General features: G+C 59.5%; 44 protein-coding genes and 3 pseudogenes. 21 read left to right on the top strand and 26 right to left on the bottom strand.

What is annotated here, in order from left to right:
- Positions 1-687: 687 nt before the first annotated feature.
- From AC0L3E_RS31915 to AC0L3E_RS31880, 8 genes are all read right to left on the bottom strand, one after another.
- Positions 688-954: an exopolysaccharide production repressor protein gene (locus AC0L3E_RS31915; RefSeq protein ID WP_473606547.1), complete on the bottom strand. Its 267-nt coding sequence runs from the start codon at positions 952-954 to the stop codon at positions 688-690.
- A 92-nt stretch (positions 955-1,046) separates the two neighbouring features.
- Positions 1,047-1,364, bottom strand: a complete 318-nt coding sequence (fdxB, locus tag AC0L3E_RS31910; RefSeq protein WP_404926336.1) for a ferredoxin III, nif-specific — start codon at positions 1,362-1,364, stop codon at positions 1,047-1,049.
- The gene (locus tag AC0L3E_RS31905) at positions 1,361-1,564 is read right to left on the bottom strand and encodes a CCE_0567 family metalloprotein (protein WP_027162749.1); all 204 of its coding nucleotides are present in this window, start codon (positions 1,562-1,564) and stop codon (positions 1,361-1,363) included. Before AC0L3E_RS31905 ends, fdxB begins: the two co-directional genes overlap by 4 nt.
- 369 nt (positions 1,565-1,933) lie before the next feature.
- Complete coding sequence (locus AC0L3E_RS31900) at positions 1,934-2,194, bottom strand: hypothetical protein (RefSeq protein ID WP_473606540.1); 261 nt, start codon at positions 2,192-2,194, stop codon at positions 1,934-1,936.
- Between the two features lie 144 nt (positions 2,195-2,338).
- Positions 2,339-3,493, bottom strand: a complete 1,155-nt coding sequence (locus AC0L3E_RS31895; protein ID WP_473606546.1) for a TlpA disulfide reductase family protein — start codon at positions 3,491-3,493, stop codon at positions 2,339-2,341.
- Positions 3,494-4,136: 643 nt separating this feature from the next.
- On the bottom strand, positions 4,137-5,888 hold the full coding sequence (locus AC0L3E_RS31890; RefSeq protein ID WP_473606539.1) for a class I tRNA ligase family protein: 1,752 nt from the start codon (positions 5,886-5,888) through the stop codon (positions 4,137-4,139).
- Between the two features lie 611 nt (positions 5,889-6,499).
- The gene (locus AC0L3E_RS31885) at positions 6,500-7,279 is read right to left on the bottom strand and encodes a phytanoyl-CoA dioxygenase family protein (RefSeq protein ID WP_473606537.1); all 780 of its coding nucleotides are present in this window, start codon (positions 7,277-7,279) and stop codon (positions 6,500-6,502) included.
- A gap of 646 nt (positions 7,280-7,925) precedes the next feature.
- A complete protein-coding gene (locus AC0L3E_RS31880; protein ID WP_473606545.1) occupies positions 7,926-9,206 on the bottom strand; it encodes a lysine N(6)-hydroxylase/L-ornithine N(5)-oxygenase family protein in 1,281 nt (426 codons plus the stop codon).
- Positions 9,207-10,399: 1,193 nt separating this feature from the next.
- Between AC0L3E_RS31880 and AC0L3E_RS31875 the strand changes: the two genes are divergently transcribed.
- From AC0L3E_RS31875 to AC0L3E_RS31865, 3 genes are all read left to right on the top strand, one after another.
- On the top strand, positions 10,400-10,561 hold the full coding sequence (locus AC0L3E_RS31875; protein WP_473606536.1) for a hypothetical protein: 162 nt from the start codon (positions 10,400-10,402) through the stop codon (positions 10,559-10,561).
- Positions 10,562-11,069: 508 nt separating this feature from the next.
- On the top strand, positions 11,070-12,155 hold the full coding sequence (locus tag AC0L3E_RS31870; protein ID WP_473606544.1) for an HlyD family secretion protein: 1,086 nt from the start codon (positions 11,070-11,072) through the stop codon (positions 12,153-12,155).
- Positions 12,156-12,187: 32 nt separating this feature from the next.
- Positions 12,188-14,344 (top strand): peptidase domain-containing ABC transporter, encoded by a 2,157-nt coding sequence (locus AC0L3E_RS31865; RefSeq protein WP_473606534.1) that lies wholly within the window; start codon positions 12,188-12,190, stop codon positions 14,342-14,344.
- A gap of 925 nt (positions 14,345-15,269) precedes the next feature.
- Here AC0L3E_RS31865 and AC0L3E_RS31860 read toward each other — a convergent pair.
- The 9 genes from AC0L3E_RS31860 to nifH form a co-directional block, all read right to left on the bottom strand.
- On the bottom strand, positions 15,270-16,160 hold the full coding sequence (locus AC0L3E_RS31860; protein WP_473606533.1) for a universal stress protein: 891 nt from the start codon (positions 16,158-16,160) through the stop codon (positions 15,270-15,272).
- Between the two features lie 78 nt (positions 16,161-16,238).
- Positions 16,239-16,943, bottom strand: coding sequence for a response regulator transcription factor (locus tag AC0L3E_RS31855; protein WP_473606532.1), 705 nt, complete (start codon positions 16,941-16,943; stop codon positions 16,239-16,241).
- Positions 16,944-17,041: 98 nt separating this feature from the next.
- Positions 17,042-17,521, bottom strand: a complete 480-nt coding sequence (locus tag AC0L3E_RS31850) for a NifX-associated nitrogen fixation protein (RefSeq protein ID WP_473606531.1) — start codon at positions 17,519-17,521, stop codon at positions 17,042-17,044.
- 14 nt (positions 17,522-17,535) lie between these two features.
- Entirely contained in the window at positions 17,536-18,033 is a 498-nt protein-coding gene (nifX, locus tag AC0L3E_RS31845) for a nitrogen fixation protein NifX (protein WP_473606530.1), read from the bottom strand.
- Positions 17,999-19,381: a nitrogenase iron-molybdenum cofactor biosynthesis protein NifN gene (gene nifN, locus AC0L3E_RS31840; RefSeq protein ID WP_473606529.1), complete on the bottom strand. Its 1,383-nt coding sequence runs from the start codon at positions 19,379-19,381 to the stop codon at positions 17,999-18,001. Before nifN ends, nifX begins: the two co-directional genes overlap by 35 nt.
- Positions 19,378-20,880, bottom strand: coding sequence for a nitrogenase iron-molybdenum cofactor biosynthesis protein NifE (gene nifE, locus AC0L3E_RS31835; RefSeq protein WP_473606528.1), 1,503 nt, complete (start codon positions 20,878-20,880; stop codon positions 19,378-19,380). The genes nifN and nifE overlap by 4 nt, the downstream gene beginning before the upstream one ends.
- Before the next feature lie 63 nt (positions 20,881-20,943).
- Positions 20,944-22,485: a nitrogenase molybdenum-iron protein subunit beta gene (gene nifK / locus AC0L3E_RS31830; protein WP_473606527.1), complete on the bottom strand. Its 1,542-nt coding sequence runs from the start codon at positions 22,483-22,485 to the stop codon at positions 20,944-20,946.
- Positions 22,486-22,618: 133 nt separating this feature from the next.
- A complete protein-coding gene (gene nifD, locus AC0L3E_RS31825) occupies positions 22,619-24,121 on the bottom strand; it encodes a nitrogenase molybdenum-iron protein alpha chain (RefSeq protein WP_473606526.1) in 1,503 nt (500 codons plus the stop codon).
- Between the two features lie 91 nt (positions 24,122-24,212).
- Positions 24,213-25,106: a nitrogenase iron protein gene (gene nifH, locus AC0L3E_RS31820; protein ID WP_404926324.1), complete on the bottom strand. Its 894-nt coding sequence runs from the start codon at positions 25,104-25,106 to the stop codon at positions 24,213-24,215.
- Positions 25,107-25,731: 625 nt separating this feature from the next.
- On the opposite strand from nifH, the gene AC0L3E_RS31815 reads away from it, so the two are divergent.
- The gene (locus tag AC0L3E_RS31815) at positions 25,732-26,949 is read left to right on the top strand and encodes an MFS transporter (RefSeq protein ID WP_473606543.1); all 1,218 of its coding nucleotides are present in this window, start codon (positions 25,732-25,734) and stop codon (positions 26,947-26,949) included.
- A gap of 976 nt (positions 26,950-27,925) precedes the next feature.
- Here AC0L3E_RS31815 and AC0L3E_RS31810 read toward each other — a convergent pair.
- On the bottom strand, positions 27,926-29,089 hold the full coding sequence (locus tag AC0L3E_RS31810; RefSeq protein ID WP_473606524.1) for a DUF418 domain-containing protein: 1,164 nt from the start codon (positions 29,087-29,089) through the stop codon (positions 27,926-27,928).
- Between the two features lie 707 nt (positions 29,090-29,796).
- Entirely contained in the window at positions 29,797-31,140 is a 1,344-nt protein-coding gene (locus AC0L3E_RS31805) for an AAA family ATPase (protein ID WP_473606523.1), read from the bottom strand.
- Positions 31,141-31,995: 855 nt separating this feature from the next.
- On the opposite strand from AC0L3E_RS31805, the gene AC0L3E_RS31800 reads away from it, so the two are divergent.
- Both AC0L3E_RS31800 and rpoN read left to right on the top strand, forming a co-directional pair.
- Positions 31,996-32,529, top strand: coding sequence for a redoxin family protein (locus tag AC0L3E_RS31800; RefSeq protein ID WP_473606522.1), 534 nt, complete (start codon positions 31,996-31,998; stop codon positions 32,527-32,529).
- A gap of 179 nt (positions 32,530-32,708) precedes the next feature.
- Complete coding sequence (gene rpoN / locus AC0L3E_RS31795; RefSeq protein ID WP_473606521.1) at positions 32,709-34,118, top strand: RNA polymerase factor sigma-54; 1,410 nt, start codon at positions 32,709-32,711, stop codon at positions 34,116-34,118.
- Here rpoN and AC0L3E_RS31790 read toward each other — a convergent pair.
- The 5 genes and pseudogenes from AC0L3E_RS31790 to AC0L3E_RS31770 all read right to left on the bottom strand — a co-directional run bounded on the left by AC0L3E_RS31790 (position 34,097) and on the right by AC0L3E_RS31770 (position 39,965).
- A complete protein-coding gene (locus AC0L3E_RS31790; RefSeq protein WP_473606520.1) occupies positions 34,097-34,738 on the bottom strand; it encodes a nitrogen fixation protein NifQ in 642 nt (213 codons plus the stop codon). The two genes, rpoN and AC0L3E_RS31790, sit on opposite strands and share 22 nt — an antisense overlap.
- 429 nt (positions 34,739-35,167) lie before the next feature.
- Complete coding sequence (locus AC0L3E_RS31785) at positions 35,168-35,737, bottom strand: nuclear transport factor 2 family protein (protein ID WP_473606542.1); 570 nt, start codon at positions 35,735-35,737, stop codon at positions 35,168-35,170.
- A gap of 126 nt (positions 35,738-35,863) precedes the next feature.
- Positions 35,864-36,034 (bottom strand): annotated as a pseudogene (locus AC0L3E_RS31780) (ferredoxin); the annotation flags it as partial.
- Positions 36,035-36,079: 45 nt separating this feature from the next.
- Positions 36,080-37,297: a cytochrome P450 gene (locus AC0L3E_RS31775; protein ID WP_473606519.1), complete on the bottom strand. Its 1,218-nt coding sequence runs from the start codon at positions 37,295-37,297 to the stop codon at positions 36,080-36,082.
- 1,606 nt (positions 37,298-38,903) lie between these two features.
- Positions 38,904-39,965, bottom strand: coding sequence for a hemin-degrading factor (locus AC0L3E_RS31770; RefSeq protein WP_473606518.1), 1,062 nt, complete (start codon positions 39,963-39,965; stop codon positions 38,904-38,906).
- A gap of 321 nt (positions 39,966-40,286) precedes the next feature.
- Between AC0L3E_RS31770 and AC0L3E_RS31765 the strand changes: the two genes are divergently transcribed.
- The 15 genes from AC0L3E_RS31765 (at position 40,287) to AC0L3E_RS31695 (ending at position 56,203) form a co-directional block, all read left to right on the top strand.
- A complete protein-coding gene (locus AC0L3E_RS31765; RefSeq protein ID WP_473606517.1) occupies positions 40,287-40,607 on the top strand; it encodes an iron-sulfur cluster assembly accessory protein in 321 nt (106 codons plus the stop codon).
- A 169-nt stretch (positions 40,608-40,776) separates the two neighbouring features.
- Positions 40,777-41,994 (top strand): cysteine desulfurase NifS, encoded by a 1,218-nt coding sequence (gene nifS / locus AC0L3E_RS31760; RefSeq protein ID WP_473606515.1) that lies wholly within the window; start codon positions 40,777-40,779, stop codon positions 41,992-41,994.
- A gap of 551 nt (positions 41,995-42,545) precedes the next feature.
- Positions 42,546-42,923: a nitrogenase stabilizing/protective protein NifW gene (gene nifW, locus AC0L3E_RS31755; protein ID WP_473602954.1), complete on the top strand. Its 378-nt coding sequence runs from the start codon at positions 42,546-42,548 to the stop codon at positions 42,921-42,923.
- A gap of 157 nt (positions 42,924-43,080) precedes the next feature.
- Positions 43,081-43,929 carry an electron transfer flavoprotein subunit beta/FixA family protein gene (locus AC0L3E_RS31750; protein ID WP_473564606.1) on the top strand — a complete coding sequence of 283 codons (849 nt, stop codon included), beginning with the start codon at positions 43,081-43,083 and terminating at the stop codon, positions 43,927-43,929.
- 18 nt (positions 43,930-43,947) lie between these two features.
- Entirely contained in the window at positions 43,948-45,057 is a 1,110-nt protein-coding gene (locus AC0L3E_RS31745; RefSeq protein ID WP_473606514.1) for an electron transfer flavoprotein subunit alpha/FixB family protein, read from the top strand.
- 11 nt (positions 45,058-45,068) lie between these two features.
- On the top strand, positions 45,069-46,376 hold the full coding sequence (locus AC0L3E_RS31740; RefSeq protein WP_473606513.1) for an FAD-binding protein: 1,308 nt from the start codon (positions 45,069-45,071) through the stop codon (positions 46,374-46,376).
- A 12-nt stretch (positions 46,377-46,388) separates the two neighbouring features.
- Positions 46,389-46,688: a ferredoxin family protein gene (locus AC0L3E_RS31735; protein WP_473606511.1), complete on the top strand. Its 300-nt coding sequence runs from the start codon at positions 46,389-46,391 to the stop codon at positions 46,686-46,688.
- 167 nt (positions 46,689-46,855) lie between these two features.
- A complete protein-coding gene (nifA, locus tag AC0L3E_RS31730; protein ID WP_473606510.1) occupies positions 46,856-48,613 on the top strand; it encodes a nif-specific transcriptional activator NifA in 1,758 nt (585 codons plus the stop codon).
- A gap of 498 nt (positions 48,614-49,111) precedes the next feature.
- On the top strand, positions 49,112-50,593 hold the full coding sequence (gene nifB, locus AC0L3E_RS31725; RefSeq protein ID WP_473606509.1) for a nitrogenase cofactor biosynthesis protein NifB: 1,482 nt from the start codon (positions 49,112-49,114) through the stop codon (positions 50,591-50,593).
- 32 nt (positions 50,594-50,625) lie between these two features.
- Complete coding sequence (locus AC0L3E_RS31720) at positions 50,626-50,820, top strand: 4Fe-4S dicluster domain-containing protein (RefSeq protein ID WP_027162783.1); 195 nt, start codon at positions 50,626-50,628, stop codon at positions 50,818-50,820.
- Positions 50,821-50,908: 88 nt separating this feature from the next.
- Positions 50,909-51,211 carry a nitrogen fixation protein NifZ gene (locus AC0L3E_RS31715; protein WP_473606508.1) on the top strand — a complete coding sequence of 101 codons (303 nt, stop codon included), beginning with the start codon at positions 50,909-50,911 and terminating at the stop codon, positions 51,209-51,211.
- Complete coding sequence (gene nifT / locus AC0L3E_RS31710; RefSeq protein ID WP_027162785.1) at positions 51,208-51,420, top strand: putative nitrogen fixation protein NifT; 213 nt, start codon at positions 51,208-51,210, stop codon at positions 51,418-51,420. The genes AC0L3E_RS31715 and nifT overlap by 4 nt, the downstream gene beginning before the upstream one ends.
- A 39-nt stretch (positions 51,421-51,459) precedes the next feature.
- Positions 51,460-52,344 (top strand): SIR2 family NAD-dependent protein deacylase, encoded by an 885-nt coding sequence (locus AC0L3E_RS31705; RefSeq protein WP_473606507.1) that lies wholly within the window; start codon positions 51,460-51,462, stop codon positions 52,342-52,344.
- A 92-nt stretch (positions 52,345-52,436) separates the two neighbouring features.
- Positions 52,437-54,299: an ABC transporter ATP-binding protein gene (locus AC0L3E_RS31700; RefSeq protein ID WP_473606506.1), complete on the top strand. Its 1,863-nt coding sequence runs from the start codon at positions 52,437-52,439 to the stop codon at positions 54,297-54,299.
- A complete protein-coding gene (locus AC0L3E_RS31695) occupies positions 54,299-56,203 on the top strand; it encodes an ABC transporter ATP-binding protein (RefSeq protein WP_473606505.1) in 1,905 nt (634 codons plus the stop codon). The genes AC0L3E_RS31700 and AC0L3E_RS31695 overlap by 1 nt, the downstream gene beginning before the upstream one ends.
- Positions 56,204-56,359: 156 nt before the next feature.
- Here AC0L3E_RS31695 and AC0L3E_RS31690 read toward each other — a convergent pair.
- A pseudogene (locus tag AC0L3E_RS31690) lies at positions 56,360-57,144 on the bottom strand (ISNCY family transposase); the annotation flags it as partial.
- A gap of 23 nt (positions 57,145-57,167) precedes the next feature.
- Positions 57,168-57,508, bottom strand: a pseudogene (locus tag AC0L3E_RS31685) (type III secretion protein); the annotation flags it as partial.

The following is a 57,508-nucleotide window of genomic DNA, read 5'->3' as shown; positions in this document are numbered from 1 at the left end:
CAATCTATATGACGGTGTAAGGGGAAGGGATTATACATTTGTTTTCAGCGGCTTAGCCAAAAACGTCCAAGATGCCGTCCAACCAAGGCTGTGTCGTCAATCCGACAAAGCCGACACAATTGACGGATGTCGACGAACACGCTGAGCGTGCCCCCCCCGCATGGGCACAGGAACACTCCCTTCGCGCTCCGGCCATACATCGGAGAGTCCTCGAACGGCCTCCATATTCGACGCAATCCTCTTCGGCCGGGCATTGCGCCGCATGATTTGAAGTTCTGAACGCGAGTACGTCTGAAATGCATGCCCGGCAAAGACGAAGCTGCCTGCCGGGCTGGGTTCGCCTTGGGAGGTGGCGTAAGCTAGCGACTTTCGTGGCGATGGGACCACTCAATCCGCGATAGCGAGCAGGTACCGTGCCAAGCCAAAAAGCGCTAGAAAAACCCGAGCGTCAGCTTCCTCTCCGTTGCGTACCCGACATTGTCGGCTATCGGACAACGTCTAACGTGCCTCTCAGTATCAACCTACGCCTGAACCAGAGCGCACCCGCAAGGGTGTTCGTGGGTTGTGTGCGTACCTGGCGTTAGAACCATGAGAATGCCGTCGCCTTCGACTTTTCCAGGGAACCATGACCTCAATAATCAACTTGAACAAAGTGACGAATCTGAGCTCTGATCTTGTTACGGCGCCTCAAGGAAGGAGCAGCGATATGCCGAGCGTTTGATTGCGCTGTGGCACATCTTGAGTTTCATTCATGTGCTCATCGTCGCGCGACTTGTACCGAACTTCCTGGGACCTATCGAAAAGCTCAGCCCCTTGCCCGGCTTTGCCAGCGCACCTGCATCGCCAAATCAGAAAGAGCACACTTGCAAAATAGCCCAGCTGAAGAACTAGCGAACAGCCCAGCGTCGTGACGAGTGCTAGACGGAAAGAATGCGAGGCGAAGTAAACCGTCACAGCGTTGCAGCACAGGACCAGCCCGAGGAGCCGACAAAAGGTGATGAAGCGCAATGCCGTTCTCCTGATTTTGTCTCGTCAAATCATGCAGCTCATGCTGCGATCTGGTCGGCCGTGACATGGGTCTGGCAGTTCTTTGGGCAGACGCGGCCGCAGGCTCCGCAGCCAATGCAGCGGCCGGCATAGTCGACAACCATGACCATGCGATTGAGCTCACCGTCGAAATCGTCGTCACCGCCGTCGCAGGCGCCGAGGATTTCACCCGCGTCATCGACGCCGTAAAGATGCATGACCTCGCGCGAGCAGACTTTGAAACAGCGCCCGCAGCCGATACAGATCTTGCCATTTATAGTCGTTAGATATTCCGGCATCCATTTGGAGCCGTCGCGGGTGATGAATGCGCTTCTCACTGTAAACTCTTCATTTTCGTGAGCTCTCTCCTGGCACCGTGCAGCTCCGCATAGACGGCGTGCGCCTTCTCGGCCACTTCCTCTATCTCAGTCCATTTCACCGGAAGACCTTCGGCCAGGTCACGCAGGTTCGTCTTAGCAATTGCTGCGCGCAGTTGAAGCTTTCGGACCTTCTTCACCATCTCATCCAAGTTCGACATGATCCTTCCTCGAAAATCGGTCTTTCACGCCCGCTCGACATTACAATAGCTGCAGTCGCATCATCGACCAGTTTGGTTCCGTCCGCGACTTCCCGGAAATGCCAACCGGCGGACGCCTCGACAGAACGAACAACTGCCGTCCGCGAAAAGCAGAGCCAGAGGCCCAAAAACTTTCAATGTTAGTTTCATCACACCTGAGCTCACCTCGATCGCTATCTATGAAAACATAGTGCCTCCACATCCGGATCCGGATTGCGAATGATCGGACTTGCGGCGCAGTTCCGTGAATGATGAAGCCGGCCAGCAGCTCGGTCCCCGATCTCCTTTGCATGAGCCCTGGGACTGCTGAGCATCGGAAAACCTCCAGAATTACTCCAACAAGGGCAAGGCGCTCGTTGTTGACGGCAGGCCAGGCGCCGTGAGAAATTTCGTTTCCTCAAATTCCAGTCCTCGTCCGCAACGGAGGATTTCTGCTTTCGGGTACGCTGAGTTCGGGCACACCTGCGCAACCGGCGGCTCGCGTGGGGGACCCGATTCAGGGCAATTGAGGTCTTCATGGCCGATCTCGAACCCGTCCTGGACTGAGATGCCTTCAAAGACGTGGCAAAACGGCTCGAACTTCTCTTCCACGCCGTGTCCGCTTGTGGGTCACTAATGTCTGAGCCTATTTGCAGCAAACGATCCCGCCTCTAATGCTTGGGGCATACTTCCTGCCGGCGCCGCCGCAGAAATCGACCAGGTTCAATTCACGTATTCCTTTGTGATCTTTGCTCATCAGGCGGCTGCGGTTTGAGTTTCCGGAGCCTTAGTTTGTGGAACCACGCAGAGATCCGCGTAAGAGGCGTTCTCACCCGTGTAGTTGGCCAAGGCTTGGAGCAAGGGGGTAAGGTAGTACTGTTTGATGTGGTCCGGCATTGGCTCCGGAAGGTCGAGCGATTTCAGCGCAACCTCGATCAGCTCGATCGCGCGAACCTTGTTGCCACGCTCATAGTAATACTGAGCGACCGGAACGTACCAAACAAATTTGAGGGGGCCGTCGCCTTGTGGGGAACTCAGTGCCAAAATCTGTTCAGACAGCTCTTTGCCCATCGCGAAGCGCTCAGCAGGGGGAAGATGGGAGTTGTTCGTCGAGGGATCGAAGAGTTGCTTCAGGGCCATTACCATCCAGGACACGGCCTCAAACTTCTTATCGATAGCGTCGTCGACTAGTTGGCGCATAACTGGCAAGCCGGTCTCCATGTCGCGCATCTTGTGAAGCAGAAGATCCACATGAGTATGCCGGAACCCGTAATTGTCTGGCATTAAAGCGAGGCCTTCTTCGACGGCCGAGAGTGCCGCCTTCCATTCCTGCGCCTGCACCGCCGGCTGGAGTTTGGCGTATATGGGTTCGGTCAGCGCCAGTTCGCGCGCTGTGCGCTGGTTCCCATCGATCCGCCCTTTGTCGGCGGCTTTCGCTTCGTCGCTGCTGCGCCAGCTTCCTCCTATAACTCTGGGTAAAACGTCATCGAGTTCCGATGGGTGGCCGATGAATGCGATGCGGCCGTCGCGGTCCACCAGGAACGAGGCAGGAATCCCGAGAGAAGAACTCGCCTTCATCCAAAGCCTGTTCATTTCGCCTGTGTAATCGAAGGCAATCCGATAATTTAAATTGGGGAATCTCTGAACCAGCCAAGCATCCAAGCTCGTCCGCGTCTCCTCCGCGGTCGGGCCATCTTCGCTAGCTGCGACTCCGACCACCTCAAATCCGCTATTTTTAAATTTGTCCTGTAGCTGCATCAGGTGGGGCATCGCCGCCACACAAGGTCCGCACCCGGTCGCCCAAAACTCAACAAGGTACACCTTGCCGGGTTGAAAGTTCGCGAGGGGCTTGCCACGGAGCCAGTTGCTGACTTTGATCTGAGGAGCCGGGGACTCGATACGCAACACCATGTTGTTCTCCAAAAGCTTTTCCCGGACCTCGTTGGCGTCCATAAGCGATCTGGCACTACCCTCAGGAACGGAACACACGGGAGGCCATCACACCTGTTGCGTGGTCTCATGCGGGTCAACCCACCATCGCCGCCCCTAAACGAGCAAAGGCCGTGCCAGCGCGCCTGGCACGCTGCAAACGCTCTATTGGCTTCGATAAGTCGAACAGAGCCAAGAGGACGGTTGTTTCGATCCCGACATGTTTTCTGCCGGCTGTCAGGTTTTGGACACGCATCTCTGGTGCGTAAATCGCTTAGAACAGCGAACAGCGCCGGGTCGATGAGGCCGGGCATATCGAGTGCGAGCTGCCGGAGTGCGTATGCTGTTTTGACGGCGGATGCCGCATGCACCTTCCACTATTTTCATCACAGAGGTTGAGCAGCGTTGCAGATTCCAGTGCCTCGACCCATGGCTGATTTGACCGGCACTCGGACGGCACCCCAATGCCGGAGCGGTTGCTCAGCGCAGAGCCCACGCCGGCATTTGCAGCAGTAAGGACTGGAAGCTCGGCGTCAACGATTCGCTGGTTCAGTTGGCCAATCTGGTCTCAAGAGTTTGGTAGCGGCTTTCGGGCGCCAGCGGCAGCGAGTAAAGACATTTGTCCTCATCGGCTTTGATTGCCGCGCACCTCCGGTCGAGGCTCGGGTAGCTCATATGCTCGCTGGTCATTTAGGATTTTCTGACTTGCATAGAACGCTAGCACGGGTCCGAGATCAAAGATCGTCCCTGGCGCAAGTCGCCGCACGGACGTGGGCCATGTTTTGGTTGAGACGCCATCGATGCCACGCGCTAGCGTGCTTGCAAATCGGGGCATCAGCGGTGCGAGTGTATGCGCAAGGATAGCAGCGGCCGTTGCCTGAAGCGCGAGCCAGGTCCGGGTGCGGGCGAGATAGAGACTTCGCGCCACTGCATAGTCTTGCGCCTGACGGTAGATTACGCAATCGCGCACGAAATCGCAGGCCTGCACGGCCGCGCGACGGACCGAGAAGCCATCGTCCGAATAGGTGCGTTCCATCGCTGCGCGATGGTTCTCTATCCGAGCAAGGAAAGCGCGATCTGTGGGAGCCCAGTCGCCTGCGTCGGGCACACAGCCGCCAAAGTCCTGCTTGATTTCCCGGTGCAGCGCATCAAGCCAATTCAGCCAGACCCCCTGGAACACCTCATTCTCGGTGCGGTGTAGCGCGTCCAGCGTGAAGTTCGTCCGCTCACCTTCCGGGCGTGTCAGGCCCAAATGAAGACGCACGACGTCGACTGTCCTTGGACCCAGAACCTCCTTACCCCAGACCGCATGGCGGCGGCTGGTCGAGAACTTCTGCCCATCGAGCAGGTAGAACTCATTCACGTGATACCGGACTCGCGGGGTCCAGTGGGAGAACACCTCGGCATAAACAGCGGGGTAGAGTAGCGCGTGGTAGAAGGAATTGTCGAAACCGAAGAAATGGACAATCTGCCAGTCATTGCTGGGCATCGCCGCATTCCAGTCGCGCCCAATCATGCGAGCTAGCGTCTGGATGTTGTAAAGGAATCCGAAAGCCATCTCCGGCCAGACCCAGATCACCTGCCCCGGGAGCCCTTCGGCAGGCCGGCCCCAGTTCGAGGGGTGGGTAATGGGCACGGAAAAGTCGCCGCGTTGGCGTAGACGCGCGAAGAGGTCCATGATCCGAACGGGGGCGCCCGACGCCCTTAAATGCCGGTCTAAATTGACATAGCACCGTTCCAGAGCAAGTTCGGGGCGGCGCACGGAGCCGACCAGCGGCGCCTCGGTCGAGTGCCGTGACCGGGCTGCACCCAGGTCGTGGCATAGGTTCGGCGCGCCGCATTCCTCGCAGATGTTGCCACCAGCGGAGGCGCCACAATCGGGGCAGAGGCCGCTTACATCCGATTCATAAAGGTAATCGCCTATAACGGCGTCAAACAGCGCAGGGCTCTGGCTCTGATCTACCGCCGTGCTGCTCAGAAGACTGCGGAAACACGCAGCTTGAAAGTCGCCATAAGCGGCATCGCCCATCGTGTGTAGGAAGCTGTGGACCTCGCAGTCAAGAAGACTAAGCGTGGTGCGAATCTCGTCCGCGTAGTGGCGAGCCACCTTTTCGGGCGTCGATTGATCGGCATCGGCACGCGTCACAACGTAACTCTGGTAATCGTCGCTCCCAGTCAGGTGGTAGGCTTCGGCCCCCTTCATGCGCAGGAAACGCGTGTAGACATCGGCACCCAAATATGGACCAGAAAGATGCCCCAGATGCAGATCGCCATTAGGCGTCGGCGGCGTGGAGAAGACGAAGATCGGCCGGCCGGGAGCCGCCACCTGTGCAGCGGCATCCAGGGCGGCCTTGCCGTCACGCCAGTAGACATCCACGAACTCTAGATCTTCGTCCCCATCGTTGCACAGTATGCTTCAAAAGGGTGAAACAGAACGATATCGCCGGATTTGATCAAGATTTCGCCCAGGTCGGTCCTGACCTAGCCCGCTCCAGACAGGACCACGAAAGCCTCGATTTCGTCGTGCCGGTGGAGCTCGGATGTGACGCCCGGTGCCACCTTGCCAAATGAAAATCCGGTGCCCGCGCTTCCGGTTCCAAGCGTGGCCACGTCAATACCGAACGCCCGCGACAGTTCCGTTCGAGAAAACGTGGATTTGCGCATAACGAACCTCAGCTATTCAAGCAGTGGTATCTTCGGCCGCCAACGCAAAGCCTCTGCCGCAAGTCACGAAGAGAGGCGGCAGCCCGGACCCGTTGGCGCTCCCGCCAGAATAATCCAACTCTAGCCCCCAGGCGGGCCAGGACGGGCACTCCAGTACGGTTTTAGGCGTCACGGAAGACCGCCCGGCGACCACCCCACAATCGTCGTGCCAAAGCCGTGACGGCTGCGGCGCAGCTCCAGCAGCCCACAATCGAAAACGCAATGCTCTCCGCATTTTGAGCAGCCGATCAGTTTCCTGTGCATGCCTCGCCTAGCTGCGTGAGTTCAATCGCGATAGAAAATGCCGTTTGGCGGCTTGAGATTGTCTAGATCGGCCACTTTGCCCTCTGGCGGATTAACGGCGCGCTTAAGCACATTATATTCGGCGCGGGTCGGCCCACCGGTTGAAGCACGCTGGAAGACCAAGTAGAGCGTCCGCCGCGAACGATTGCTCTTGTTCGGTTGCGAGTAATGCGGTGCGTAATCGTCGAAGATGAAGATGTCGCCAGCCTTCCATATTACGGGTTCCCAGGAGAACGTTTCGGCGACCTCAGGATCAATCACGCCACAGGCATCCATGGGAAATACTCCCTTGTTGTGGTTGCCGGGGCTGAAGAAGAGCCCGCCGTTGTCCGGGTCGGAGTCGTCGATGCCTACCGCAACGACCGCATGGACCATCCGGTCGGGCAGTCCGTGTGGAATGTGATAGATGTCCTGATGCGGGCGATAGCCGCCGCTGTCGGGATAGTGGAAAATCAGCAACTCCTTGAGCCTGCGCGACCGTTCATCAAGCAGCTCCTCGACGGCAGCCTCTATGCGCTGATCGTCGAGGAGCAGATGACGCAATGGATCATGGAAGTCGAGAATATTCTCGGCCTTCGAGGTGATCTTTCGATTATCCGTCGTCTTCTCGAACCACATGAGCCATTTGTCATCGCTGACCTCCCAGCGTGATACGTCTTCAACAAAACTGGAAATGCATTCCACAGCCACGGCATCGAAAAACCTTTCGAGCCTGACATAGCCGTCCCTATGCCACTTTTCTCTTCGTGCGTCAGTCAACATACGAAAAGCCTCCTGTTCGTAGGACGGTGGTCTAACATCCCGCTTATGGCAGTCGGGCTCGGGTCAGGTTGTGCATCGACGCAGACGGTACTCCACGGCATCTGGGGCGGCGGTCCTAAGCACGTTCCGCTCCGGGTATGTTGCAGGGCTTTGTTGTCCCTCCTCACGGGAGGGATCGTCGAGGCTTGTAAACGTCTGCGGGGCGGTACGTCTGAAGGGTACACGGCCGACCATGCTATTGATGATGCGGCTGCTCGGTAGGCGACGTTTCGTGCGATCTGATCCAGCGCAAGCCGTGCCCCACACAAACTTCTGCGACACGGGTCCCATTGGGGCTGGGCGATCAGGGCCGGCACATCCGCGACATGAGCTCCACCGATGAGCCACGACGCCCACTGCTACGGGCCGGCACCCTCCGCTTAGCGTCGACCCAGGAATGACCACCAAGGCCACTGCGCAGTTTCGAGTGAGCGACCTGCTAGGTTCTTTGCGGCCGAAGGCGAAATGCTCGCTCGCGGAGTCATGAGATGGGCCGCTGAGTCCAGCTGGTCAGTTGCGATGATTTCGGAGAAGGCTCCGGCTTTCGCTACGGCGAAGGACGACATCGTTCCTTGGATGCCACCGCTGATGATCCGTAGTCGGCGGGTCATATCCCGCCGCCCATTTCTGCAACGGGGTCGAACCAGCTGTCGACGGAGGTAGGGCTGATGAAGCCGGGATGCTCAGAGTCGGCGCGCGGCGCGCGCCCCAGAAGGCTGTCGAGGATGCGACGCGCTCGCCAGGCCAGTAGGCTTAGATTCGGATCAGCCAGCCCGCGCTGCCCGAGGCTCGCGTTCTGTACGAAGATGCGTCTGTCACACGGTCCGTCCCAGCTCACCGAAAAATCGTCGCCAATGGCCAGTTCATTGTCGATCTTTTCCAGCCGGTGCGCCATCGGTTCCAGGAAGGCTGGTATCGCGTTCTCGTAACCGGTGGCCAGGATGACGATCTCGGCCGTGACTTCTTCGAACTCGTCCATGCCGTGCCGCAGGGTCAGCCTGTGAGCCGCGCCGGCATTGGTGCAGTGCAAGACCGTGCAGCCCGGCCGCAGTGCGATTGCGCATCGGTTTGGCTCAAGAAATGCGTGGCGGTACAGCGCCCGATAAACAGCGCGCAAAGTGCTTTCAGAAATGCCGTCCGAAGCAAGCATAAAACGCCGCAGGAACAGCCTGCGGTGTGACACGCTCATAGCCGCAAAACGATCCGAAAAGCAGGGCATGAACAACTCGTTTGTGAACGGGCTGTCGTCGAGGGGCAGGTAGTTTTCGCGTTGCGAGGCCCAAGTGATTGAGGCAGGCCGCCCTTCTTCCGGCAGGCCGACAAGATGCAACAGCACCTCGGCTCCCGACTGTCCCCCGCCGACCACGCAGACACGCTTTTTGTGCACCTCAGGGTGGATGTGCAGTAATTCAGATGAGTGGAACAGATTGCGTCCAGTCCACCCCTTAAACTGAGGCGGAACTTTCGCCTGCTTGCCAATGCCGATCACGACGTTTCTGGCGCCGAGAGCCGCGTTATCCGTGCGCACCCGAAACTCGCCGTCAAAGCGAATTTCGCGCACCGTCTGGCCGCCCCGGATAAGCGGGTTCCTTTGGAAGGCCCAGCTCAGATATTGCTCGAACTCAGCTCTGAGCACGGCCTCGAACTGTGCATTCAGGAAATGGTAGAGACGCCCGTTCTCGTGCAGGTAGTTTATGAAAGTGTAGGCTGATCGCGGATTCACGAGCGTGACCAGATCCTTGAAATGGCTGACCTGGAGCTCCGAGGAATCGAATGCGCTGCCTGGGTGCCAGCGGAAGTCGACTTGCCGATCCAGGAACAAGGCCCCTTGCCCAATTTGCTCGTGTATCTGACACGCAAGGCTCAAATTAGACGGCCCGGCACCCACTCCAATGCAAGAGAGCTCTACTTGCTCTGCTCGTGAAGGTGTTTCCCAATCAGGCGATGATCGGGGCGAATATCGGCCACTTGGTTTACGCTCCACACGGGCATTCTCCTCCGCGCCGCTGGAGTTGCTAGAAGCTTTCGAGTGGTTAGCTGTGAAGCCCATGGATCCCAGCATAGTGATGAGATCGACACTCATGTCGGCGAGGTGTGGGGCGGCGCGATCGACGGCCCGCTGCCCGCTTCGAATGATCGCGTCTCGGTCAGCGAGATGCTTTCCAAGCTTATCCCGTGTTTTAATCGGGCGCAGTCGCTCCCTCCAACATAAGCCGCCGACGTTTGAGCAGCTTGGGGATTCGCGAGGGCGCGGTCTCGAATACGGCGATAGCATTCTTCCGTGGGCCTGATCATAGGAGGCATCCTTGATGTGTTCGGAAGGACCCCTGCATCTAGCGTGCCACAAGGAAATTGACCGATATCGGACAGTGAGGGGTAAACCGTACGCCGGGCAAGGCCCAAGCGGCCGATCGGTCGAGTTGCGTCATGGCAGGCAACTATGGCCCAGTGGACACAGCCTCGGTTGCAAAGGCCGTCCAGCCACTGTCCGACATACGGGTCCTGACCTCATTGCCAACCCAACGCGACGACTTAGTCCTCTGGTAGTTTTCCGGTTGTCGGGTCCGCCATCCGCGATGCTTTGCTGGTGACACGCGCGCACTCCATGTAGCCGTTGAATCTGCTGAACAGGGTTCTAAGACGCTCCCCGTGGGATTGGGATGTCTTTTTGAGGTCCTCTTTGCCTGGCACCACACGCCGCCGACCGGCATCACGGATTCATTCTCTTGGGCTCTATGAGAGGAGGACCGGCGATCTGCCGGCCGACAGCATCGTTACTGATGTGCCTGTTCTCTACGGGAACAATGAAGCCTACGTGTACGGAAGAGAGCATCTCCAGACGATCAGAACGACTTTGGTAGGCTGTTGTCGGGTTTGTCGAGTTTGTCGAATTCGCGACATGGTGATGTGCGGCCCGATGTGTGGCCGCGTTCGCAACTAAGCCTCTAACGATGCGCAAGCGCTGTTTGGAGTTTCCTGTACAGTTGGCACGGCATTTGATGATCTCCTTGTGCGGCGGCACACGCCGCTAAGGTGCAGCTATTGTTTCATCCCGTGATTTCAAGCTCTAGGAAAGAAAAAATGAAGACCAATATGCAAGAATATGGTGTGACCGAGTTAACGCGCGAAGAAGCATGCGAAACGTCCGGAGGGTGGTTCTGGCTGGCGTCGGCAATATTTGGCGGAGTTGCTGCGATAGGTCTTGGTATCGCAGCCGTGATAGAATATGTTAAGCATCATTAACAGATTTATTTTATTCGAGACTGCTCTGGGTTTGACCTCGGTCATCTCCATGTAGTTGTCGCCTGGGTTTGCCGGCAGCGTGATGTTCGGCCGACGCACTCTCAGTTGGATTGGGAATAAAGCTACAGAACGCCTTTTTGGCCTCTATTTGCGTGGTCGGCATGGGTATCGCCGCCATTCGACGCGGGGGAGTGCTGCCAAGCGGCAGAATGATGGCCGACATTCATCGTTTTGAAAAAGGAAACCAATGAATACCGAGACATCAGTATACGGATTGACCGCGCCAAACCCGAGAAGCGGGATCGTCAACTTCCGGTGGTCTTTGGTTCATAGCCTTAGGTTCTGCGGTAGGATTCGTTGGTGCACGCGCCGAAGACATGGTGGATGATTGGCAACATCGTCGACCAATATCATTGTAACCAGCGAGATCGGCATCATTATCTCACTTGTTCCTGAGCTCGCCAACTGCACTGCAGAGAGCATCCTTTCTCGAGGATCAGAGAGAGCTTTGATCATCTACAAGATTATCGTGCTCTCTGTGGCTGCGGCCTTGGCGTCGCTGCCTTTCATCACCGTAATGCTATCTTTCCAAAGTGCCGGTATTATTCGACCCACCGTTGAGAAGACGCCCCTAGTCGCACCAGTCTCCGGACGCATCTCCCGCATTTTTGCAATTGAAAACGATCTGGTTGCCCAGGGGCAAGAGATCCTAGCCCTCGATGATGAAGTTATTCAGGAAAAGCTCAGGGCGCTGACAGGCGATCTTCGCGCAAAGAGCGATCTTGCCCGTGACCTCGAAACCCTGATCTCCTCCGGTACGCAAGCCGACGACCCGATCCGCCTCTTGACCGCGTCCGCCACAGCCGAACACGCACATTTCCTCAACCTGCTGCGGGAGAACAGATATGCCCGCAGTAATGCCGCCGCGGAACTCGAGCGTGCTAAGCGACTGCTCTCCGCTGCTGTAGCGCCCGGAAAGGCCGTCGAGGAAAAGGCCTTCGCCCTTCAGACAATTGAGGTTCAGGGCGAGATCCTCGCGCGGCGCAAATCCGCCGAATGGAACCAGCAGCTTTTTGATGTCAACCTACGGCGCAGGGAGCTCACGGCCGACTTGCATCAGCTGGAGAACGAACGGGATCTGACACGCATTCGCGCCCCCGTGGCAGGCGCTCTCCAGCAGTTCACAGCTCTCAGCCCAGGCAGCTATGTTCAGGCCGGGCAAACGGTCGCTTGGGTTTCGCCCGACGGTGAATTGGTGGCGGAAATCCACGTTTCGCCCAGCGATATCGGTTTCGTGCGCCCAGGCCAGTCGGTGCATCTCCAAGTGGATGCATTCAACCCCAATCGATGGGGTCTCATAGACGCGAGAGTGCTGAACGTGGCGGAGGACTTTTCTCTCCATGACGGGAGCCCGGTTTTCCTGGTCCGCTGCGCGCTGTCTCGTCGCCATCTCACCCTCAAGCACGGGGCGATCGGTCACCTGAAGAAAGGGATGACCGTGCGGGCCCGCTTCCTCCTGGGCGACCAAACTCTCCTGCAACTCCTCTACAATGAGATCGATGATTGGCTCAATCCGCTCTTGGCGGGACACTGATCCGACATTTCCAAACAGCCAGCCGAGTCACCATGTCGAGCAAAGTCATCAAGTTCAAGCAGCGCGACATCACGGATTGCGGGGCGACCTGCCTTGCTTCTGTGGCGGCCTTCTATGGGTACAAGCTGCCATTGCCGCGGATCCGGCAGTATGCCTCGACCGGTCGCTCCGGCACGACTGTGCTGGGCCTAATGGAAGCGGCACGCAAGCTGGGCTTTATTGCCAAGGGGGTGAAGGGTGGCTTCGACAGCCTATACAAGATCCCCAAGCCGGCGATCGCGCATGTAATCGTCAACGAGGTCCTGCACCACTTCGTCGTAATCCAGGCGATCGATGCTAGGTGGGTCATCATCATGGACCCAGCCTATGGTGAAATCCGCAAACTAGCGCACGAGGAATTCAACAAGCAGTGGACTGGCGCCCTGGTGCTCCTGGCTCCTGCAGACACCTTCAAGCGCGGCGACGAGACCACCTCACCACTACTTCGATTCGCGCGTCTGCTTGCGTCACACAGGGCTGCGATGTCGCAGGCTCTCGTGGGGGCGCTGGTGACCACGATCCTTGGCCTCTCGACGGCCATTTATGTCCAGAAGATCGTCGACCATGTGATTACAGGGGGCAACCGCAATCTGCTCAACCTGATGAGCGTCGCCATGCTGCTGATCTTGGTTGTGCAGATCCTGGTCGATCTCCTCAGAAACCGGCTCGTGCTGCAAACGGGGCAGAAGATCGACGTCCAGCTGATCCTCGGCTACTACAATCACATCCTGAGCTTGCCTCAGAACTTCTTCGACAGCATGCGCATGGGCGAAATCATCTCCCGCATGAATGACGCGGTGAAGATCAGGAGCGTCCTGAACGACGTCTCGATCAACATGTTCGTCGACGTGCTAACGATACTGTTCTCGTTAGGGCTGATGTTCCTCTACTCGTGGAAGATCGCCTTGGTCGTGGCGGTCTCCATCCCCTTGTACCTCTCAGTCTATTGGACCATTAACCGGCTGAATAGGGGCCGCCAGCGCGCTGTGATGGTGAGCGCTGCCGAACTGCAGACGCAACTGGTGGAATCACTCGGAGCTGTCTCCACGATCAAGACCTCCGGCATGGAGAGCTTTGCCAACTTTAAGATGGAGACCCGCTTCATTAAAATGCTGCACTCCGTCTACAGCTCCGGCCTGATCTCGATCTTTGGAAACAGCACCTCGACTTTCCTCGCAACTCTATTCACCATCATGCTGATGTGGTACGGAACGACGCTTGCCCTGGATCAAACCGTCACACCCGGCGAATTACTGTCCTGCTATACCTTGCTGGGCTATGTCACCCGGCCGGTTGCCAGCCTCATCCAGACCAACCGGGTCGTTCAGGATGCTTTTATCGCGGCAGATCGCCTGTTCGATATATTCGACCTGGAGCCGGAAAGCGGTGGGGGCATCGACGCCACCAAATGCGGCATTGGCGACATCCACCTGGGGAATGTCACGTTCCGCTATGGCGGGCAGCTGGACCTTTTCCAGGATCTTAGCGTCACCTTCCCCCGCGGGGGAATGACTGCGGTTGTGGGTGAAAGTGGCTCGGGCAAGAGCACCCTTGCGGCCCTGCTGCAGAATGTCTACCCCCTTGAGGGTGGGCACATCCGGATTGGCCCCTATGCTATCCAAGACCTCTCGACCGTATCCCTGCGCAAGGTCGTCGCTGCGGTGCCCCAATCGATCGACGTGTTCTCGGGATCGGTCATCGACAACATCGCAATTGGCGAATTCGAGCCGGACATCGAGAAGATCCATCGCATCTGCGCTCAAACAGGGCTGGGGGATGTGATCGAGCGCTGGCCGGGTGGCTTCCAGGCCTATCTCGGCGAGAACGGCGTGCGCCTCTCCGGGGGCGAGAAGCAGCGCCTAGCGTTGGCTCGTGCTTTGTACCGGGATCCGGAGATCCTGATCCTCGATGAAGCGACGTCATCACTCGACTCCGTCGGCGAGGCGTTTGTCCTACGCGTGGTTGAGGATCTGCGTCGGGACGGCAAGACTGTCGTCGTCATCTCTCATCGACTGAGCACCATCCGTGGGGCCGACAAAATAGTCGTCTTAGAAAAGGGGCGGGTCGTTGCGGAGGGAAAGCATGCTGATCTGGTGACAAGTGAAGGCGCCTACACCCGCTTGTGGCGAGCGCAAACTGAATCCAGCTAACAGCTGGGTGAGGCTTGATCGCAGAATCTCCCAAGGCCATAAGCTAGACTAGGGTGGCGTAATGTTGTTGCTGTCCGGCCTCAGGGGCGCACTCCAAATCTGCGGCCGCCCGTCGCCTCATGGAATCTTTGTATCATGCGGGCGGTCTGCCTTCGCCGCGCGGAGTTGGTTAGAATTGCGCAGCCGGGGCGAACGCGGCTGGCACTTCGCAGTTTGATGAAGCCCCAGGACGGTCTCATCGATTTCGCAATGGTGGGCAATGTTGGTGGTGGTCCACGCACTGCCCGCGAAAACTCCTGCCGCCCGGCAAGTCGGCTGGAAGCCCGTTCTTAAAAGGCCGCCGCCGTTATGAAGGTAGAACCTGAATTCGCGTCGCGATCTGGCATGGAGTCCTTAGTCGCATTTGGTGGCCCGCATTCTTGCCGTAGATGCGCTTCATCGAAAAACGATCAATTTACGAACAGCAACGAACATGAAATCGCTGCTCGGGACCTTCTGAGGACGATCAGCTGCATGAACTTCCGAGCGGATAGTAGCGGTCTACGGGCCGTCGCCGTTGTTTCGGTTGTCTCATGTCATGCTGGTTTTCAGCTGTCAGCCGCGCGTTCGCTATGGTCGACTTTCTTCTTTGTGATCTCCTGATCAAGTCCGACATCGTCGAGCGGACAGACAGAGGCTAATTCTCGCTACTGGACGTCTGTCCCCGCCGTATTCGACGGAATCTTCCCTGCCCTGCGCGTGCGGTGTCATCTCGGGTGAGCAGAACCACAGGCGCAATTGAAGAAGGGGGACATATTCCCAGTGGCGCCGCGTGCAGATCCTGCAAGGGGCTTCTCGCCGTCTCCTTTCTTGTGCAGCTAGCATCAGAATAGGTCACCCGGGAAGAAGCAGAGCGTCGAACAGCGTCGTCGCAACTCCGGACGAGTCAGCGCGCCAAAAACAGCGGCAAAGTCGGCTTCTCGAATATCCATCGCGTCACACCGCCAAAGAGTCGCTCACGTAATCCACGGCTGCCATAAGCGCCCATGACGATCAGTTCGGCAGACGTGTCGATTGCGTGCTGCGCAAGCACCGAACCGGCCGATTTGCCGGCACTTCGCAGCAGGTCAACCGACACCGGAACACCATGTCGAGTGAGATAGGCAGCGATGTCGGCTCCAGGCTCCGCGCCCTTCCCGTTGTAATTCGCCTTCGGGTCGACCAGGGCGACACGAACGTCCTCAGCAACGCAGAGGAGACCTAGCGCTTCCCGAACCGCACGGGTAGCCTCGACGCGCGAATCCCAACCGACCAGAACGCGCCGTGGCCACAGTGTTGCCTCAGCCCCCATCGGCACCACGAGCACCGGCGTTCCCGTATCGAACAAGCAGCCGTTGACTACAGGAGGTCCGAGACTCTCGTCATTCAGAAGGCCCGGTCCGATGATCGTGAGATCGGAACAGCGCGCCCGCTGTCGTGCCAATTCCCCCAGGCTAGCCGGATCGCAGCAGTCGGTGTCGATGTCAAATGAGAGCGACATGGATCCCAGCAGCTTCTGGAGATCTTTGGAGCGTCTTTCCAGTCTCGCCACGTCCTGTGTAAATCGATCGATTGCCCGAAATCGATCGTTCAATTGGGCAATTGCCAGTCCACGTCCCACAGGCCACTCGGGGACACCATCTCCAATCGACGGATAATACGACATGATGAGCATCGGAGGCGGTAGGATCAGCACGGAAAGATGCGCGCCGACTTCGGCACACAAGCGGGCGGCAGTTCTGACGTCCTGATCGGAACCGTCAGCGCCGGTCACGCAGAGTAAGCTTTTGAAACCCATTTGCCTATTTCCTCCCGAGTTCAAGCCGAACCAGCTCACAGCGAGGAAAGGGCTGTGGGACCAGACCTGGCAGGTGATTTAGCCGTCCGGATTATCGAGGGAGTAGCCGGCCGACCTGACGGTTCGAATGACGCTGCCGGGCGAAGCCGCCTGAAGGGCTTTTCTGATCCGGCTGATATGGACATCGACGGTGCGTGCACCGACATGGATGTTGGGCGGCCAAGCCGCCCGGATAAGTTCGTCCCGGCTGAAAACCTTCCCGGGGGCTTTGATTAATAGCCGCAGCACGTTGAACTCGATGGGTCCGAGATGAATGTCGTGGCCGTTGCCGCGAACCCGGTGGGCATCGAGCTTCATCTCGAGGCCGCCACAGGAGAGCCAGCCGCCGTTTTCAAGACCATTTTCGCCCCGTAGGGGCAGCGCCAGCTTCGCTCGCAGACAGTCCAGCAGCTTGGCCGGCGCGATCGGCCGCACAAAGCTCTCATCAATGCCAGCCTTGAGGAGGCTGAGGTGCTGGTTCTCGGCGCCGGGCGCGATCAGGGCGATAACGGGCAGACCGCCGGTCCGGGGGTGCTGTTTGAGCCGGGAGCAGATTGGGGAGCCGGATATGCTCGCTGGCCCGCAGTCCAGCACCACGGCCTGAAATTCCCGTTCGTCCGCCAGTGCAAGCGCTTCCTTTGCGCCGCCTGCCGGCTCACTGTCGAAGCCGTCCACCTCCAGTATGTGGCTGAGGAACAGATAGAGCTCGGCATCTTGGGAACAGATCAGGACGAGTGGCTTCATCGCCGCTGCCTGATGAGCCCATCGGCCTGGACCGCATCGGCTGAGTAGATCGCGCCGCTCAAGACCTGTCATGACCCCTTTGCTCAAACCCGTTTCCATTACGCACGCGCCACCTCGGGATAGGTTTCGATGGCTGCGATGGCATCGTCGACCAGTTTCGTACCGGCCGCGGCAAGTTTGCAGAACGTCTCGAAGCCAAACCGATGGACGTCTCGCAGGGTCTTGGACAGAACGACCAGCCGCCCGGTGGAGAAAAGCACGCGCCCGAAGCCCTCATGGCTCATTTCGATCATCGGTGTTGCCATCAGACCGCAGCGCTCCTCGATTGCAAGGGCGACGGCAGTGTAGAACTTGTCGAGCCTCCACAGCACGTCCGGATCGGGATCGCCGATGATTGGAATCGTACGGCGCTGTTCCTTGCTGACGATGAAGTCGGCCAGCAACTCAGCGTCCGCTTTGCCGTCCCATGACCCGTGGGAATCTTGAGCACGGATAAGCCGTACGAGGGATTGGAGAAACGGGCTGGCAAGCGCCACCTCGTCTTCGGCGACAGCAGGGCTAACCGCAGGGTCGGTCATTTCGCCTCCTCATTTCAGTCGTCGTCCTCAAAGGACGGTTTCTGTTTCGCGACGCCTGCCTCTGCCAGGACCTTGCGCAGCCAAGGTGGAGGGCAGGTCCTGAGCATGGTCTGCGTGCGAAACAGCACCTCTTGAATGCTTTGAGGCTGCCGCACCTTGATTGGATGGATTTTTGCCGAAACAAGCTTGGCTGCCGAAGGTCCGCCGATCGCCAGGCAAAACAGCAGATGGCAGCCCTTCAGCGCATCGACCTTCGGCGAGATGCGGTCATCCCGCTCGGCCCGTTGTTTCCCAGTTTCGTCGGAGACCTCGTCGAACTCGATAACTTCCACAAGCTCCCACTCCTCGCGAGTCATATCGTAGATGACAAAGCGCTTGGCCGACCCGAAATGGGCATTGAGCTGCTTGACGTCCTGAGTAGCGATTGCCACCCGCAAGGCGCCTGCTTGTCGTTCCCGCATCGGACGGTGAACCTCGTCAGTGACGAGTGAGAGGCGACGCATCGGGCTCACCTGGCGTTTGCCGCTTGCGGAATGGATCAAGCTCCTCAGGCGTCGGCGCACGCCGGTCGGCCTGGAACAGGTTTGCAACCTCGAAGATCAGATCACGGGTTCCTTGATAGAGGATCGAGAGCTTGTGCTGGCTGCCGAGCCGGTCGAAGACGGGGAAGCCGATGCGCATGAGCGGAATGCCAAGGCGTTGCGACGCCTGGCGTCCATGTGAATGGGTGACCAGAAGATGCGCGCCGCCCGCTAGCGCTTCCAGATCGCCGAGATCGCCGACCTGAATCGACTCCGCCGGCACCTTTTCCAGAATTTTCGACATATCGGTCGTCGTGACCGCCGCCGTGATATCGGAGCCCAAGTCGACGAAGAAGGTTGCCAATTGGTAGAGTTGGTCTGGTTCAGCAGCGATCGCAATTTTCTTGCCTCCGAAATGGAAATGTCCGTCGAGCAGCGCATCCTGCAATTGCGCCCGCCGGCGGCGGACACTTGCCGGCGCAGGCTGGCCAGAAATAGCCGACAGCAGGGAAACGAGCTGATCGGCGCCCTTTAATCCAGTCAGCGACTGAAACAGCACGTAAGGCACGCCGGTCGCCCTATAAAGAACCTCGGCCGGGCGGCGCATATGCTCGCCGACGGCGATGCAGTGCCCAGCCGTGCCGAGATCGCGGATATCCTCGATGCTCGTGCCGCCATAGGTGGTCGGGACCCAGTGGTCTGGCACGGTACCGTCAAGCGAGCCTGAGAGGTCCGGCAAAATCACCGATTGCAGCCCAAAGCTTTCGACCATCTCGCGCAAATGCTCGATATCAGCCACAGTGAGGTTCCACCCGGGCAGGATTGCGACCTTCTTCGACTGGCGCGCCCGTTCGCCAGGTCGCGTAATACTTTCCATCATCGCGGTGACAGCCGTGGCCCAGCCCTCTTCGAGGGCACCGGCGAAATCCGGCGTGTTGGCCAGGACGATCTCCGTACCCGCGAGTTCTGCCGCCCGCTTCAGCCTGATGTCGGCGAGGTCGCCTGCGCAATCTTCGCCACGGGTTTCCACGAGGGCCGTGGTGCAGACCCCGATCAGCTTTGGCTTCGTGCGGGTCTTGAGATTGAGGATCGCCTCTTCCAGATTGTCCGACCCGCCGAGGATGGTTGTTACTTCATCCATCGCCGTGGTCTGCAGGGGGATCGTTTCCTTGAAATGCCTCACAAGCAGCACGAGGGCGAAGCTGGTGCAGCCTTGGGTGCCGTGGAACAGCGGCACTGCGCCGTCGATGCCGAGAAAGGCCAAGGCTGCACCCAGCGGCTGTGACGATTTCAGCGGGTTGACCGAGGCTGATTTGGTTTGGGGAAGGATACGGGTCATCGCATCTTCTCAACGTCCATTAAATTGGACGGCGCCTTGCCAGCGAATTCCCGGACGGCGTGCACGCTCTCGGTGTCGTTGCTCTTGCCCGGCGGTTTATCCTCCACATGGTGCGGGCAATCCCACGGAGCGCGCTCGCGCACCTGGCACCAGATCGGATTGTGGATGGCGATGTCGATCTGCCGTACGAGTTCCACCATGCCGTCATATCCGGCATACGGGTGCTGGCGCTCCTGGTTGATGTCGAGCCACGGCGTCTTGGACTTGAGCGCGAGGAACTGCGTGCGTCCGCCCGACAGCATGATATCGGCCTTGCCTCCAGAGAGTATGGCGTAAAGGTCGCGCGCTGGCATCTGCTCGAATGTGTGCTTGTCGTCCTTGAGGACCTGTTTGATGCGCTCCTTATCTTCGACAGTCGATTTCTTGACCGAGGTGCCGACGATCTCGATCCCGATCTCCACCAGCGCGTGGACGACCGACCAGGACTTGACACCACCCGTGTTGAGCAGCACGCGCTTGCCTTGAAGGCGGGCTCGGTAGGCCTCAAGCTTCTTCCATGCAATCGCCTCCTGCTCGGCGATCAGCGTCTCTGTGCGGTCCAGGATCTCCGGATCGGCCCCCTTCCTCACCAGCAGCGTAGCAATTTGGCGGAGTGCCGCCGAAGTATCCGAAATCCCGTAGAAGGAGCCTTCGAAGAAAGGGATGCTCCAGCGCTCGTCCATCTTGCGAGCTAGATTCATGAGGGCCGTAGAGCACACCACCATGGCCGCCCGGGCGCGGTGCGCGGAAGCGATGTCGAGATAGCGCGCGTCGCCCGGAATGCAGGCGCGAACCCGGATGCCGAGCCGGTCGAGGAGCGGCTTTATCAGCCAGAATTCGCCGGAGAGGTTGAATTCACCGAGGATATTGATGTCGTACGGCCCGGCGTCATCGGGTTCCACCGTGCCGATCACATGGTCGAGCAACGCCTCGGCGGCGAGCTTGTTGCCGAGGTTCTTGGAGCCGGCCAGGCCCGGCGCATTGACCGGAACCACGGCCAAGCTGAATTTTTCGGCGGCGCGTTTGCAGACAGCTTCGATATCGTCGCCGATGAGGGCCGTCACGCAGGTCGAATAGACAAACACTGCCGGTGGCGCATACGCTTCCTTGATTTCGCGGATCGCCTTGAAGAGCTTCCGCTCGCCCTGCCCCATCACCACCTCGAGTTCGGTAAGGTCGGTCGTGAAGCTGGTGCGCCACAAGCTTGGCCCGGACGAAGCTGCACCGCGGTTGTCCCAGGAATTGCCCTCGCAGGCGAGCGGCGCATGGACCAAATGCGCAACGTCGGTGATCGGCTGCAGGACGATCTTGGCCCCGTCAAAGGCGCAACCGCCCGCCGCCGCTCCTGGCGTCAGCGCCCTCGCGCAGCCCTGCTTGCGCGCCTTGGCATCCTTGCCGCGGTTCTTGTCGCAGGCGGGCTCCTTGAAAACGTCCTGGATCTTCGCACTGAGCGAGCTCATGGCGTCAGTCCGCAAAGCCAATTCGGCAATGAACCGCCTGGGCGAAAAGCCGGTCCGTGTCTTCTAGCGGGTGAGGTCATAGGAATAGTCCGTCACGCCCGTCTGGCTCGTCTCGCGATCGAGCTTGTCGAAGATCTTGTCGAGGATCGTGGTCAGCACGCGCAATCCGCCCTGGTAGCCCATGAGCGCAAAGCGATGATGATGGTGCCGGTCGAAGATCGGAAACGTCAGCCGGATCAGCGGCGTGCCCGTGTCGCGCTCCAGATACTTGCCATAGGAATTGCCGATCAGCAGGTCCACGGGCTCGGTGAAGAGCAGCGACCGCATAGCCCAGAGGTCCTTGCCCGCCCAGACCTGAGCGTCCTTGCCGAAGGGCGAGGATGCAAGCAGTTCCTTCAACTCGGATTCCCACGTCGAGGTGCCGTTGGTGGCGAGGCAATGTGTCGGCTCGCCGCCCGTTTCCATGACGAATCGGGCCATGGCGTACACGAAGTCCGGGTCGCCGTAGATCGCGTATTTCTTGCCGTGCAGCCAGGACTGGCTATCCGCCATGGCATCAATCAGTCGGCCGCGCTCCAGCCGGATTGCCTCGGGGATTTCCTTGCCGGAAAGCGCCGAGACCTTCATCAGCAATTCGTCAGTTGCCTGGACGCCGAGCGGATAATGGAAGGAAGCCGTGGCCTGCCCAACTTGCCCACAATAGTCCAGCGTTTTTCGCGTGTTGTAGTGCTGCAGCGAAAGCGTTGCCTCGGCGTCGAGTGCCCCCCTTACCTCTTCGATCTTTGTGCCGCCATCGTACATGCGGTATTCTCCGTCCGACGGCGTGTCGAACTGGTCAGATGCGTCCTGGATGAAGGTGTAGGACACACCCATCACATCGAGCAGACGTTTGAGCTCCCGGTTGTTGCCAACGCAGAAACCGTCGAAGCCCGGAATGACGTTGATGCTTCCCTTGGTTTCCGTGCGCTGCTGGCCTTTCCAGAAGTGCTCCAGAATACCCTTGAGCATGCCGTCATAGCCGTCGACATGGCTACCGACGAAGGCTGGCGTGTGGGCAAAAGGCACGTCAAAGTCGCCCGGGACTGAGTTTTCGTCTTTGGCGTTCTGGATGAAGCTGTGCAGGTCGTCGCCTATGACCTCGGCCATACACGTCGTCGACACTGCGATCATCTTGGGGTCGTAAAGCTGGTATGTGTTGGCGAGCCCGTCGACCAGGTTCTTCAAGCCGCCGAACACTGCCGCGTCCTCTGTCATCGAGGAGGAAACCGCCGAAGCAGGTTCCTTGAAATGGCGTGACAGGTGCGAGCGGTAATAGGCCACGCAGCCCTGGCTGCCGTGGACGAAGGACATGGTACGCTCGAAACCCGCTGCAGCGAACACGGCACCAAGCGGCTGGCAGGCCTTGGCGGGATTGATTACAAGCGCTTCCCGGGCGAGGTTCTTTTCGCGGTATTCCCAGGTCTTGGTGAATTCGCCTTGATCGGTAACGACCTGATCCGGGTGCGGACATTCGAAATTCAGCTTCTTCTCGGCGAGCATTTGCCTGTATTCTGGCTCGCGGAACAGGGGAGCGTGGTCGAGAATCTTTTCGGCCGACTGCGGCATTGGTATTCCTCTTTTTAATCTGGCCGCGCCATTCCGCAGCTCAGATAGTCGAGACGTTTCCGGTAGTCCCGAGGCTCACAAGCTCGCGGGGTTTCATGGTCTCTCTGGGGAGACCGGGCCAAGGACTGGGCGTCTATTCGGCAGCTATCGCCCGCCCACTGGGCGGGCGTTCTTTCCAAGGAGCGTGGTAGAGATCCCAGACCGGATTGTTGATGGCAAGATCCACGTCACGTGCGAATATGGCAAAGCCGTCATAGCCGTGATAGGGTCCCGAATAGTCCCAGGAGTGCATCTGACGGAACGGAATGCCCATCTTCTGCACCGGGTATTTTTCCTTGATGCCGGAGCCCACGAGGTTGGGGCGAACTCCCTCGATGAATTTCTCCAACTCGTAACCGGTAACGTCGTCGTAGATCAGCGTGCCGTTCTTTACGTAATGAGCGGTGCGCTGATAATCATCATTGTGGCCGAACTCGTAGCCGGTGCCGACGATGACCATGCCGAGGTCCTCGTAGGCTGTGATGACGTGGCGGGGGCGTAGGCCACCGACGTAGAGCATGACGGTATTGCCTTCGAGGCGCGGCCGGTACTTGGAGATGACGGCGTCGACAAGCGGCCTGTACTTGGCGATCACCTTCTCGGTTTTCTCCTCGATTTCCGGCCCGAAATGCTTGGCTATGCTGCGCAGGGAGGTTTCGATCTGGGACGGTCCGAAGAAATTGTACTCCATCCAGGCGACGCCATACTTTTCCTCCATATGCCGGCAGATGTAGTTCATCGAGCGGTAGCAGTGGATGAGATTGAGCTTGGCCTTTGGCGCGCGTTCAATCTCGGCCAGTGTTGCGTCGCCCGACCAGTTGCCGACCACGCGCAATCCTATCTCCTCAAGCAAGATGCGCGAGGCCCAGGCATCGCCGCCAATATTGTAGTCGCCGATCACGTTGACGTCGTAAGCACCGGCCTCGAAGTCGACTTCCTTCTTGTCGAAGACCCAGTCGCGGATCGCGTCATTGGCGATGTGGTGGCCGAGTGATTGCGAGACGCCGCGGAAGCCCTCGCAGCGCACCGGCACGATGGTCTTTTCGTGCTCCTTGGCCTTCTTGCGAGAAACTGCCTCGGTGTCATCGCCAATGAGACCGATCGGACATTCGGATTGCACGGTGATGCCGTTGTTCAGCGGAAACAGGACCTCGATCTCGTCGATGATCTGTTCCAGTTTCTTGTCACCGCCGAAGACAATGTCTTTCTCCTGGAAATCGGAGGTGAACTGCATTGTCCCGAACGTATCGATGCCCGTTGTGCCCACATAGTAATTGCGGCGCTGTGACCAGGAATATTGGCCGCAGCCGACGGGGCCGTGCGAGATATGGACCATATCCTTGACTGGACCCCAGACCACGCCCTTTGAGCCGGCATAGGCGCAGCCACGGATTGTCATCACCCCAGGGATGGACTTGATGTTCGATTTGACGTCGCATTCGGAAAGGATCTCACTTTCCTCGCCAGCCTCATCCCCGCTCTTGGCGATGCTCAGATGTTTTTTGCGGCGCTTCGCCGCTTTGTCGGGATATTGCGATAGCACCTCCTCGATAAGCTTCGCATGGAGAGCACCATCATTCTCGTATTCCAGGCTCATGGGACCCCTTTCAAGGTGTCTGATGACGCCTCACTGATGAGGCGCCGTTCTTGGCAGGCGCCCCAACTCGAGAGGCGACCAATATCGGTCGTTACTGGGCGGCCGTCTTGGCCGCTTCCTTGGCCTGCAGCTCGGCAAGCATCTGCTCGTCGGTTTTCATGATGCCGAAGTCGAGCAGCATGTCCTCGAGCTCCTCCATGGTGATCGGCGTCGGGATGGTGCCCTGGCCAGAATTGGCATGGATCTTCTCGGCCAGCGCGCGGTACTCTCCGGCCTGCTTGGAATCCGGCGCATACTGGATAACTGACATCTTCCTGAGCTCGGCATGCTGGACGATGTTGTCGCGCGGCACGAAATGGATGAGCTTGGAATTGAGCCTGGAAGCCAGGGCTTCAGCGAGATCAAGCTCACGGTCGGTTTGCCGTTCGTTGCAGATCAGGCCTCCGAGCCGCACCCCGCCCGAATGGGCATATTTCAGGATGCCCTTGGCGATGTTGTTGGCGGCATAAAGCGCCATCATCTCCCCGGACATGACGATGTAGATTTCCTGCGCCTTGCCCTCGCGGATCGGCATCGCGAAACCGCCGCAAACCACGTCGCCCAGCACGTCGTAGGAGACATAGTCGACATCATCATAGGCGCCGTTCTCCTCGAGGAAGTTGATCGATGTGATGACGCCTCGGCCGGCGCAGCCAACACCCGGCTCCGGGCCGCCAGACTCCACGCATTTGATGCCTCTGTAGCCAATCTTGAGCACGTCCTGCAGCTCGAGATCTTCCACCGAACCTTCCTGGGCCGCCAGATGCAGGACAGTATCCTGAGCCTTCGAGTTCAGGATCAGGCGAGTGGAGTCGGCTTTGGGGTCGCAGCCGACGATGAGGATTCTCTGGCCGAGGTCGACCAGGGCAGCGAGCGTGTTTTGGGAGGTGGTGGACTTGCCGATGCCGCCCTTTCCGTAAAAGGCGATCTGACGCAGACCTGACATTATAGATTCCCTTCCTTTTCCATCGTCGCGGCTGGCCGCAATATGAATGCCGATGGGCAGCTCATGCCGCCTCACACCGAAAGGGTCTCAAGACTCGTGCCAAGTAAACTGGGTGATAACGAACAAGGTTTTTTCTTTTGTTGCCCGCGAGTTAGCCTGAGCGCCAACGAGTGTTTGCTGCGAGACAAGTGATTGTCGCACTAAGCCCTGTAGCGGAGCCGACAATGCCCGACACAACCCGTCACCTTGGAGACCGCTCGCAGAAAAGCTGGCCTTCGAGCTAGAGCCGAAGTTTTGGCATGCCTGCAGGCGGGGGCAAAGCGACCGGCTTGCGGGCCTCCCGCTGCGGGACATCGGACGAGCGTGCTCGGTAGCTGGTGGCGCATGGCTGGTTCGAGACTGGCCCCGCGCAGTCGGCAGGGAACATGCCTGATGCGACGAATGCCGACGATCAGATCCCGCCCGACTCGGAGAACCCGGCACTGATATTGCACGCGGCGGTGTCACAACATGTCGGGCAGCGATGAACATTCCCTGCGTGCGGGGCCGGCAACAACGTGCTCCTGAATGCCGGTCAATGCAGCCAACCCATGTTGCAGTTGCACCCAAGCTGGCGAGCTTATTCATGACCCAATCTGCGACAGGCTTCATGGAGACTTTTCTGCACGGCCCAGAAAAGCCGGATCGACGATCTCGTCCCGCTTGGGGCGCGGTCATATCGCTTGGCCTGGGGACCTTCGGGCTTGTGGCGGCAGAGCTTTTGCCTGCCAGCGTGCTGACGCCGCTCGCGCATGATCTGCATGTCACAGAGGGTGCGGCTGGACAGACGATGACAGCGACTGCGATTGCCGCGGCGATTTCGGCGCCGCTGATCGCCTTCATAACAAAGCGCCTCGACCGCAGAGTCGTCCTGTGGGCGATGATGCTGCTTCAGATCCTGTCCAACCTTCTGGCAGGGGTCGCGTGGTCGCTGCCGGTTTTCCTGGCGGCACGCGTGGTGCTCGGCATTGCGCTTGGAGGCTTCTGGTCGATTTCGGCATCGCTGGCGATGCGACTGGTTCCAAATCACCTCCTTCCGCGCGCACTATCAATCATCCTCACCGGCGTGTCGGTCGCTATCGTTTGCGCGCCTCCAATCGGCGCCTATGTCGGCGACATCTGGGGATGGCGAGCCTCCTTCATGATCGCCGCAGCCGTTAATGCCGTTACATTGCTGGTGCAACTCGTAACCCTTCCGACGTTGCCGCCGGTTGAAATGGCTGGAATCCGCGGCCTGCTGCATGTGGTCAAGAAGCCAACCATCAAGGTCGCGCTTTTGGTGGTGCTGCTGGTGGCTTCTGGGCACTTCGCCAGCTTCACCTATGTCCGGGCTTATCTCGAGATGATTCCCGCGCTCCATATCGAGACGATCTCGCTGCTGTTGCTCGTTTCGGGGGTATGCGGATTCTTCGGGAATTTAGCCGGCGCGTTCCTGGCCAAACACAGCCTCAAGGCGGTCGCGGCGCTGCCGCCGCTGCTCATGGCGATAGCCGCTGTCTCGTTGCTGATGCCTGGAGCATCGGCCTTCACCTCGGCCATTGCGGTTGCTGTATGGAGTTTTGGCTTCGGTGCGGTCCCGGTGGGAGTACAGACTTGGATGGTGCTGCGCGCCGTTCCCGAACAGGCCGAAAGCGCCGGTGTGCTGATGACCTCAACGTTCCAAATTGCCATCGCGGCCGGCGCGATCTTCGGCGGACTGCTCGTGAATAATGCGGGCGTCGCCAGTGTGTTCGCCTACAGCGCGGTTGCCACCTTCCTTGCCGCCCTCACAGTGCTCCTATTCGGGCCGAAACGCGCAACCTAACCTCTGACGGGGCGGGCCCACAGCTCAGCGCTTGCGATGCAGCCGCACCAGCCACGCGGCGCGATCCTGCCCCACACTTTGTCGGTCATCTCGCCTAGGCCACATGGATCGCGGGCTACTGCCGAGGGGGCTTTGACCAGTACCGGGCGCCTCGCCGGCCCTAGCCGTTCGCGGCTCCGGGCAGTGCATCAGCGTTCGCCCGGGCGGAGTTGGTCAGGTTACGCAGCCCGGGCGAGCGCGGTCGCGCTTGGCAGCGGGGGCGACCGGGCACCGTTCTTGAGGTGCCCACCCTCCAGGTCTCGATTTGGAACTGCGCGCGAAACGCCGGGCCGCCCGTAGGTCGACTTGTGCGCGCCACCATCCTACGAAACCGCCGCTGAGAGAACAGCATTCCCGGCAGCACACCTGCATGGCCCTAATCTCAATTCCAACCCACACGATAGGCTGCGCGAATGCCGGCCAAAGAGAAGGCGCACGCAGAATGTCGCTCGCCAAAGGAATTTACCAAGCGTCAACTCACTGTCAGCTCGTTAATCCTCTCTTTGAGAGCGACCTGACCAGCTTGCTGTCGACGGCAAGCGAATGCGATGTACGGGATCGGTAGCCCATCAGCGAGCTCTGCCACGCCAGGGGGTATGGTCGACCGACAGCGACAGCTTTGGCAAGCACCTGCGCATGCCGCCGCCTCATCGCAATGCGACTTCGCTTCAGCGCCGGAACGGCGTTTTGCTGGTTTCGCAACCTCCGATCGTGGAGATCGACAGCGCTTCGTTCAGTCCGAAACTAAGGACCTTCTGCGGCGATGGTCAAACACATCACGGACAATGCCGCCAGAAGACTTGGATTTCTATCCTCAAAGCCGCGCGCAAGGCGATGGTTGCAAGGCTTAGCGATTGCCCCCAGATGGTACGGAGCGGGCGATTTTCTAGTTACCAGCTATGTCGTCGGTCAGGTTCGCTTTCTTTGGCGAGCGTCACTATCGATCCGAAAGTCGGGGCGACGTGGTGCTCAGCGGACGTCGCGTCGCTCGATCTGCGATCCATCCCATCAGCGCTTCCATCGGTCCTCGCGGGAATAAGCGCAGCCAAAGCACCGCGAAAGCGCTTACAACCACGATGAAGCCAAACAACGCGGACAGCGAGTGAGCTCTTCCAAGCATAAATATTCCCAGAATGTGCAGAAGATAGGCCGTCAGAGGCATCGAACCGACCGCGATTATTGGCGAGACCAGCTTTCGCACGAACGGGAGCGCATCCATAGCAAGCGAGCAAGCCGCCACGATGATCATTGCGCAACCGGCGCTGCCAAAAATCCAAAACGTCGTCTCGCTATGAGGCGAGGCAATCCATAGCCAACTCGCTGTGAGCTCGTCCACATCCAGCATCCACCAGTGGTGAGGACTCACGTCAAGTTCTTGCAAATTTGCCAGCTCTGCGCTTACGCCAGGCATCAAATGCAGCGCAAGCCAGGATCCTCCGAAGCCCAACACGGCCAGCGCGACGCCGGCTACACCAAGGCGCAAATGCATTGCGCGCGTGCGAAGGTCAAAGCGCGCAATGGCCATGCCGGCGATCAGCAAAGGAACCCAGGTCAAGGCGGGATAAGTGCCGCTGACCAGGAGGGTGAACACCTCGGGGTCTGAGCTCCCGGAGCCAAGCATTTTGAGAAGGAGGAAACGCACCTGCGGGAGAACCAATGCTGTCACCGCCGCGAGCAACCCGAGCCGCTGTGCGCTGAGCCGATATAGCGGCAGGACCAACAGGAAGCAGACGCCGTAGTATGCCAGAATGACCGCGACAGGCGCGTTGACATAGGTGAGGATTTCGCCAAGGGCGAGCAGGATAAGGGCGCGGATTGCAACCTTGGCAATGGCCTGTCTACCGGCTAGCGTCGATTTCCGCGGGTTGCGGCCGGTAATCAGGATGAGCGAAAACCCGGTTATTACGGCAAACAGGACGGACGAGCGCCCAAAGGCGAAGTCCATCACACTTCCGACCACTCCTTCGCCGTCTAGGGGACCCACATGGACGGCATACATGCCGAAGACTGCCAAACCGCGAGCAAGGTCGATGCCGACCAGCCGAGCTGCAGCCCACCCGTCTCGTGACCCGCTCCCGAAGATGCGGTGCGGTATTGCCATAGTGGAATTCCTTCGTTGGTTGCGTCCATCGCGGGACGATAGGAGGGCCGTCGGCTGCTGCCGTGGTCTCGCCCCAGGCGCAAAGCTCGTGCCAAATCCGACAGATCGAGCTATAGCCTGCGGCAATCACAGACTTAGGCCCCCGGGGACTGTGGCGCGGACCTGACAATTCCGACACCTGTGTCGCGGAGCCGACGTGTTGGACGGATGGCCGGCCCGGGGGCTCACTGAACAGGCTGCGAGAGGCGCAGCGACAGCGGATTATCCGACCAGCATGCCGCGCGGGCCCCAGTGATCGCGGCCAGCTTCAGCCCGGTGGTAAACCGGCAGCGCAAAGCCCCCCTGCCAGATCACCTTCTAGATCCGCCCAAACAGAATGAAGGCCCAAACGATCGGGTTTCAGGGCCTCCTGGGCCCCGCAGAGCGGCGGACGGAAGCGCTTGCGCCTCGGAAAGACCGGTGGCAAGCTCACCCGGCGGGAATTGAGGCCGACGGCTCACCGGGGCGATCCACCTGAGTCGGAATGGACTCGCGCCTAGATGGAAGCGTCTTGCTTGACAAGGCACGATCGCTCAGGTGGCCTGGCAGGGGCATGACCGCCCGAAGAGGCGGACGTATGCGGCATCTTCCGCGCCGTGCAAGAGCTCAGCATTGAAAACCAGCGCAGCAGAACACCAGCTGCAGCAGCCACTCTCATCTTCTGCTCTTTACCCCGTTGAGGTTTTCTCGCCGAGGCCGACAAGCCGCCTCTTGAGACGGCTCGACAAAGTTTCGGTGTCGCCGAAGACCATCTCCACATCCTCGCGCGAGACGACATCCCCGCCATCCCGTGCCAGGCTCCGTTGAGCCAGACGGCGGACCATTTCCTTGATATAGGCCGCGCTGCTGTTTTCCGACCGTGCGACGACATCCGCAAGCGCTCCGTCTTGGAAGACGAGCGCACGACCATACAGCGTGATCAGCCGCTCGCGGCAGCCGACGTCGGGAAGCGGGATCTCAATTGCTTCGTCCACCCGGCCTGGGCGCGAGGCGAGCGCGTCCTCAATGTCCTCCGGCCGATTCGTCGTAAGGAGGAAGAGGATATCTGCATTTGAGGCAAGACCATCCATTTCGTTCAACAGACGGTTGAGCAGTCGTTCAGCGTTCGGGCTAGATACGTTTTCTCGCGACCGACCCACCAAGTCGACGTCCTCCAATACGACGATGCTCGGCTGAAGCGTGCGGGCCAACGCTATGTAGAACCCAATCGCCGCTGTCTGCTCAGCCGTAACCAGAACAGTAGTGCGTCCGGGCAGGTTGGCAGAAACATAGCGGATGACGTGCGTCTTGCCTGTACCAGGGGGACCATAAAGCAGAATACCCTTTTGCGCGTGCTGGCCGAGGCGCTTCAACCCCTCTCGGTGTCGATCATGGTCAAAGATGTTGGCATCAAGACGCGCCATAGTTGCTTCCGAAAGCACCACGTCGTCCCGGCGTACGGCAGGTAGGCGATGAACCCGCATCGCTCCCCGCATCCCCCAGTTGCGTGCATCGTATTCAAAAGAGAGAACCTTGCTGCGGTAGTATTGCGAGCTTTCGCCTGCCGCCTGGATTTTGCTAAGAAATCCGCGCGAGAAGGCACATGCCTGCTCGCCAGGCAGATAAGCGATTTCCACTTGAACCGTTCGGCCGCCCCAGCGGTCAAAAAACTGCGACAGAAGGACCGCTGCAGGCTCTTCGCCGACAAGGAATAGCCACAGGCCATTTTGCAGTGCCGCGTAGGGCACGTCTTCGCCAATATCCATGTCCTGATATTGCAAGGGTGTCACCGCAATGACGGTTCCACCCTCGCGAATGACCATGTCGGACAGCTTCATGGCATCGGACTGGTGCCGCTGGTGGACGCCGATGAGCCTGGGAGACAAGGGCGCAATCTGCTCTTCAATGACAGTTTGAACGTCCGGCAGCAAATGGGCAGCAAATTTTCGGCGCGAGCTGGCGAGACCTGTCAAATCATCGGTTTTGAAATGGCGAATTAGTGCTTGCCAGACATAGCAATCGATATCGGTCACAGCAGAATCCTTTGCGAGTTGAGGTGAGCGGAAGCTCTGCATCGAGCGCCGTTAGAGCCGGCTAGGCTCTCCTCGCATTCGCGGCCGTCCCACCGACAAGATCATTGAAGCAAATTGCGTGCCCGTGGCACTCCGTTGCGTTCTGCCGGTTCGCGCTAATCAGCGGCACTTGTTCCTGACGTTTGGGTCGGCCTTGCGACAATTCTGGTCCAGTTTCCGACACAATAAGTTTTGGATGGACGCCTACGGCGTTGGAAAGCAAACCGCGCAATGACCGTGACCGAGCCGTATTCGATCTTCATCGACTCTGGACCATGGCAATACCGAAGAGAGGCCGCCATGAACTGCCGCCACAGGCATGCGTTCGCGTCAGTCATGCCTCTGCGAACACGGCTAGGCGCACACCGTGCCCCTTCGCTGCGGTGATGCCCGCGGCCGCGCCGTGTGCATGTGCTTGCGGTCTATGGTGCATCGTTTGCCAGCCTGCGGAAGCTCAAGCGCTACACACCTGACCTCGAAACTTTGGTGCAGAAGCAGCTTCGTTGCAAATGGCATGCCTCTTGCTGCTCGTGCTCGGAGCCTATTGAACACGATGAAAGCCGATACCGAACCATGGCTGGCACGCGAAGCTCTAAACGATCGACAAAGACGCCGGCGGTTGTCCTCGCTGAGCACTGGGCATCGCCCGGTTTGGAGATCCGAGCATCTGGAGCCGGGCCGTTCCCTATACATCCGACGGGGGAAAGAGTGGGAAGCCGCGTAGGCATCGTCTCGCACCTCGGCAGCACCCCAGCGCGGCAATCCGCCAGCCTCAGTAAAATCCAGTGCGCCAGTTTCTTCAAAAGGAGCAAGTTTATGACCGGTCAGAAGAAGGTCCCCTTCGTCACGTTTCTCACGCGTGTTCGCGATGATTCAGTCCAGGGGCCAAATCCATATCGTTGGGAAGAAAAGACGTCCGACGACTACTTTGGCGGCAAGCGCGTCATCCTGTTCTCGCTGCCTGGCGCTTTCACCCCCACATGCTCGACCTACCAGCTGCCCAATTTCGAAGATCTCTACGAGGATTTCAAGAAACAAGGGGTCGACGCGGTCTACTGCCTCTCGGTCAACGATGCCTTTGTCATGAATGCATGGGGAAAGTCCCTGGGGCTGCAGAAGGTCGAGCTGATCCCGGATGGGTCTGGCGAGTTCACGCGCAAAATGGGCATGCTGGTTGCCAAGGACAATCTGGGCTTCGGAATGCGCTCCTGGCGCTACGCGGCTCTGCTCAACAATGGCGTCGTGGAGCAGTGGTTCGAGGAGGAAGGTTTCTCCGATAACTGCGAGACCGACCCCTATGGCGTCTCATCCCCGCAGAACGTCCTTCGATCGTTGAAGGACGCGGCGTGACCTGGTGCAGATCGACCGTGCGCGACTGCGTTTTGGGCGACGCTTGGGACAAAGGGCGAGGCCCTGAAGCCAGCGGCCCGTGAGGTCGTTCAAACGTGACGCGGCTTTGCAGCGTCGACCTGTGAGAGATCCAATTAGCCACGGCCAAGAGCTTCTTTGACAGGAACACCGGACCGACCATGAAATCGTCCTTCAGCCTCCTTCAGAAACAGTCTCTTGCGGCATCGCCTCAGCTCATCGAGTCGATTCGTCTGCTGCAACTGACGCATGCCGAACTGCATCAGTTCGTGGACCAGGAGCTCGAGAAAAATCCGCTGCTGGAGCATGCGCCAAAAGACGAAGGGCTGTCCGGCGAGGCTGAAGGACCGACTTGGGCAGGATCCCCGGACCTGCCCAGGCAAGGGAAGTCCCAGCCGAGCGCGACAAACGCCACGCCGGGCGAACGGCCTGCCTACGAGGAGTTTGTCGCCCTAGCCGAAACGTTGCACGACCATGTCGCTCGTCAGATCTCCCTCACCGCCTTCACACCGCATGAGCGGCTGATAGCTCATCAGCTCGCCGGTCATCTGGATGACACTGGCTATCTTCGGGTAAGTCCTTCCGACCTGGCTGAGACCCTGAACGTCGAGCTGGCTCAAGTGGAACGGGTGCTGGGCGTCTTGCAGCGCCTCGATCCTCCGGGAATCTTCGCACGATCGCTCAGCGAATGTCTCGAGATACAGTTGCGCGAGAAAAACCGCTTCGACCCGGCGATGGCGGTTTTGGTTGCCAACCTTGAGCTGCTTGCGCGACGCGATTTTCAGGCATTGAAGCAGCGCTGCGGCGTCGATGAAGAAGATCTTCTCGACATGCTGCAGGAAATCCGCGCGCTTGACCCCAAGCCTGGAAACACATTCCAGTCTGGAACGCCGGAGTGCGTCATACCGGACGTATGGGTGCTGCGCTCGCCCGGAGGTGGATGGCAGATCGAACTTGATCCGAACACGCTGCCCAAGGTGCTGATCAACCAAAGCTATGTCGCGGAGGTTTCCTGCCGAGCCGCCAAAAAATCGAAGGACATGACATTTCTCAATGAATGCTTGCAAAACGCGAACTGGTTGATCCGCAGCCTGGATCAGCGCGCCAAGACGATCCTTAAGGTCGCCACGGAAATCGTGCGCCAGCAGGATGCTTTTCTGGAATATGGCGTCGCCCACCTGCGGCCGCTCAATCTCAGGACGGTCGCTGAGGCGATCAACATGCACGAGTCGACTGTCAGCCGGGTTACGTCGAACAAGTACATGGTTACCCCACGCGGTGTGTTCGAGCTCAAATATTTCTTCACTGTCGCGATCGCCTCCTGCGAAGGCGGTGACGCGCACTCCGCTGAAGCTGTTCGCCATCGGATCAGAGCGATGGTCGCCGAAGAATCGCTTGATAACATGCTCTCTGACGACGACATCGCTGACCGGCTCAAGGAATGCGGCATAGATCTCGCTCGCCGCACGGTTGCCAAATATCGCGAGGCGATGAACATCCCCTCCTCCATACAGCGGCGCCGGGAAAAGCGCTTGTGGCGCGACGGCGATCAAGGCCTCAAGGCCTCGTGACCAAGCGTGGCCCCTAGATCAAAGGTGATGCGTTCTCCGCGTTCGTCCTCCTCCGGGCCGAAGCAACTGTCGAAATCGCTGCATTCCCGGCAATTGGGCGCAGGACATAGCGAGAACCCTTCGGCCTCACAGAGTTTGCGGTAAAAGTACTTCTTCCATTTCATGTTTCGTGTGTTGCCGGCCGCGAGCATCGGAAAATGCGTGGCAAGCAGGCGGTTCAGCTCGGTCCGATTGAGAAGACCAAGATCTTGCCACAGATGGTCATCGTGCATGGCACGCCGGGCAACGATCTTGGCGAAGCGCGCGCTCGCCGGGTCGCTCGGCCGGGCGTGCGCCAGCAGCAGGCCGCGCAGAAGTTCTTCCTCCATGCCCGGCTCAGGGTCGCTGAGGTCTTCCAAGGCCAAGGCTGCCAGTGCGGTTGCGGACAAACCCCGGGGCAGGACCTGGCGCAGCTCGGCGAGGGACAGGCCTGTCGACTCCGTCGCAGTCGCTTCGCCAGCCTCGACCTCCTTGAGCGCACACGAGAGAACGCAGGCAAGAACATGCTCGTCGAAGCCCCTGTCCGGCTCGATGGTGGGGCATTGGCCGGCGCCGATACATGCGTCTTTATGGGCGGACATGGTCCCGTTCTCCTGGTTTGTTTTCGCGATGCAGCGGCCCAGCGTTGAGCAATACTGGGTCCGACTACGGGCACGCGCCGGCGCGACTCGACTCCAGTACAGCGGCCGCGGGTCGACCGCATGACCAAGCCTCGAGCTGGCCTTCGAAGTCACCGCGCTAGACCATGACCCATAGCGTTGTTGATAGGGGATGATCCGGTCTTCCCAGTTCGGTCTGGCAGCATTGTCCCTGGTCGAAATTTCCCAACCGGGTCTGTAACACGATATGACCCGGGTTCAGGATGCTGAGCGGTTCTGCCAAGCTCCAGCAAGCGACGCAGACCGGCCTTCTTGGTACGCTGGTGGTGGAGAGCAGAGCACGGCCGCGGCGTGGCGCGGTCCCTGCCGGCCCATCTTTCCCTTGCAGTTGTCACGGTGGCGTTGGAAGGCTCACAGTCCGTAGTCATATTGATGCGGTTGCGTGGTTGTGAAGGCGTCGTCATGAGAAGCAATGCGACGCTTGCCCAGCGCATAGACCGGATCGTCCGGATAGGGTGCTCCAATCGGCTGTCGCGTGCCGAAGCGTTCTGCCTCCAGGACCAAGGTTGGGATCTGCTCCTCCAGCCAGTCATAGACAACGGTCCGTTCGGCAATCCGCCACTCCCCTTCCCGCTTTTGAAACAGATCGCAGTAGCGCCCGCATAAAAAGAGCTGACGCACTTCTCCGCCTTTGTCCGGTCCGCGTTGCAGCGCGGTGAAATAGCTCTCGACCGTGGCCTCCGCCGCGTCAATGAATTCGATCAGGATGTTCGTGATCTGATGGATGTTGCGCGGTCCGGTCTTGAAGACATCGAGCGCATACCGAATGAAGCCCTCCGCCGAGCCGCGATACGCCCCGTGGCTGTCATGCGCGTCGGGCCAGTACGCGCTGCGCAGCACCGCCTCATCGGCGCGGTCTGTCCCGCGGCAATACCGAAAGAGGCAGTCCCGGATCGCCTCGCGGTCGAGCAGTTCGATGATTCTTGCTTGGCCCGACGGGTCTGTCGCAGATTCGGCGGTTCTGACGTGTTCCGGGACCTCTGTCTTCGGTTTGAGAGTGGCCTCCGAAACGATTCGCGCAGCGGGGGGATCGTCGATTTCCAGCGCAAGTTCGGGGCAGGATCGCACCCCATCCGACGCAAGCATTTGCTCCCCGTCCGCAACCTCAATGTCACCGGGGAGGATGTAACCTGCCTCGTCCAGCTTGAAGACTGCCGGCGCTCGCGCCGCGCATTGCGCATGGCCCTGACATCTGGCTTGGTGAACGATGATGCGCAAGGCGACCTCCAACGTCTGTGCCCCCGGCTTCGGGCCGGGCTAGGTTTAGCCCCACTCCAGGATCAGATTTTCAATCCCGAACAGTTGGCCGCCATGGGTGATGGGTGCTGTTCCCTCCTTGATCCGAAAGGGCGGCAGGCGCGCCAGCCATTCCTCCAGGCCAATGACAATTTCGCGGCGGGCAAGATGTGAGCCAAGGCAACGGTGGGGACCATAGCCAAAGGCGGCGTGGCGGATGCCTTCTCGCGTCAGATCGACCGTGTTGGGGTCTTCGAATTCCGCCGGGTCACGATTTGCAATCATTGTGGCGCAGGAAACAAAGTCCCCCTTGCGGATCGGCGCGCCTTCGAAGTCGATATCTCTTCGTGCCACGCGGATCAGATGGACGGTCGGAAAGGCGCGCAGCAGTTCTTCGGCTGCGCGCACGATCCGGTCCGGTTCTTTTCGGAGCAATTCCTGATTTTCCAGGTTTCGCGCGAGATAGGCCAAGTCAAAGCCTATGGCTGTAGCGACCGTGTCGAGCCCGGCCACCAAAACCAGCACGCCAATGCCACGGACCTCCTGGTCTGTCAGCCCGCGGCCCTCGACCTGCGCCTGCACAATGAAGCTCATGAAATCGTCAACGGGCTTTTTGCGGCGCATCGCCGCCAGCTCGTCTATGAACGCTACAATCGTCCGAGCCGCCGCCGGCCTTCTCACATCATCGCCGTGGAGCAGATCTCTCGCCCAGGCAACAAACGTCTCAAGACGGTGCTCCGGCAGTCCGATGAATCGAAGGAAGATGCTGACCGCGAAAGGAAAGGCGAAATCCTTCATGACATCGCAGCTTGTGCCCGACGAGGCGATCCTCGTGATAAGCGCTATCGCTCGCTCGCGGATGGCGGGCTCCAGTTCCGTTACACGCTTCGGCGAAAAGAGCGGATTGAGCAATGAGCGAAAGACTGCATGGGAAGGGGGATCGAGTTCGAGCGGGATCGTCGGCCAGTCTTCGCCCAGTGCGGATGCGAAGACGTTGCGATGACTGGAAAAGTTTTCGGTCTCCTGCAGCACCCGGCGCTGATCTGCGGCGCGAGTGATGACCCAAGCACCCTCCCCGGTACGCGTGTTCCAGGGCGAATAAAAGATTCGCGGTCCGGCATGCACGCAAGCGATTGCTGCGTGCGGGTCGCCGTTGGGCGCCGGAGCCATGCCTGGCGACGAAAAGAGGCTGAAGTCGCCTACCATTTCCGGCGGGACATGATCTGGAACCGGGTGGGTCGCCATTTGGTTCTCCTGAGTTCAGGCGTTTACGCTCGGTTGAGATCGCAAGGCTGTTCGCCACCGCTGGGCACAATGCACCGCCGACACGCCTCCGATGACAAAATCGAGCAAGTTGCGTGCCGAGCAAGCGACCATCGGCACCCCGCTCATTCTGCGTTGCGGCGGTCCGTATGGGGCTACCATTTGGCGGGCATCAGACATTCTTGTCCGTTTCAGACACGACAGGATGGCGCATGAAGATCGAACGGGGAGCCTAGTGGACCGAGGCCGAGTATCGATCGAGGTTACCTGCCACTCCGGACGCAGCTCGGCGGCAGAAAAGCCGCTCGCCGCGCGCCCTCCACAAGCGCCGTAGCGAGCGAGCGGCTTTGCGTCGTCGTCGACACTTTCTCGATAACTCGGATTGCTGAGACCAATCCGAGGGAGGCTCGAGGACCGACCTGAAACGCACATTGCTGGCTGAGGTCAAATCAATAGGGCAGCCCGTCAGGCTCGCGACGCTATTTCCCAGGTACAGCGGTCAGCCGCGCGGCTAGAAAAGCAAGCCGTTCTGATTTTTATCACCCCGTTGCTAACGCCGCAGACGCGGGACATCTGCACCGAAGCCGGCATTAATTTTCTGGATTTCGAGGGAAATTGCGCCTGGCTTTTGACGGGATCTTTGTCGAACGCATCGTGCCAGCAAGCCCATATTTGGTGAATGCCGTCTACAGAATTTCATTGTGAGGCCGGCTTTCAGCATTTGCTGAAAATACGTACAGCAGTGAAATACTAGGCGGAGGGGCGCAGTTTGGAAGAGGAACCAACTACCCGCCGGAGCCGATGATCTCCATCGCGAACTCGTCAGGCACGAGTTCCGCGTGAAATGCGCCCGCAAGCTCCGATATCCAGTCTCTGACAAAAACAGTTTACCCAATTCAACGGCATTGGCGCTGAAATTCATCCACCAGCTGTAACGCGCACCGATTCCGAACATGCCCTCCATATCGATGCGAACGCGCATCTAACCGGGGGGGAATGCGAACGACCCAGACGCTCATAGCAAGTACCATGTGTAACACCCCGTATGTGGCACTCGGGCCGGCCCAAGCCCCAATTTTCCTTGGCCAGAGGCGGAAGAAGACCTATGTCGGGCCGCGCATCAGCATCGGGACGCTAGCTTTTCGAGCTCAGCATCAGACGCCGAGGCCCCCTGCTGCTGATGGAAAATTCGAGGATGCCTTTGTGGAGGCCGTGCTCTGGAAATTTGACTCAGCCGCCAATCGACTTCACCTGGACCAATTCCTGCCGCCGCTGCCGTAGATGGCGGGCACCCGAAAAATTGACTGACACACACCCGCCGGCGGCCAGCGGACGCGTTGTGCCTGCATTGAGCAGCTTTACCGCGGGGTTCGGGTTGGGCTCACCGCAACGGCAGCGATGGCGGCCATTCTCGCCAAACGCGGATACGCTCGTGGGAATGGAGCCTGTGCCTGGAGGCGATCCGCGGCGGCCGCCAAATCGCAGCTGTGCCCTGGTTTGCGTTCGCGGCACAGCGATGGTCAGCAAAGTTCAAAGTAGCGGCCCGCACACCGCGCGAGAACGGAAATCAATATGCATCGGTGTTGTCTCAAGCAGCGGTTGAACGGGGAATGCGCGGCAGGTTTTCGGCCAGTGACCGCCAGTCGGCGCGCTCGGATTCGCCTTCCTGGCGCATCCCGAAGAACTGGATGATCATCTTGCCGTCGGCGCCATAAGCTTCAAGTGATGTGAGGTGGCCGTCCCTGGTCGGCTTGCGGACAGCCCAAACCTCGCGGATGTGGTGGGTCTTGAGATGCAGGCGGAAGGTCTCGTCGAGCACATTGATCCAAGGTCCGATCTGCTTGATCGTCTTGATTGGGCCGGAATGGATCTGGATGCAGCCACGATTGCCGACGAAGCACAGGATGGGCATCTCGTCTTCGGCCGCACGATGGAACATCGAGCCAAGCGCAGCATGGTCGAGCAACCAGGCGTAGTCGTCGCCGACCATTCGCACCGCCTGGCGGCGGCTGAGGTTGAGCGCCTTCAGCATGCCGAAGAACTGGTGCACGTCAGTCAGCTGACTCCAGTGCTCGCGTAGGTCATCGATCGTAGCGGCTTGGTCCGGATTCTTTGCGTCCTTTTCGGCCGACTTCGTCTCAACCGAGATGATCGGCTCCTGGTTGCCGGATTCGAGCTCGTCTATCAGTTTTCGATAGGCATGGAGGTTTGAGGACGGTCTCAGATATACCTTGTGCACGGCCTCGCCTGCCGCGTCGAAGAACAGCAGCCCGCGGCGGATTTCCTCCGCTTCGCGTGTCTCCACGGCAAAGCCATGCGTCCACACCTTCGGAAAGATGCGCAAATCAATGTCATTGCCGAGCACCATGGCGCGATGGTTGCCGGTGAACACCTTGTCGTAGACACCTATCTTCTCATGCATGGCACTGTCATTGCGGGTCAGCGCCATCACCTCGCCGACGGCCTCGAGGCCGGTAAGCACATCATTGACGCGCGGCTCGATACGCAGCGCGCCAAAGCCGCAATGTGCCGCGTAGAGCTCCGCTTCCGAAATGCCCAGTTTGGCGGCGAGATCGCGGCCGCGGATGGTGGGACAGTCTTCGCGTGCACGCCGGATTGCCTCCGGCGAAAGTTCCTCGCGCTGGTGCATGTTTTAACCCCTGCGTTGCGCATATTGTCGGTGTTGGGAGCCTTAGCCCTCGCCACGAGGAGCCTCAAAAGGCGTACCAATTCCTGGAATCATCCCGGAAACCTCGCTTGCATGCAGTTCGACGAGGAACTCGGGTCAATGCAGGTGTGGCGAAACCGACAAATCCGACAATACGCGTCGATGCTCGACGTATACGCGGCAATTCCGAAAGCGGAATCCTGGGCGTGTTGAGGATGTCACGCTGTTCGAAAACGGCTTTTCCCATTGGCACGGTCCATGCACGGTAATCCGCAATTCGTCCGCATCGAGGAGAAACGAGCCATGATCACGCTCACCGACAAGGCGGTTGCCGCCGTCAAGACCGCTCTGTCCGCCGCTAGCGAGCCCGCAGACGGCTTTCGCATCATGGTTGAGGCCGGCGGCTGCTCCGGCTTCAAATACTCATTGGGCCTGGAGAGCGTCTCGCGCGAGGGCGACGCCATTGTCGAGACAGATGGGATCAAAGTGTTTGTTGACGCCGACTCCCAACCGCATGTCGCCGGCATGGCCGTCGACTTCATCACGGGTCTCGAATCCTCCGGCTTTGTTTTCGACAATCCTAACGCGCGGGAAAAGTGCTCCTGCGGCAAGTCATTCGGCTGATCGTCCAAGAAGGGAGAGGGCGCCTTCGGTGAGCTTGGCGGTGGCCCTGGTCCCGGGCCTGCGTTCAATCTGTGGAGACTTGCGCAGGCTCTGGATCGCACTCTCAACGGCGCAGGCTCGATGCGACCAGGCCGCGCTTGACGGCATTCAGCTCGATTGGAGACCACCGATGACAGTTGTCCATCTCGACAACAACGCAACGACCCGGGTCGATCCCGCGGTCGTTAATGCGATGTTGCCGTTCCTTACCGATAAATTCGGCAACCCTTCGTCGGCGCACCGTTTTGGCGCCTTTGCCGGCGCTGCTTTGGCAAAGGCGAGGCGTCAGTTGCAGGCGCTGATCGGGGCGCAGTTCGACGATGAGATCACCTTCACCTCGGGTGGAACGGAAAGCGACAATGCGGCCATTCTTTCGGCGCTCGAGGTGATGCCGGATCGAACGGAGATCGTGACGTCCGCTGTGGAACATCCTGCTGTGCTGACCCTGTGCGCTCATCTTGAGGAGACGGGCCGCGCTAAGGTGCACAGGATCCCGGTGGACCGCCATGGCCGGCTGAACGTCGATGCTTACCGGGCCGCGCTTACCCCAAACGTGGCGGTCGTCTCGATCATGTGGGCCAACAACGAGACTGGTACGATCTTCCCCGTCATCAAGCTCGCCGAATTGGCCAAGGATGTCGGCGCCATTTTCCACACTGATGCCGTGCAGGCCGTCGGCAAGCTCCCGATCGACCTGAAATCAGCCCCTATCGACATGCTGTCGCTCTCCGGCCATAAATTCCATGGGCCAAAAGGGATAGGCGCACTTTTCGTCAAGCGCGGCGTGCCGTTCCACGCTATGATCAAGGGCGGTCACCAAGAGAGCGACCGGCGTGCGGGCACCGAAAACACGCCCGGCATAGTCGGGCTCGGCATGGCCGCCGAACTTGCCTTGAAATTCATGGATGACGAGACCAAGCGGATAAAGTGGCTCCGCGACCGGCTGGAGAACGGGCTTATCCAGCGTGTCCCAAACAGCTTCGTCAATGGCGATCCCCTAGTGCGCTTGCCGAACACCGCAAACATCGCCTTCGAACGTATTGAAGGCAATGGGATCCTGCATCTCCTGGACCGCAAGGGTATCGTCTGCTCCTCGGGGTCCGCCTGCACATCAGGCTGTGCGGAGCCAAGCCATGTGCTGAGAGCGATGGAAATGCCACATGCGGCGGTCCGCTTCTCTTTCGCGCGTGACAACGGACAAGAAGACGTGGACCGGGTGCTCGAGGTCTTGCCTTCGGTCGTGGAGACGCTGCGCCACGCCCACAGTTCCGGGTCGAATGGACGCAGCGCCGATGCTCTCCAATGCGTTCCAGGTCTCAGCGGCAGAAGAACTGGCGTCCATTCGTGAGCAGCCAGGTCTTCTCGAGGAGGCCACCCTGCGCGAGGTCGAGCAGGCTCCCGGCGTTGCCTCGAGGGCGGAAAGCTTGCGACCGCCTGCTTGCGGCAGCCGGCTTGCCTGGGATCGAGATAGGGCACGCGGGCATGGGAACTGATGAGATCGAAGCAGTTTGCGCCGTGGTCATACGGAGTTTCCCGGTGCGGCTGACGGCATGGTGCCGGATGACCTCACACGATCTCAGTGCGTGGTCGAGAGCGGCGTCTGCGCTCTCAATCTGTCGTCCATCGGATGTCTAGCTCGTCACCAAGCGGGAGGAGCGCCACAGCCCATCGAGCATATGGTCGCGCGCGGCCGCCAGCAGCTCTGCGGCCTATCCTCTGCCTGGTGCTCGCGCCAGACCTCGGTCGCGGCAGAGCGCCAGGCAACGGAGCCCAGTTGTGTCGACGAGGCGATTGCGGCGCTGGCTGAGCGGCATTCGTTCATCAACCGCGGCTTTCGGGGCTGCATGTCGAATGTGCGACGAACGCAACAAACCACCGTTTCCGACAAGGGAGAATGCAATGAATTGTTCCGCTGACAGCAGTCCCATCGACGTCACCAACATACTCACGCGCCTGAAAGGCCTCTCATCCGCCGAGGAGTTCTTCGCTGTCCTTGGCGTCACGTATGATCCGAAGGTGCTCAATGTCTCGCGGCTGCATATCCTCAAGCGTGTGGGCCAATACCTTGTCGAGGAAGATTTCTCCGGTCTGCCCGACCAGGTGATTGCCGCGCGCATGCGCGCCATGCTGGTACGCGCCTACGAGGAATTCGCGATTTCCTCGCCGCTCACGCACCGGGTTTTCAAGGTGCTCAAAGATCATGATCCGGACAAACCTCACACGCCAGGCCGCACATTCGTTCCGTTCGACACGGTCCTGAAGCGGTTCGGCGAATAAGCCACATAGTTGCGACGCGACAATGTCGACAAGCCGACAATTCGGACGTCGAAACCGGGGGCTTCAATGGACACGGGCGCCCGCAAATGCCTGGCACGAATGATGCAAACAAGAACGCGCACCGCCAGCCCGCATCGGGATAACGCAGAGAACGCCAATGCATATCGTCGTCAGCATCAAGCAGGTGCCGGACTCGGCACAGATACGGGTCCATCCGGTGACGAACACCATCATGCGCCAGGGCGTGCCGACCATCATCAACCCTTACGATCTGTTCGCGCTGGAAGAAGCTCTCAGGCTACGCGACGCCTATGGTGGGGAGGTCACCGTGCTGACTATGGGTCCACCTATGGCCGAGGACTCCCTGCGCAAGGCGCTTGGCTACGGCGCCGATCGCGCGGTGCTTTTGACCGACCGCTACTTTGCCGGTTCCGACACGCTGGCCACCTCCTTTGCTCTTTCCCAGGCAATCGCGAAGATCGGCGATACGTTCGGCACGCCGGACGTGGTCTTCACGGGCAAACAAACGATCGACGGCGACACCGCCCAAGTCGGGCCCGGCATCGCCAAGCGTCTCGATCTGCTTCAACTCACCTATGTCGCGAAAATCGCCTCCATTGATCTTGCTGCAGGCGAGATCACGGTCGAGCGCCGTTGCGAGGGCGGCACCCAGAAGCTGAAGAGCAGGCTGCCTTGCCTCATCACCATGCTGGAAGGCACAAACGAGATGCGCCGGGGTTCGATCGAAGACGCGCTTTGCGCCGCACGTAGCCAGATTGTGAAATGGAGCGCGGCCGAGGCCGGCATTGAAGACCTCACCAAATGCGGCTTGCGTGGCTCGCCGACGGTCGTCAAACGCGTTTTTGCCCCTAGCGCCCGGTCGGAAAAGGCCGCGCAGATTGAGACCGCGGAGAAGACACTGCGCGATGTCGCCGACGAACTGATCGGTGCAATCTTCACCCGCCAGCCGGCGCTGGAACCGGAACTCGCCTTCGAGGGCGCGTGACGGCAAGGAGCAGACCATATGTCGAGCACGAACTCAGACGCCCCTCGGCAGCCCCCCGGCCGTGCCGGGATGAAGAAAGAGCTTCCCGAGCGTTTCAGGGACTATCGGCACGTCTGGGTTTTCATCGAGCTCGAACGCGGCCATGTCCACCCGGTATCCTTCGAGCTGCTGGGCGAGGGCCGCAAGCTGGCGGACGAACTTGGCGTCCAGCTCGCGGGTGCTGTGCTCGGACCCCCGGGAGATGCCACCCACAACGCAGTCGCCGAGGCCTTCGCCTATGGCGCCGATCTCGTCTACCTCGTTGAGGCGCCGCTGCTCGCCGCCTATCGCAATGAGCCTTTCACCAAGGCGATGACGGATCTGGTTGATACTTACAAACCCGAGATCCTGCTTCTGGGCGCAACCACGCTCGGCAGGGATCTCGCCGGGTCCGTCGCAACCACCTTGCTGACAGGGCTAACCGCCGACTGCACCGAACTCGACGTGGATGCTGACGGTTCGCTCGCCGCGACCCGCCCGACTTTTGGCGGTTCCTTGCTATGCACGATCTACACGCTCAACTACAGGCCGCAGATGGCGACGGTGCGACCGAGGGTCATGCCCATGCCGCAGCGGACCGACAGAGCGATCGGGCGTGTCATCCCGCACAAGCTGTCGCTCGCCGAGGACGACATCGTCACCAAGGTGCTGGGATTCCTTCCGGATAGCCAGTCGGGCATCGCCAATCTCGCCTATGCGGACGTGGTTGTTGCGGGAGGGCTTGGTCTCGGCGGAGCGGAGAACCTGCAGCTTATAAAGAGTCTCGCGCGCGTGATAGGCGCCGAATTCGGCTGTTCGAGGCCCCTGGTTCAAAAGGGCTGGATGTCGGCCGATCGGCAGATCGGCCAAACAGGCAAGACAATCCGGCCAAAGCTTTACATAGCGGCCGGCATTTCCGGCGCCATCCAGCACCGCGTTGGAGTTGAGGGAGCCGATCTTATCGTGGCCATCAACACCGACCCGAACGCGCCGATTTTCGATTTCGCCCACCTCGGGATCGTCACCGATGCGGTGCGCTTCTTGCCGGCTTTGATCGAGGCCTTCACCCGGCGGCTGTCACCGCACAGTCGCGACAAGCTTGCGAGCTAAGGCAGATGCAGATGATCAAGGAAGAGTTCGACGCCATTGTCATCGGCGCCGGAATGGCCGGGAACGCAGCTGCCTACACTTTGGCAAGCGACGGCTTGAATGTGCTCCAGTTGGAGCGAGGTGAATATCCGGGTTCTAAGAATGTCCAGGGTGCCATCATGTATGCGAACATGTTGGAGAAGATCATTCCGGATTTCCGCGATGATGCACCTCTCGAGCGGCATCTGGTTGAACAGCGGTTATGGGTTATGGACGACACCTCCCACACCGGAATTCACTATCGCTCGGACGACTTCAACGAGGTAAAGCCCAATCGCTATACGATCATCCGTGCCCAGTTTGATAAATGGTTTTCGCGCAGGGTGCGGGAGGCCGGTGCGACCGTTTTGTGCGAGACCACGGTGACGGACCTCGTCCGCGATAGTAAGGGCAAGGTGATCGGCGTCCGCACGGATCGGGCTGGCGGAGTGATTTACGCGGACGTGGTTGTTCTTGCAGAGGGTGTCTGCGGACTGCTTGGCACACGGGGCGGCCTGCGCAAGATGCTGAAGCCGCAATCCGTTGCGCTCGCAGTCAAGGAAATGCATTTCCTGCCCGAAGAGGTCATTGAGCAGCGGTTCGGCGTCAAAGGGGGTGAAGGCTGTGTGATTGAAGCAGTCGGCACGATCTCCCGCGGCATGGCCGGGCTCGGGTTCCTCTACACCAACAAGGAATCGATCTCACTGGGCATCGGCTGCCTCGTCTCGGATTTCGCCGCCAAGATGGAGAGCCCGTACGCCCTTCTCGACGCATTCAAAAACCATCCTTCGGTCCGGCCGCTGATTGCCGGTTCGGAGGTGAAAGAATATGCCGCGCATCTCATTCCCGAAGGTGGCTACAAAGCTATTCCGCAGCTCTTTGGCGACGGTTGGGTGGTTGTCGGCGATGCCGCGCAATTGAACAACGCCGTTCACCGCGAGGGCTCTAATCTTGCCATGACCTCGGGCCGCATCGCGGCGGAGGCTATCATCCAGGTCAAAAGACGCAACGATCCTTTGACCAAGCGCAACCTCGCCCTTTACAAGGCAATGCTGGACAAATCGTTCGTGATCAAAGACCTGCGGAAATACAAGGACATGCCGGCTTTGCTCCACACGAACGCCTCCAATTTCTTCACGACCTACCCATGGTTGATGTCGCAAGCCGCGCAGAATTTCATGCGAGTCGACGGCACGCCAAAGATCGAGAAGGAAAAGGCGACCACGGCAGCCTTCATCAAGGCACGCTCGCGATGGGGGCTGGTCAGCGACGCGGTTCGCTTGGCGTTGGCGTGGCGGTGAGGCACTGACGACATGACGAACCCGGTGACTAAGTTACGTGTCGAAGACAAGCTTTACCAGAACCGTTATTTGGTGGACCCCGGCCGTGCGCATATAAAGGTGCGAGCGCACGAGCTACCGAGCGCAAGCCTGCTCGCGCTGACCCGCGTCTGTCCAGCAAAATGCTATGAGCTGAACGACAAAGGGCAGGTCGAAATAACAGCCGATGGCTGCATGGAGTGCGGCACCTGCCGCGTTTTGTGCGAGGCCAGCGGCGAGATCGAATGGAACTATCCGCGGGGTGGCTTCGGCGTCCTCTTCAAGTTCGGATGATCGGCCTTGGCACCCGTTTCAGTGGGTGTGAAGCCGTGCACCCCGAAGTTCGACAAAGGGCAATCTTACCGGCACCATCGCGCCACGTGCGGAGGGGGTGAACGTCCTGAACTGATGAAAAGGCGCTTGGGAGGAGCACCCCTGACCACAACCGCTGAGGTCTTTCCATGGCTCACATATACACGGATCGGGTCAACGAAGCAGGACGTCGAGACACCTTCCGCAAACCCGCCAGTGAGGGGATGTTCGAAGCAGATGACTGGCTCAGGGGAATTTACGAGGTCTCGAAGGCGCTGACGGCTCCCGCCCGGCTGGAGGTTACGCTCACCAACGTCGTGAACACGCTCCCGTCATTTGTGCAAATGCGCCATGGAGCCATCTTTGTCCTGGAGTCAGAAGGTGAGCCGGAGATCGCCGCGAGTGCCGGCAGCGCCCCATCAGGCACTCGCCCCGTCATACCAAAGGCCGCAATAAATCAAATTGCCGCTACCGGCACGCGGCTCGTCATCGCGGACCTCAGGACGTCCGAGTTTTTTCAGAGCGACCTTCAGACATGTCCTGACGTCAATTTCCGCCCGATGGCCTTTATCGGTGTCCCGGTTAAGGCCGAGGACAGGATCCTTGGGACGTTGTCGATCGTAAGAGACAGCGACTACGGGTCCCGCTACGATGAGGACATCTGCTTCCTGACGATGGTGGCCGATCTCGTCGGCCGCACCGTTCGCCTCCATCGCGGCTTGACCAGCGATTGTGAGCGGCGCGTCGATGAGCTCTGGGGAGCGGAGACTTCGTCCGATAAGGCCCGGACCGACGCGGTCCCGCGTGCGCCTGTCAAAATTGATGGGATCATCGGGGAAAGCCCCGCACTCAAGCAGGTGCTCGAAACAGTCTCCATTGTAGCAAGGACGAATTCCACCGTGCTTCTGAGGGGCGAGAGCGGCACCGGCAAGGAGTTTTTCGCGCAAGCCATACACAGGCTCTCGCGCCGGCGAGCGAAGTCTTTCGTCAAGTTGAACTGCGCCGCACTGTCCGAAAGCGTTCTGGAGTCGGAGCTGTTCGGACATGAAAAAGGTGCCTTCACAGGGGCAATTTCCCAGCGCGCCGGCCGTTTTGAACTGGCAAATGGGGGAACGCTGCTCCTCGACGAAATCGGCGAGATTTCGCCTGCCTTCCAAGCCAAGCTGTTACGCGTCTTGCAGGAAGGCGAACTGGAGCGTGTCGGTGGTAGCAAGACGCTGCAGGTCGACGTGCGACTTATATGCGCCACCAACAGGGATCTCGAATCGGCTGTCGTAAACGGGGATTTCAGGGCCGACCTTTATTACCGCATCAATGTGGTGCCAATCATCCTGCCTCCGCTCAGAGACCGACCGGGGGATATTCCTCGGCTTGCGAACGCCTTCCTCGAGCGATTCAACAAGGCGAACCATCTCGAACTCGCCTTCGCGCCGCCGGCGCTCGAGTTTATCTCGCAATGCTACTTCCCCGGTAACGTCCGCGAATTGGAGAACTGCATACAAAGGACGGCTACGCTAGCGCGTTCAAGGACAATCGCTCCATCGGATTTTGCCTGCAACAATAACCAATGCCTGTCCTGGCTCCTTTGGAAAAGAGCTGATCATTCGCACAGCGGCAATACCGGCAACCAGCGCTTTCGAAGCAATATGATGCCCGCCGGATTGCCGATGCCGGGCGGGCGTTTCGGCGCCCCGCAGGACAACGTGCGACCCCATACTGCCGACCCTGCAAAGGAGGATCCCGCTCTCCCCGCAATAGGCCCGCGCCTGACGGAACGCGACCGGCTGATCGATGCGATGGAGAAGGTCGGCTGGGTTCAGGCCAAGGCCGCTCGTGTCCTCGGCGTCACGCCGCGCCAGGTCGGGTACGCTTTGCGCCGACACGGTATCGAGGTGAAGAAATTTTAGCATCCTCATGACGTGGAGAACGAGAACACTGCGCCAGCTACGCGAACTGTGTCGGAGCCCAAGCCAAAGTAGCGCGAGCGTGTGATGCGGTCACGCCCCCTTTATCACCTGCCCTTTCCGTCGTCTTGCCGATCGCAGAAAGGAGAGCCACACCCTCCTGGATCGGAACCCTGCAGACTCAGTCGAGCAGTGGCAACTTCACCACGGACGAATGCGCGTGGCCGAGAGCCGGCTGAGCGGTCGGCGCGCGTGATCGCCCTCGGCGTAATTCCCGCCCGGTTTTGCGACAAGGATGTTGTCTTTCTTGAACTGATTGTCCGACCGGAGTCGTCTTCCTCACCTTCTGAGCGTGCCCCTGTTAGAAGTCCGACAAAGCTATGTCGGAGCAACTCCATGATCTCAGACGCGGAAACCCAATTCGTGAGCTAGCGCCACGTTTTGAGTTGGCATTGCTCTTGCGCTTCGAACGGCGACGTTAACCCGTAATGGAGCCGCTCAATGGCCGCACCGGCGATTTCAGTTGAGAGCCTGACCGGCGCGAGGGTCTCCGACCGGTTGCTGGTGAGTGCCCAGTCGGGTGGTTGCACATCTTCCTCCTGCGGAGCGTCGACAGGGCCGGACGATGTGGATCCGACCATCTGGGACAAGATCAAGGACCACCCGTGCTTTTCAGAAGAGGCGCACCACTATTTCGCGCGCATGCACGTCGCCGTCGCCCCGGCCTGCAATGTCCAGTGCAACTACTGCAATCGCAAATATGACTGCGCCAACGAAAGCCGGCCCGGGGTTGTCTCGGAAAGGCTGACGCCCGATCAGGCAGTACGCAAGGTGATCGCGGTCGCCAATGAAGTGCCGCAGCTTTCGGTGCTTGGCATCGCCGGACCGGGTGATGCCTGCTACGACTGGGAGAAGACGAAGGCCACGTTCGAACGCGTCGTCGGGGAAATCCCCGACCTCAGGCTTTGCGTCTCCACGAACGGGCTCGCGCTGCCGGACCATGTCGACCAGCTTGCCGACATGAATGTCGATCACGTGACGATCACAATCAACATGGTCGATCCGGAAATCGGTGCAAAAATCTATCCCTGGATCTTTTACGGTCACCGCCGCTATTGCGGCGTCGAAGGCGCCAGAATCCTGCACGAGCGGCAGATGCTGGGGTTGGAGATGCTCAGCGCACGCGGCATCCTCACCAAAATCAATTCGGTGATGATCCCTGGAGTGAATGACCAGCACCTGATTGAGGTGAATAAGTGGGTCAAGCAGCGCGGCGCGTTCCTCCATAACGTCATGCCTCTGATCTCGGACCCGGCGCACGGTACCCACTACGGGTTGACCGGACAGCGTGGCCCAAATGCAATAGAGATGAAGGCTCTTCAGGATCGTCTCGAAGGCGGCGCCAAGTTGATGCGGCACTGCCGGCAGTGCCGGGCAGATGCCGTCGGCCTGCTGGGTGAAGATCGTGGCCAGGAATTCACGATGTCCCACATCCCCGGTGAGCTCACCTACGATGCCAGCAAACGCGGAGCCTACCGGGAGCTGGTCGCGGACGAGCGCCGTGATCACCTGGCGGCCAGAACCGAAGCGCTCGGAGTGGTGAAGACATCGATGTCCGGAAAGTCCCTTCTCATCGGGGTGGCGACCAAGGGCGGCGGCCGCGTCAACGAACACTTCGGCCATGCCAAGGAATTCCAGATGTATGAAGCCTCGACGCGCGGGATCAACTTTGTCGGGCACCGCAAGGTTGAGCAGTATTGCCTCGGGGGTTGGGGCGAGAAGGCCACTCTCGACGGGGTCATCGCTGCGCTGGAAGGCGTGGACGTCGTGCTTTGCGTCAAAATCGGGGACTGCCCCAAGGATCAGCTCGCGGCCGCCGGCATCCGAGCAACCGACGCTTACGGCCATGACTACATCGAAACGGCAATCGGCGCGGTTTACGCCGCCGAGTTCGGCGTCCAGGCACGCGCGGCGACGGCCTGAACCCATCTCATCTACTCGAATCAGGAGTCAAAATGGCTTTCAAGATCATCGCATCCCAATGCACACAGTGCGGCGCTTGCGAATTCGAATGCCCGTCGGGCGCTATCAAGTTCAAAGGCGAGAGCTACGTGGTCGAGCTGCAGAAGTGCACCGAATGCGAGGGAGCTTTCGAAACGCAGCAATGTGCTTCGGTGTGTCCTGTGCCGAAGACCTGCGTTCCTGCCTGAGTCCACGGTTACCCACACAAGTGGCTGCCCCCGGGAATGCCTGCGCGCCTCATCGATGACAGTAGCCCCAGAGAACCAAGGAACCGCCATGTGGCTCGCCCGCGAACTGGAGGTGGAAGTCCGCAAACCTCCCCAATTTCAGCCGGGAGAGCGGGTCCGTGCCACTCGCCACGTTAGGAATGACGGCACCTATCCTGGCAGGGAGATCGGCGAAAATTTGGTGCGCAAGGGTGAAGAGGGTTATGTGCGCGACATTGGCACTTTTCTCCAGCAGTTCTTCATCTACGCGGTCGAATGGATCGACCGTGGGACGGTCGTGGGCATGCGAGCGCGTGAATTGATGAGCCTGGACAAACCCGAAGAAAACGCCAAACAAGGAACGGCCGGATGAAAGTAATGATCCGCAGGACCGATTCGGGATTGTCGGCGTATGTCCCCAAAAAGGATCTCGAAGAGCCGATCATCAAGTTCGAGAACCAAGACCTCTGGGGCGGGGTCGTAACGCTCAGGAATGGGTGGCGGCTCCTCCTACCCGATCTTCCGCCACATACGCGCCTGCCAATCACCGTCGAGGCAAGGAAGCTTCCCGGCGAGGACTGATGCTGCCCCTTCAATGAGAGGCGTCAAGAGGAAAAGAGCATGAACACGATCCCGACTTCGGGCCACCTCGTCGTCGTGCGGGACAGTTTCGCCCGAAAGCTGCTTGAGCTGGCCAGACAAGCGCTCGTCTCGGATCAGGTGATCCCATATCTCGGTCCGGGTCTGCTGCGGCTAAGCTCAGCGGAGTCGGCTGTACCGTGTACCCCGGAGGCCGTCGCCGCCGCGCTCAACACGCGGGCGCCGGCCCCCTCGAAGATCCGCACCAACATGTGGTCAGTCGCGCAATTCATCGAGCAGCGCCGGCATCGCCGCACACTTCAAGCCTGGATGACAGATATATTCGCGGGGCCGACGGCGCCGACGCTCCTTCACAAATGGCTCGCGAAACTCCCGCTCTCCCTCATCATCGACAGCTGGTACGAAGGCGCCATGAGGGCGGCGCTGGCTGAGGCCGGGCGAACCGACGTCGCCGAGATACAAGGCGTCACGCGGGCGAACGAAGTTCGCGACATCTGGACCAGAACCTACGATTTGTTCGGAAAGGAGCTCGAGGCCGGAGCAGCGACAGAGACGGTTCTCTATGCGCCTCACGGCAGTATCAGGCCGGCCGGGAATTTCCTCATCGCCGACTCTGATTATGTCGAAGCCCTGACTGAAATCGATATCCAGACGCCCATTCCTGACGTGGTCAAGGAACGACGCGTCCACCGAGGGTTTTTCTTCGTCGGCTGCCGCTTCAATGATCAGATGCTGCGCATCTACGCCAGGCAGATCATGAAGCGCTCGGAAGGCCCCCGTTACACGATCATGGATGGTGAAACGCTGACCAGAAACGAGGCCCGTTTCCTTGCGGCAAGCGGAATCACTGTGATCGACATGCCAGCGAGCGAAGCCGTGGCGCAACTCGCCGGATCAGCGTCTTGAGCCGATGGTGGCCAGGATCACCTTGGAGGAAATCTTTGGTGTGAGTCGACCGGCTCGCTTCCGAAGGCACAAAATTCAGTCGGGGACATTCTGTGGGCAGTGATGCTGTTGGCGCGACCCTTCTCAAATCTTCCGCGCATGTGAAAGCGGCCGCGTGGGGCGGGGGCTTGAACATACTACTGCGCATTACGCGCATTAATTTGAGGCACCCGTGGCAGGTCGCGCTAGCTATCGGTTCGACGATCATAGCCGTGATCCTGCAGTTGCTAATTCCGTGGCTTCTCGGCTGGGCTGTCGACCAGACCCAGGTGGCAATCGGGAGTGATCTCACGGGGGAGGCCGCAGAACAAACGCTCTGGACTCTGGCTCTCCTGCTGCTCGCAGCGAGTTTGCTGCGCGGCCTCTTCACGATGGCGCAAAACTATTTTTCCGAAGCCGTCGGGCACCACGCCGCGTACGAACTGCGACTGGCTTGTTATGAGAAGGTCCAGCGCCTGAGCTTTTCCTTTCACGACCGGGTGCATTCAGCCGACCTGATCACCCTCGGCATCCTCGATCTCGACGGCGTGCGGATGTATTTTTCCACCGCTCTGGTTCGGTTGCTTATGCTCATCATGCTGATCGGGATCGGCGCGGGCATGATGATTTCTACCGACCCGGTGCTCGGTCTCATCGCGCTGAGCTTTATGCCTTTCGTGGCCTGGCGGTCGTCGGTCACACAGCTTAAGCTACGCGCTATCTGGCTCGACCTGCAGGAGCGGCTTTCCGTCTTAGGCCGCGTGATGGAGGAAAACCTCGCGGGCATCCGCGTTGTTCGGGCGTTTTCGGCACAAGCCTATGAAATGGTAAAGTTCGACCGCGCCTCGAAAAATGCGCTCAAACTCGCCCACAAGCAGGTTAACGTTTATGTGACCAATACCTCGGCAATGACCCTCGCCTTCTTTTTCGCCATGGGGTTGGTTCTTTGGATCGGTTGCAACAAGGTTATCGCCGGCCAGATCAGCGTTGGAACGCTGACGATGTTCCTGACGTTCATGACCATACTGCAAATGCCCGTCCGCCAGATCGGGCTGATGGTGAACGGCTTCGCCCGCGCTTACACTTGCGGTTCGCGTGTATTCGGTCTGCTCGACCAGGACATCACGATCAGGGATGCTTCCGGTGCAAGACAGCTCGAGATCGGCGAAGGCACCCTGCGCTTCGACAATGTCTCGTTTGCATATCCCGGCGCCGGAAACCGCGTTATTCTGAAGAACATCACGTTTAGCGCCCATAGGGGCGAGACGATCGCGATCGTGGGTCCGCCGGGTTCGGGAAAATCGACAATCGCTCACTTAATTCCTCGCTTTTATGACGTGACTGGCGGCACCATCATGCTTGACGGGCAGGACATCCGCAGGGTGACCCTAGCTACGCTTCGCAAGGCGGTCGCCGTCGTACAGCAGGATGCATACCTGTTCACCACCACGATCGAGAACAACATCGCTTATGGCGACCCCTGGGCGAAGGAACAGCGGATTGAACGCGCTAGCGAATCCGCCCAGTTGCACAATTACATCCTTGGCCTGCCCGCGGGCTACAAGACGGTCGTCGGCGAACGTGGTGGATCTCTCTCTGGTGGTCAGCGTCAGCGTCTCACTATAGCTCGCACGATGATGTTGCGCCCATCAATCGTCGTTTTCGACGACTCAACGGCCGCGATCGACGCCGCCACAGAGCAGCGCATCAGCGCGGCGATAGGGCGTTTCGCCAAAGATAGGGTGACGATCATCATCGCGCACCGGCTGAGTTCCCTCAAGCACGCCGACCGGATCCTGTTTGTCGACAACGGCGAGATCGTGGAACGCGGCACCCATCAAGAGCTTTTGGCCAAGCGAGGACGCTATAAGGCCCTTTATGATCTTCAGTTGCGCCCTGGAGATGACATTGCGACCACGTTTGGAGGCGCGCCCTGATGCCCAAGCGGCACGCCAACGAACTCGAAGTCGGACCGAATGATAGCGGTAGACGTCCACCGCGCGCGGTCGTCGGGTCCCATCGCATCGAGGAGGAGATCTTTGGCCGAGCTTTTGACAAGAACATCATTCGCCGCATATGGGCCTTCGTTCATCCCTACCGAGCCATGGCGGTCCTCTCGCTTGCCACATTGTTGATTTTCACTGGCACGCAGCTTCTTATCCCGCTGATCATCCGCTACGCCATCGACCATGCCATAACTCCCGCGGGCGCTGATGCCTCCGCCCTGCTGAAAGCCGCCGTCGCGTTTGCGCTTGCCATTCTGGTTAATTTCGGGGCCGCTTACGCGCAGGAAACCGTGGTAGGGAAAATGGCCGAGAGTGTTCTTTTCGACATCCGCCGCGCCATGTTTGCCCATCTGCAGAAGGTATCGCTCTCCTTCATGGACAAGACCGAGGTAGGACGCCTGATGTCTCGCCTTCAGGGCGACGTCAACTCTATCCACGAATTTCTCGAAAACTCGATCTACTCCGTGGGCGACATTGCGCTTCTGCTCGGCATAATTTTTGTAATGCTGTCGGTCAACTTCAGCCTCGGCTTTCTGACGCTCTCAGTCTTGCCGGCCCTGTTAATTATTCGCATCGTGTGGCTGCCGCGTGCTCGCGAGGCTTTCATGGCTGCGCAAGAGACCAATTCAGTCGTCAACGGCGCATTGGCCGAAGCGATTCAGGGCGTGCGCACCGTCCAGTCCATGGACCGCCAGTGCGTAAACTTCGTATTGTATGACGATAAGGCACATGCCGACCTCAGGACTCACCTGACTGCTGCCAGGTATGCACAGGTCATGGTCCCGATCGTCGATGGCCTCACCGGTCTCGCCATGGCCGTCGTCATTGTGGTCGGCGGCTCCATGATTATGAATGCCCGCATCGGTGTAGGCGTATTGGTCGCCTACATATTCTATATTCAACGCTTCTTTGATCCAATTCGATCCCTTACCCTGCAGTATTCAGTCATGCAGCGCGCGATGGCCTCCGGCAAGCGCCTGATCGATGTGCTCGACGTCAAGGTCGAAGTCCAGGACAAACGGGATGCGAGGGTCCTTTCGCCGGAAATTGACTGCTCGGTCGAGTTCAGGAACGTCACGTTCGGCTACGAGCCCAACCATCCGGTGCTGAAAAACGTCTCCTTCCGGGTCAATCCCGGCGAGACGGTCGCATTAGTCGGGCCGACCGGCTCTGGCAAATCGAGCGCGATGGCCCTCGTTCACCGCTTCTATGATGCTCAGCAAGGCCAAGTGATGGTCGGTGGACATGATGTGCGCGATCTCACACAGGAATCGCTCGGCAACCAGATCGCCATGGTGCTGCAGGAGCCGTTTCTGTTCACCGGCACGATCTTCGAGAACATCCGCTACCACAAGACGGAAGCCACGCGGGACAAAGTGATCGAGGCCGCCAAGGTGGTCGGAGCCCACGCTTTCATCATGAGCCTTCCCGACAGGTATGAAACTCAACTCGTCGAACGCGGCGGCAATCTTTCTCTCGGCCAGCGCCAGCTTGTCAGTTTCGCCCGCGCCCTCGTCGCCGACGCCAAGATCCTCGTTCTTGACGAGGCCACCGCCAGCATCGACAGCTACACGGAAATGCTGATCCAGAAGGCCCTCAGAAAGCTCCTTGAAGGCCGGACTGCGCTTGTCATCGCTCACCGTCTCGCCACAATCCGAGGTGCCGATCGTATCATCGTGCTTCAGAACGGCCGGGTTATCGAGACCGGAAACCATGAAAAACTTATGGCCATGGGCGGGCTCTATTCCAAACTCTATAACCTGAACTACTCGTCATTTGACGATATTCCCGAAGAGGGAGCCGATCCGACCGGACAAGCCGCCTCTCGTACCTGATGCTCCTTGCGAGCCGTATCTGATCGTCTAGCCCGCGCGCTCGTCCTTCCGCATGTGGCTCCAGGGCGACGGGAACATCTCGACTGACACGCTGCAATCGTGAAGAATGATTGGTCCATCACCGATCCAGGCACAACTCGAACAGGACACCCGCGGTTCGCCGCCCAACACTCGCCTTTCGCTCTGTGTGATGATGCGTTCGATCAGCGGCCGATAGTGGCAAACCTGAGCTTGCCAAAGTTCGACGAACGGAGTGGTCGCCACCGCCAACCCGGGCCGCTGCCTGCTGCAGATAGGCCAGTGTGGCGCGGGTGATCCCGATCAGCTCACGGTAGAGTTCGACGCGGTTGGGTCGACCACGTGTGAACTGGATCTTGCGGGCACGCTTCTTAGCCGCGCGGCAATGATCGCGCCATGCCAAACCTGCGCTGCCGATCAAGGTATCAGCGTGCTTCAAACAGGCGCACCATGACCCGGACTGCGTCCCACAGCAGGCTGCTGTCGCTCGGTTCGTGCATGAGTGCTGAAGTCACAGTGCTGTCCAGCCGCACGACAGCGCCGTCTTCCGGCTTTGCCCGCCGGCCATTGGTCATCAGCACGCGATTGATCGCTTCCCAGGTTTCGGACCGGATCGCGCTGATCGTCTTTTGTAGCACCGACTTCTGCGAGCTCCATGACCGCGGCAGACGGGCAAAGGCTCGAACGACGCGGAGTCCTCGAAATGGAACGCCAGCTCCTGGTAGCTCAGCTGGCGGTACTGCTTGAGCAACGCGCAACGCAAGACGGCTTCGGCGGGCAGACCTTGCCATCCGGGTGGCCTTGACGTCGTCTCGACCCAGGTCTCGGGTCACCAATCCGAGCAGATCACGATGTTCATCCAGCCACTACGACATCGCTCTCAGCTCGTGACCGATCTCGTGTGTCACGAAAAGATCGAATATGCTGGCTTACCATGGCCGAGACCTCAACGGCCGGAGCGATCTCTGCTTCTCGAGGCAGCCATCAGGTCGTCTCGGGCGTGACTGAAGTCGCGGTTTATGGCCTGTCCGACTAGACCACCCCGCCGCAGCTGTTCATAGGAGATTTGCGTACCTGTCGCACGGACTTCAGCCTCAAGATCTGCTATGTGGCCGTCCAGATTCGCATTCCGTTCCTCTGCTGCATGCTGCGGCGGAGTCATGTGCGGCAAGATATCTTGCATGCCAGGAACTGCGTGAGCTTGGGCCTCTTGATTTGCGTCGAACTGGTGATACGCCGCCAATTGCGGCGGCTCGACAGGAGGCCGGGGCAGCGAGTCCAGTTGGT

This window comes from Mesorhizobium sp. WSM4822, from assembly GCF_055811155.1.
Note: the sequence above shows the minus strand (reverse complement) of the source record. Positions and strands in the feature narration are given on the sequence as shown.

Bases quoted from the DNA above. Each gene is read 5' to 3' on its own strand.
- AC0L3E_RS31905 (WP_027162749.1), bottom strand. From the start codon at position 1,564: ATGTCGAACTTGGATGAGATGGTGAAGAAGGTCCGAAAGCTTCAACTG.
- AC0L3E_RS31895 (WP_473606546.1), bottom strand. From the start codon at position 3,493: ATGGTGTTGCGTATCGAGTCCCCGGCTCCTCAGATCAAAGTCAGCAAC.
- AC0L3E_RS31885 (WP_473606537.1), bottom strand. From the start codon at position 7,279: ATGTTGACTGACGCACGAAGAGAAAAGTGGCATAGGGACGGCTATGTC.
- AC0L3E_RS31875 (WP_473606536.1), top strand. From the start codon at position 10,400: ATGAAGACCAATATGCAAGAATATGGTGTGACCGAGTTAACGCGCGAA.
- AC0L3E_RS31865 (WP_473606534.1), top strand. From the start codon at position 12,188: ATGTCGAGCAAAGTCATCAAGTTCAAGCAGCGCGACATCACGGATTGC.
- AC0L3E_RS31860 (WP_473606533.1), bottom strand. From the start codon at position 16,160: ATGGGTTTCAAAAGCTTACTCTGCGTGACCGGCGCTGACGGTTCCGAT.
- AC0L3E_RS31855 (WP_473606532.1), bottom strand. From the start codon at position 16,943: ATGAAGCCACTCGTCCTGATCTGTTCCCAAGATGCCGAGCTCTATCTG.
- AC0L3E_RS31850 (WP_473606531.1), bottom strand. From the start codon at position 17,521: ATGACCGACCCTGCGGTTAGCCCTGCTGTCGCCGAAGACGAGGTGGCG.
- nifN (WP_473606529.1), bottom strand. From the start codon at position 19,381: ATGACCCGTATCCTTCCCCAAACCAAATCAGCCTCGGTCAACCCGCTG.
- nifE (WP_473606528.1), bottom strand. From the start codon at position 20,880: ATGAGCTCGCTCAGTGCGAAGATCCAGGACGTTTTCAAGGAGCCCGCC.
- nifK (WP_473606527.1), bottom strand. From the start codon at position 22,485: ATGCCGCAGTCGGCCGAAAAGATTCTCGACCACGCTCCCCTGTTCCGC.
- nifD (WP_473606526.1), bottom strand. From the start codon at position 24,121: ATGAGCCTGGAATACGAGAATGATGGTGCTCTCCATGCGAAGCTTATC.
- nifH (WP_404926324.1), bottom strand. From the start codon at position 25,106: ATGTCAGGTCTGCGTCAGATCGCCTTTTACGGAAAGGGCGGCATCGGC.
- AC0L3E_RS31815 (WP_473606543.1), top strand. From the start codon at position 25,732: ATGACCCAATCTGCGACAGGCTTCATGGAGACTTTTCTGCACGGCCCA.
- AC0L3E_RS31810 (WP_473606524.1), bottom strand. From the start codon at position 29,089: ATGGCAATACCGCACCGCATCTTCGGGAGCGGGTCACGAGACGGGTGG.
- AC0L3E_RS31800 (WP_473606522.1), top strand. From the start codon at position 31,996: ATGACCGGTCAGAAGAAGGTCCCCTTCGTCACGTTTCTCACGCGTGTT.
- rpoN (WP_473606521.1), top strand. From the start codon at position 32,709: ATGAAATCGTCCTTCAGCCTCCTTCAGAAACAGTCTCTTGCGGCATCG.
- AC0L3E_RS31790 (WP_473606520.1), bottom strand. From the start codon at position 34,738: ATGTCCGCCCATAAAGACGCATGTATCGGCGCCGGCCAATGCCCCACC.
- AC0L3E_RS31775 (WP_473606519.1), bottom strand. From the start codon at position 37,297: ATGGCGACCCACCCGGTTCCAGATCATGTCCCGCCGGAAATGGTAGGC.
- AC0L3E_RS31770 (WP_473606518.1), bottom strand. From the start codon at position 39,965: ATGCACCAGCGCGAGGAACTTTCGCCGGAGGCAATCCGGCGTGCACGC.
- AC0L3E_RS31765 (WP_473606517.1), top strand. From the start codon at position 40,287: ATGATCACGCTCACCGACAAGGCGGTTGCCGCCGTCAAGACCGCTCTG.
- nifS (WP_473606515.1), top strand. From the start codon at position 40,777: ATGACAGTTGTCCATCTCGACAACAACGCAACGACCCGGGTCGATCCC.
- nifW (WP_473602954.1), top strand. From the start codon at position 42,546: ATGAATTGTTCCGCTGACAGCAGTCCCATCGACGTCACCAACATACTC.
- AC0L3E_RS31750 (WP_473564606.1), top strand. From the start codon at position 43,081: ATGCATATCGTCGTCAGCATCAAGCAGGTGCCGGACTCGGCACAGATA.
- AC0L3E_RS31745 (WP_473606514.1), top strand. From the start codon at position 43,948: ATGTCGAGCACGAACTCAGACGCCCCTCGGCAGCCCCCCGGCCGTGCC.
- AC0L3E_RS31740 (WP_473606513.1), top strand. From the start codon at position 45,069: ATGATCAAGGAAGAGTTCGACGCCATTGTCATCGGCGCCGGAATGGCC.
- AC0L3E_RS31735 (WP_473606511.1), top strand. From the start codon at position 46,389: ATGACGAACCCGGTGACTAAGTTACGTGTCGAAGACAAGCTTTACCAG.
- nifA (WP_473606510.1), top strand. From the start codon at position 46,856: ATGGCTCACATATACACGGATCGGGTCAACGAAGCAGGACGTCGAGAC.
- nifB (WP_473606509.1), top strand. From the start codon at position 49,112: ATGGCCGCACCGGCGATTTCAGTTGAGAGCCTGACCGGCGCGAGGGTC.
- AC0L3E_RS31720 (WP_027162783.1), top strand. From the start codon at position 50,626: ATGGCTTTCAAGATCATCGCATCCCAATGCACACAGTGCGGCGCTTGC.
- AC0L3E_RS31715 (WP_473606508.1), top strand. From the start codon at position 50,909: ATGTGGCTCGCCCGCGAACTGGAGGTGGAAGTCCGCAAACCTCCCCAA.
- nifT (WP_027162785.1), top strand. From the start codon at position 51,208: ATGAAAGTAATGATCCGCAGGACCGATTCGGGATTGTCGGCGTATGTC.
- AC0L3E_RS31705 (WP_473606507.1), top strand. From the start codon at position 51,460: ATGAACACGATCCCGACTTCGGGCCACCTCGTCGTCGTGCGGGACAGT.
- AC0L3E_RS31695 (WP_473606505.1), top strand. From the start codon at position 54,299: ATGCCCAAGCGGCACGCCAACGAACTCGAAGTCGGACCGAATGATAGC.